We start from the raw sequence: 57,671 nt of genomic DNA on the forward strand, positions 1-57,671 counted from the left end.
TTGTTTTTTCATTGTTCAGTACTACAACCTTAGTTGTAGTGCCCTGCACATTGGTTCGTCTTGTTCAGTTTTCAAAGGTCTTTGTCACTCACTTCTCTCAAGTGACAACTATATTAGTATATCACAGTCGCTTTCGCTTGTCAACACTTTTTTGAAACTTTTTTAATTTTTTTCATCTAGTGTTTCATCTGTAACATACTATAGTCCGTACGGGATTCGAACCCGTGTTACCGCCGTGAAAAGGCGGTGTCTTAACCCCTTGACCAACGGACCGGAGTTGTTATTTTCAACTCTTACTATTATACCGACTTTTCTTACTTTGTCAACACCTTTTTTAAACTTTTTTTCATTTCTCCTGAATTAATTCCTTCAGCTCTCTGAGAAGGGCTTTGCGACCTTTAAATCGTTCGTCTGCCCATAGACGTTCGTAGGCTTCTTGCTTATCTTGGGGCAACTTTCTTCTATAATTACCTAACAAGTCATGAAAGGCATAATAATCATCCAGCCATAAACCTCCTTCTGGTAGGCGATGGCTAATCTCCCCTACTTCTTCGTAGGACATTCGGTCTAGGCGACGTTTTTGACTCTCTTGTTTTCTGACACTATCAAGGATTCGATTGCGAAATTTTGTTTTGAAGTAGACGTAGAGTTTCTTTTCTTCTTCCACTAGTTCTGGATGGTGTTCTAGAAGTTCATGGAGACAAATCATGCCTTCTTGGTCCCAATCCTCTTTCTCCCACAGGTGGAGATAGTAGTCTTTTCTACATCTATGAACAATTCCCTTTACCTTATCATAATACTTTTCAAACATTTACTTTCCCCCTTTCTCTGCTTGTAGTATAGCAGAGAAAGGGGGAAAGAAGAGCTTTGGTTTCTGTCTTGTGTTTTTTTGAGTCTGTAATGTTATGGATTATAAGTTTGTAATTCACATAAAGGTGACTAGTTTTTCACAGTCTAATTTTCAGGTAAAGCAAAAAACCCACTGTTGTAGGCTTTCTGTAAGATATTTCTTAAAATTAAAGCATTTTGTTGTAGAATTCAACGACAAGTGCTTCGTTGATTTCTGGGTTGATTTCGTCGCGTTCTGGCAAGCGAGTCAATGAACCTTCCAATTTTTCAGCATCGAATGATACGAATGCTGGACGTCCAAGAGTTGCTTCTACTGCTTCAAGGATAGCTGGAACTTTCAATGATTTTTCACGAACTGAGATCACTTGACCTGGAGTTACACGGTATGATGGGATATCAACGCGTTTTCCGTCAACAAGGATGTGACCGTGGTTTACGAATTGACGAGCTTGACGACGAGTAGTCGCAAGACCAAGACGGTAAACAACGTTATCCAAACGGCGTTCCAAAAGAAGCATGAAGTTGAAACCTAGGATTCCGCCTTTGATTTTTGTAGCTTGTACGAACAAGTTACGGAATTGTTTTTCACCTACACCGTAAGTGAAACGAAGTTTTTGTTTTTCAGCCAATTGCAAACCGTATTCTGACAATTTAGAACGGTTGTTTGGTCCGTGTTGTCCTGGTACGTAGTTACGACGTGCCAATTCTTTACCTGTACCTGTAAGTGAAAGGCCAAGGCGACGAGCTTGTTTCCAAGATGGTCCTGTATAACGTGACATGTAAATGTCCTCCTGATATAAATAATATTTCGGTGGAAATAGTCACTTAGAAAGCCCTGATTCGTGCAGATGCCCTTCGCCTAAACAGCCAAGGTTACTTATCATAAGACACCTGTTGACGAGCTTCATGCTTCCCTGCTGATATTTCACACAAAGTCCATTTTACCATGAATGGCTGGATTTGTAAAGGGGTTAAGCTTTATTTTCACTACTAGAAAGTTTGAGAAGGAGGGTAAAGGTGCTTCCTAGGCCGTACTGGCTGGTAACTGTGATTTCTCCACCTAATTGATGGGCTAATTCACCCGCAATCGCAAGGCCTAGGCCATGACCACCCGTTTTCATATTGCGCGAAGTTTCGACACGATAAAGGCGTTTGAAAATATTCTCCAAATCCTCTGGGGCAATTCCCTGCCCCTCATCGGTCACACTGATTGAAAGCTGGTTCTTCTCCAGCTTAGCCACCACTTCCAGCTTGGTTCCTGGAGCTGAGTATTTAAAAGCGTTATTGACCAGATTCACCAAGATGCGAGAAAGTTTGGCATAATCTCCTTCAATCCGGGCAGACTCTGGAATCACCTGTAAGTGGACATCTCGCTCCTCCTGCTCAATCAAGAACTGAAATTCACTCATACACTCAATCAAGAGCTGATCCAGAAAAATGCTGTCTTTACTAGTCGTCTCTGCCTGATTTCTAGCTGTGTTTAAGGTCAAAAAATTCAACTCTTCAACCAGTTTATTAAGCCTTTCGGTCTGGCGTCCAATGGTTGCTAGATAATGGGCTTGTTCTCCTTCCTTGATAACTCCGTCCAAAATTCCTTCTACCGTCGCTTGGATAGAGGTGATGGGAGTCTTGATATCATGCGAAAGCTGGGCAATCATCAAGCCCTTTTCTCGTTCGCTTTCTTCCAAGGAATCAAAGGTCGCTTGCAAATCATGGGACATTTCATTGAAGGCTTGCCCTAACTGCTGAAATTCTACAGGCCCTTGAACCTCCAGATTTGAAGGAAAATCCTTGTCCGCTACTCGCTTGGCATGTTCCTTGAGTTTACCCAATGAAGTAAAGACTGGTGATAGGAGATAGAGACTAATCCCAGCACCAACAAAACTTGCCATGAGAGTCATTCCCACTAGGAAATAAATCTCTCTTTCGTCAATTAACATTCGCTGGACTGCCCAAAAAACTACGATAATCGTTAGGAGTGTTGAAATGATATACCCCACTAGAATATAACTTTTTAATTTCATTAACTACCTCGTGCTTTCTCAATGTTGTAGCCCAAGCCCCAGACAGTTTTGATAGTAGGCGTTTCTGCACTGGCATGTTTAGCCAACTCCTGTCGAAGAGCATGAATATGAACATTCAAGGTATTGGTATCATCCACATAGTCTTCTTGCCAGACCTTTTCATAGAGGTCTGTCTTAGAAAAAACCCGCTCTGGATTACTAGCTAAAAGCCATAGAAGTTCGAAGGATTTGACTGTCAAGTCAAGCGCCACATCTCCAACTTGGACCTCATGGCTACCGTGATTCATCCGTAAATCCCCAAGACTGACTACTTCTGTCTCACCTCCACGATGAAGGCGACGCAAGATATTGTGGACACGCAAAACCAGCTCACGTGGGCTAAAAGGCTTGGCAATAAAGTCATCTGCCCCTAAGCTCAGACCGTAAATCTTGTCCTGCTCACTGGTCTTAGCCGTAATAAAGAGAAAAGGCTGATCCGGATATTGATACTGGACCTCACTAATCAAATCATAACCATCCATCCGAGGCATCATGATATCTGTAATAATCAAATCAATCGGTTTTCGCTTGAAGATTTCTAAGGCCTCTACTCCATCATGAGCCACCAAAACCTGATACCCTGCCTGAACCAGATAGCGTTGATGAATATCTGTGATTTCTACCTCGTCGTCAACGAGTAAAATTGTCTTTCCCATCTGTCTCTCCTTTGAAAAAAACAGTGCTATACCACAATAGTATAACACTATTTTAATCGCTTTACGAACATTCTAATCGCTATCTGGATTTTTCAAATCCTAGATAGAAAGTCTGTAGCTAGACTAGTCATTTTCCTCTTTTTTAGCTTTCAAACCGAGACCACCCAGCAGTCCAGCCAAGGCGAGTCCAAAGAATCCAATAGCAGACATTGATGTTTGGGCTTCACCAGTATATGGAAGCATGTCTTTTCGGCCTTTCATTTTATCAGCCATCATTGGATTTGACGCCTTGTTATTAGCTGCCATCTTGCCTTCATCAGACATTTTTCTTGAGGCTGCTGGAGCTTGATCTTGTTTCATGCTTGGTGTTTCCATAGGCTGGCTAGCATTCATGGTTTTATCCTGCTCTTTGTTAGGCATCATCTTATCCTGACTAGCAGCTGGCATTTGCGAGTTCATCGGAGTAAGAGACTGATGTCCATTCAAGTTTACTGTCAAATCCTTAGTCGCTACCAGATTAGTTAAGTCGGGCTTGCCGTCTTTTGCGCCGTACACCTTGATAGTAGCTTTATAACTTTGAGTGCCGTTTTGTTTCAAGAGGTCAAGAAGCTCTTTATCTGATTTGCCTTGAGTACCGGCCAAATCCACTTCATAGAAGTAGAGACCTTTGCCCAATTTCTCTACTGGTGGGAGAGCAGGATTTTTAGCTGAACCATTGTCTGACCATGGGGCCTTGTCGGATGCTTTCAAGATAAGGCGAGTCAACATACCGTCACCAGCGAAGAATTCATATGGAATGACTTGGTTAACTCCGGCTGTGAATGGGCCTGGGAAGTTGGCTTTGTCCAAATAAGTGGCTGGGACATCTACTGTGTCTTTGGTGTTGTCGGCCACTCCTTTTTGAACTTCAGCAGGCGTAGTCAAGCCATTCAAGTTGACATCCAAATCTTTTGTCGCTACAAGATTGCTCAAATCGGCCTTGCCATCTTTTGTACCGTACACTTTGATAGTTGCTTTATAGCTTTGAGTGCCGTTTTGTTTTAACAAGTCAAGCAGCTCTTTATCTGATTTACCTTGAGTGCCGGCCAAATCCACTTCATAGAAGTAGAGACCTTTACCCAATTTCTCTACTGGTGGAAGGGCAGGATTTTTAGCTGAGCCGTTGTCTGACCATGGAGCCTTGTCAGAAGCTTTCAGGATAAGGCGTGTCAACATACCATCACCTGCGAAGAATTCGTATGGAATGACTTGGTTGACTCCGGCTGTGAATGGGCCAGGGAAGTTGGCCTTGGCCAAGTAAGTAGCTGGGACATCTACTGTGTCTTTGGTGTTTTCAGCCACACCTTTTTGTACTTCAGCTGGAGTGGTCAAGCCGTTCAAGTTGACATCCAAATCCTTAGTCGCTACTAGGTTGCTCAAATCTGCTTTGCCATCTTTTGCACCATACACTTTAATAGTAGCTTTATAGCTTTGCGTACCGTTTTGTTTCAAGAGGTCTAGAAGCTCTTTGTCTGATTTGTCTTGAGTGCCTGCCAAGTCCACTTCGTAGAAGTAGAGACCTTTGCCTAATTTCTCTACTGGTGGGAGAGCTGGATTTTTAGCTGAGCCGTTGTGTGACCATGGAGCCTTAACGGATGCTTTTAAGATGAGGCGGGTCAACATACCATCACCTGCGAAGAATTCGTATGGAATGACTTGATTGACGCCGGCTGTGAATGGGCCTGGGAAGTTAGCCTTGTCCAAGTAAGTAGCTGGGACATCTACTGTGTCTTTGGTATTATCAACCACGCCTTTTTGAACTTCAGCTGGGGTGGTCAAGCCGTTCAAGTTGACATCCAAATTTTTAGTCGCTACTAGGTTGCTCAAATCTGCTTTGCCATCTTTCGCACCATACACTTTAATAGTAGCTTTATAGCTTTGAGTGCCGTTTTGTTTCAAGAGGTCAAGAAGCTCTTTATCTGTTTTACCTTGAGTACCGGCCAAATCCACTTCGTAGAAGTAGAGGCCTTTGCCCAATTTCTCTACTGGTGGAAGAGCTGGATTTTTAGCTGAGCCGTTGTCTGACCATGGAGCCTTGTCTGAGGCTTTCAAGATAAGGCGAGTCAACATCCCATCACCAGCGAAGAATTCGTATGGGATTACTTGGTTAACACCGGCTGTGAATGGACCTGGGAAGTTAGCCTTGTCCAAGTAAGTAGCTGGAACATCTACTGTGTCTTTGGTGTTTTCAGCCACACCTTTTTGAACTTCAGCAGGGGTGGTTGCTTGTTGAGCTTCACTTACTTCACGGTCTTGTCCAATAACTGCAGGAGCAGGATTTGTCGCAGGTTTAACCGCATCTTCTGCTTCTTTCTTAGATTCTGGTTTTACTTGCACTTCTTCTTTGGGTACTACTACTTGGTCTTTATCAGCTACATCCACTTTTTCTGGTGAGCTTGTAGAATCCAAGCTTGCTTTAGGTGCTGAATCTGCCTGTTCTGAAGGAAGAGCTGTATCGACTGCTTCTTTGAGAAGTTCTGCTGGTAAGTCGCTCTTTGCACTCACCGAATCTGCATCTGGCACGACTTGAGCAGGGGTCGGATTGACCACATCGGCACGTGCAGAACTTGGTTGACTGACCAGAACAAAGAAGCCACTGGCCACAACAACTGAGGCAACACCGACACTAAGACGGCGAATAGACCAACGAGTATATCTTTGATTTGGATTGAATTTCATAGGATTCTCCTTAGAGTTTTTCTTTATTTGATGACTCTAGTATAATCTCCTAAAATTAAAAAGGATTAAGAAAAAGTTAAAATTTTTCTTAAATCCCTCTTATAAAATACTTATATTGACTCAATAGTCGTTGAAAAAAGAATAGTCACTCCTCTTCTACTCACTGAGGCTTGCTAGAGTATCCAAATATTGGTTATTAATAACCGCCATGATATAGGTATCCGATCTTAGTAAGTCATTTGGGCCAAACTGAACATCTAAGGGAGCATTTTCGTAGTCACGAAAACCGAGGATATTGAGATTGTACCGTCCTCTAAGATTTAATTGGCTAAGGCTCTTTCCTACCCATGATACAGGAACTTTCATTTCGACAATGGAGACGTTCTTGTCTAACTGAAAGACATCTACACTATTATGGAAGAGAATCGTCTGTGCCAAAGAGCGTCCCATCTCATACTCTGGTGAAATAACTGAGTCTGCACCTATTTTTTCAAGGACTTTTTTTGCTGTATGGCTTTTAACCTTAGCAATAACAGTCGGTACACCCAGACTCTTGCAATGCATGACTGCTAGAACACTAGACTCTAGATTTTCACCAGTTGCGACGACTACTGTATCACAAGTATCAATCCCCGCTGATAGCAAGAGGTCCTCATCTGTGATGTCACCAACAACGCCACGCGCTAAGACCGGTTCAAATTGATTGATTCGTTCCTCATGGTCGTCAATGGCTATGATATTTACATCATGCTTAGCGAGAGCAGCCAGAACACTACTCCCAAAAATACCCAAACCTAAAATTCCGATTGTCCGATCTGACATAGTTTATCCTTTCTTATCCTATGGTTATATCTGCTTTCATATAGTGAATCATATCTTTCTTATCTGGTCGATACTCAGCCAAACTGACTAATAGCGTCAGTGGCCCAATTCGTCCGATAAACATCAGTAGCATGACAATGCTGAGAGCTAATTTGCCTAATTCTGGTGTCAAATTAGCAGTTACTCCAACCGTGGCAAGCGCTGAAATTGTTTCAAACATCAGATAGATAAATTTCGGATTCCCTTCTGCTGTTATTCCTAGTAAAATCAAGCCAACCAGAAAAGTCAATAAAAAAATAATGAAGACACTGAATGATTTTTGGACTGTCCGAGGTTCAATCGTTCTCTGTGCTACATTGGCATGAGGTAACCCTAAAAACTCACTGCGTGCGAATACCAACAAAACAAAGAAGGTCGTGATTTTAAGTCCTCCTGCGGTTCCTCCAGGTGCTCCACCGAGAAACATTTGTAAGATATAAATCAGCAAAGTAACAGGTCTAGCTTGAGTGTAATCAATAGAAGCAAAACCTGCTGTTCTCATGCTAACAGTTTGGAAGAAGCTAACCAGCAATTTATCCGGGAAGCTAAGATTTCCAATCGTTCCCGAATTGTTCCACTCTATCAAGAGGGTTGAAACTGTTCCAGCAAATAAAATCCCCGCTGTTAAGAAGAGGACTAGCTTAGTATGGAAACGAAGACGGCGTTTTTTCTTCTTTCCCAATTGAGTGGCTAGATCAAACCAGACCATAAAACCTAGACCACCTGTAATAATCAAGCCCGCAATCACTAGATTAACCAAAGGATCTGTCTGAAAGGCTAGCAAACTCGTACTTCCAAAATTATCAAATCCAGCATTACAGAAAGCTGAAATCGCCAAGAAGATAGACGTTAAAATCCCTCGCCCCCAGCCAAACTCGGGGATAAAACGAAAACTCAGTAGAAAGGCTCCTAAACCTTCTACTAAAAAAGTTGTAAAAAAGATGGAACGTAGAAAATCCTTCAAAGACTGAGTTTCTTCAAAACTAAAACTCTCCAGAATCGTTTCACGACCTCGAAGACTTAGCTTTTGCTTGCTTTGAATATAGAAGACTCCTATAAAGGTCATGAGCCCCAAACCACCAATCTGAATCAAGACCATACAAATCAGCTGCCCCCAAACATTGTAGGTAGAAGCGACAGGTAAGGTAAACAGTCCTGTCACACAGACCATGGATACAGCTGTAAACAAATGATCAAAATAACCGGCATGAGATGTTGGAGCTTGTACGAGTGGTAGACTCAACAGGAGGGAACCTAGAAAAATAACTAAAGCAAAGCTTAAAAAGATTCGCCGAGCAGGTGATAAACGCCCCAAAGTGGTATTTATTTTTTCAACAATTGATTTTAATAACATAGCTACATTGTACCACAAAAAACTGAGAATACTCACATATGACTAACGATCTCAAGACAGAGTTCTAGCGCCTTTTCGAAAGCCTCCGCACCCCAATCGCGCTGGTCATAGTTATCAAGATCTGCCAAGGAATCTGCTGTAAACAGCAACTCACCCCAGATAACTCCACGAAGTTGAGCCACTGCCGCTAGAGCTGCACACTCCATCTCTACAACTGCACAACCTTCTTCCTTACGATAGGCAACTTTTTCAGCGGTTTCTCGGTAAAATCCGTCTGTCGACCAGGTCATGACTTCTTCGTAAGGGACACCTAGTTGTTCCAAGACTTGCTCGATGGCAGAAACAGCTTCTACATGAACATCCATATAACGAGAGGGTGGCGCATAATGGTAGCTAGCTCCTTCATCACGCAATGCTCTTACTGGAATTAGAAAAGCATTTTCTTCTATATTAGTAAGCACCCCACAAGTACCGGTAGAGATGATTTTCTCCACACCGTAACCAATCAACCAATCCATAAACTGGGCGGCTGGTGCAGAACCAACCGGAGCCTGGGCTAGACAAACTTTTTCACCTTTGTAGTCCATGACATAAACAGGATAGGTTTTAGTGGCAGAAATGAACTCGCCGACACACTCTGCTCCTACTTCCTGAGCATAGCGGTCAATCTCCTCCTCCAAAAATGCATAGATGCACTTCTTTGGCAACTGTAAATCTAAGCCTTCGTGATTGGGCATGATAACTGCTTGAGGATTGTCATCAAACTCTAAAATAGGAATAGCGTGTTTCTGAATCATAGAACACCTCCTCTAAATTTTTACTATTGTATCAAAAGCAGAAAGAAAGTCAAGGTGAAGCCTAAATAAAAAACTTATCTTAAGGCAATGACCCCCTATGCTCAAAAAAGCTGGAATTGGTGTTGCCATGGGCAACACTCCTCAAGAAGTGAAAGATGGAGCAGCCTTTGTGACAAAGACCAACAATGAAAACGGAGCTGGGCAAGCGGTTGAGACTTATGTGCTGATTTAGAAACAATTTAAAATAGAACTATATCATTAAACTGCACACCACAGTTAAATTTTTTCAGTCTAATCCTAGAGTGCAGTTTAATTTTCAAAGTGTTCAAGTCATATTTTAACCGAATACCTTGTAATACTGTTTCAACAAGATTGAACGAACTTAAACTAATTGCCTACTCTCAGCAGTCATACAAAAAATAGAAAATCTTTTTATATTCACCAAAATAAATATGCATTACGATAATTTCTTTACTTTTCGATTATCAACTCTATAAATGGCTAGCATATCTAGTATCAACCATGTATCACGGGGGTATGCAACATAGCGCGATTCCCAGATTGGCTTAAACTTTTGTTTATATTGTCTAAGACCACTAAAGGAATAAAAGCGATTGGTAAAAGCATAGATGAGATAAGCCACTTTTTCCTGTAAGAAACTATGTTTCTCAGTTCCTACATTTGACAAGGGTGCCATACCTAAATCAAAGAAGATAACTCCTTCTTCTTTAAAATAAAGTAATAAGTTTACAAAAAGATAATCCATGATACCATCAGGTGCTGTCCTTAAGTGGTAGCGCATCAAATCAATACTGGCTTCTTCAGGTCCGTTACTTGCTAAAAAAGTAACAAAAGCCTGAACGTTATCATCCTTATCCCTTACAAGTGCGATTGGTGCTAGTTGAATATACTTTTCATCAAAGTAACCAAGTGAAAAACCTTTTTCTTGGCGGCCATCTAACCAGCTATCCGATATTTCTTTAAGTACGTTTAGCAAATCCTCATCAAAGGGAGGTTCTAAAACTTGAAATTGATATCCCTTATTCTCCAACTTATTAACAATCGTTCTAAATTTCTTCCCATGTTTCCCTTCGATTGTAAAACTCTCTAATGGCACCTGAGCATTCTCACCAAATTTCATAAAGTCATACCCATATTCATGAAGTAATAGAGTCGTTTCTTGGTTGACTTCATAGAAAATAATAGCCACATTTGCAGCCTCTGCATCTTCTAAAAACTGTGATAAGCCTTTTTCTAAATAGCCCGACTGCGCTAGTGGATCCGACATGACAACATACTTGTTGTTTTCAATTGCAAATTGGAACACCACTTTGTCTTGGCCATCCTCCTGGTACCAATATAAGTATTTATCACCTAAAAAAGCTAAGGCCGAATCTAAATTGAGATTTGGTATTGTACTAACAAAATCTTGATAACGTTGCTTATCAAAGCTTTCTCCAATTTCCCCTTTGAATTGATTACTTTTACGAAGAAGCAACACATATAGAGACACCAAAACAAGGGACACACTAAGAAGATAAAGCCAATGTGTCATTACGTGAGAGAAATGGTTTAACTGAAACACATGATGAGGATTCAAATGCCCTAGCAAAACTAGTGTCAAAAAGAGCGTTCCACCAATATAAATAATATCTTTGCAACAATCTTCCCAAACATAGATATAATGCCTGCGAACAAATGTATCTTTCTTCCACCAAATGAGAGATAAAAGTTTGATTAAGAAAATACTACTTATTAAAGAAAAAGAACCAATATTCAAATAAACAAGGCTAACCAAACCTAGTCCAGTCGTAAGTGCTAAGGTAAATTTCAATCGTCGTTTGACTATTCTTGCTAGCAGAAAGAATAGAACACCGAGAAGGATACTAGGAAGTTGAAAAACAAACTGACCAGTACTAGTTGCAAGATCTTTAAGCAAAGGAAGATGCTCTAATTCTTGAGGAACTATAGCTGAAACGATAAAAAAGAAGCCAAAAAGTCGTAAACCCCAAACTAATACAATAGTGGATAAAGTCTCAATGACCTTGTGTGGAATTCCTAAATACTTCTCATTAAGTCGTCCACCCATATTTTTCAAGAATAGAACAACTCCTAAACCAAAAGGAAGAATATAATAGAATAACCTAAATAAAAGTAACCAACTTAGTGCCTGAGTCTTATCAATCCCAAGGCCAACTAAACCAGATAACATAATTAAATCAAAACTACCTAGACTACCAGGAATCATTGACATAATTCCGATTGTAATGGCAATCATAAAAAGGGGGATGATGTCATAAATCGGTAAATGAAACCCTAAAACAGATCCAACTAAAAGGAAAAAACCAATGATGCTAGCCCAATCAAGAGCTGAAGCCAATACTAATGATAAAATTGTTCTTCCACTCAGCTGACCAAAATAAGCCCAATTTTTTCTATTTGAAACAAATAGTACAATTGGAAGATAGAGACTAGCTCCTAAAAGAGCTGGCCAATACTGTTTAATCCCAATTGATACAGGGAATAACCCTGTTAAAACTAAGCTGATTAGAGCAAACAGTGAGAATCCACTCATGAAATAAGGAATGACACGAGAAATCCCCTGCATACTTTTTTCAGGTCGTTCTTCATCTCCATAGAAAGAATATCGTAAACCAACATCCACCAAACCGGCAAAACCAATCATATTATTCAAGCTATTAATAGTCCAGCTAGTTTCGAGTAAGTAAGAAATTTTTTGTTTTTGATGAAGCTCTTGATTTAAGATTCTATCATAGATGATCATTGGCGCAACGGCCATAAAACCAAACAATGCTAAACAGATGACATTTAGTGGAGACAGTCCTCCCAGTATTTCTTTAATCTTATCAAACGAAATTGTTTTAAAAAGTCTAGTTATCTCTACAATAACTAGACTAGTAATAGATAGAAATAAAACGAGTTTGATAAGTGTTTGCCATTTTTTAAGCCAATTCAAAAGCATTTGCAAACTCTACTCCTTTTATCCTAATAATGTCTGTAGAATCGGAACCACAATTACAAATAAAACCGTACTGAGAGTGACCACATTCGTTGAAAACTCAACATCGCCTTTTCCTTGATTGGCAAGGATAGGAAGAACCGCTAAAGCAGGTGTTGCTGATTGAATCATAAAGGTTCTAAATTCTGATGCTACCATATTTGGAGAGAAGAACTTCAAAACTAGGAGCATGATGACCGGCGCAAGGATAAAACGACCAACCAGTGTGATAATGGTATCCTTATCAAAGCGAATGGTCTTAAGTCCCGCCTTCGCTAGAACGATACCAATATAGACAAGTGATAATGGCGTTGTTAAACTACCAATATAGGTCAAGGTACTTTCCGCAAAACTTGGAACAGGCAGACGGAGAACTAAAAAGGCGAGGGCTACGAGAAAACCTAATAAAGGAGCAGGGAAGAGCTTCTTCCAATTAAATTTTTGAGTCTGTTTTGAAGCCCCTTCTTTGCTATCAGAAGTCATCAGATAGACACCTAAGGTCCAAGTAGAGATAGTATTTGTAATATAATATACCAAGAAGTAAGGAAGGGCTTGATCCCCAAACAGAGCGATATTTAAAGGCAAACCAATGAAAATAGTATTGGCATTGACAAAGGTATTAATCATGGTTCCTCGGCGTCCTGAGCGCACTTTAAAAACTTTCACCGCAATAAAGGCCGCTAGATAACCAAGAATGAAGGCGATAAACGTATAGAGCAAACCACCAGACAAGCTAATCAGCTTATCTAAGGTTAAATATTTAAGAACAGAGGTAAAAATTGCCACAGGCATAGCCACATTCATAATGAGTTTAGATAAGTCATTTCCAAAACTCTCTTGGAACCAACCACGGACTTGCAAGAAATAACCAAGAATGATGATGACGATAATGGGTACAATACTCTGAATTGACGTTATAAAGATTTCCATAGTCTCCCTTTCTTTATAATAGGACATATAGCAAAAGGGGTACAAGGCATCCAGTCGCACTCGTACACCCCATTTCCATTTACTTATTTATATTCTGGATACCATTTCAAATCACGGACTGCTTTAGCCATATCTGTCTCTTGAGCACGTGCAAGACCTTGTTCTTGTGCTTTTTTAGCAACTGCTTCCGCTACTTTGATGGAAACATCGGCTACATACTTAAACGGAGGTAAGACTGGTGCTCCAGGTTGACCTGGATTGACAATCCCACTCAATGAACGTGCAGCGGCACCAATCATTTCATCTGTCAAAAGACTCGCTTCAGAAGCCAACATACCAAGTCCAAGACCTGGATAAATCAACGCATTGTTCGCTTGACCAATCACGTAGTCTACTCCTTTATAGGAAACTGTACCAGCTGGAATTCCTGTTGCAACAAACGCTTTCCCATCTGACCATTCAATCAAATCTTTGGCACTTGCTTCTGCGAGCTTCGTAGGATTAGACAATGGGAAGATCATTGGACGTTCAGTATTTTCACACATAGCCTCTACGATTTCTTTAGTGAAGGTATTTGGCTGAGTTGAAGTTCCCACAAGAATCGTTGGTTTAACCGTCTTCACCACTTCAAGAAGGTCCGTTAACTTATCCGCATTGGCAAAATCAGAGCGTTTCTTAGCAAATGGTTTTTGTTGAAGAGTTAGGTCATCCATGTCATCAAAGAGGAGACCTTGTTTATCGACCATAAAGAAACGTTTATAGGCTTCTTCTTCAGGCAGACCTTCACTAACCATTTCGCGAAGTACACGAGAGGCAATCCCTGCACCAGCAGTTCCACCACCATAGCAGAGGTAAACTTGATCCGTTAATTTTTCACCTGTAATATCCAGTGAACCAAAGATACCACCCAAGGTCACGATACCAGTTCCTTGGATATCATCGTTAAAGGTTGGAATTTGCTTCCGGTATTTTTCAAGAATATTGGCAGCATTTAAGCGACCGAAATCTTCCCAGTGAAGGTAGAGTTTAGGGAAAAGACGTTCTGCAGTTTGGACAAATTGATCGATAAAATCATAGTAACGATCACCACGCACACGTTCGTGACGATTTCCTAAGTAATTAGGATTGTTACGCAATTCTTCACGGTTGGTACCTGCATCAATGACCAAAGGAAGCACCATTGAAGGATCAATTCCTGCAGCCCCAGTATAGACCATCAATTTCCCAACAGAAATATCGACACCATTTGTACCCCAGTCACCAATACCGAGAATACCTTCTGCATCTGTCACAACAATAAGACGAATTTCACGATCTCCCGCTGCATTTTTCAAAGTAGCTTCGATATTTTCAGGGTGATTAATATCAAGATATGCGGCATACTGAGGATCTACAAAGAGGTCGCTATACCCTTCAATAGTATCAGCAATGGTTGGGTCATAGACAATGGGATTAAATTCTTCCAAATGTTGAGCAAACAAGTAATAGAAAAGGGTACGGTTGGTATTAAAGATTTCCATTAGGAACAAACGTTTTTCCAAATCGTTGACCTTCGTTTGCATTTGCGCATAAGTTTGCGCTGCTTGTTCTTCAATGGTTTGAACGTAAGGTGGTAGGAGGCCAATGAGACCTAGTTTCTGGCGTTCTTCCAAGGTAAAGGCAGTCCCTTTGTTAAGGAAAGGGTTGTTTAAAATATCATGTGCAGTCATCATATGACCTCCTTATTTAGTTTATTCTATTATAACACTTTTTTGGTTTATATGACACTTTGTTCTATATATGATACAATAATAAATAAAAGTACAGACGATGCAAGCTAAAATGATATGATTTCAAGAAATAACAAACTATTGCATTTATCCATCACTTCCTAAATAGTCATGGTCATCTTTTTAAAAAGCGAGATCCTTTCCACGTTTTTAGAAGGTTATTCCCATCAAAAAATTCAAAATACGTTTCTTATAACATACATTGTTTTGTTTAAGGTGTTATTTTTGTCATTTAAAACTTGTATTCTGGTTACATGAAAACAAAACATTATTTGCAACAGTATATAGCGCAAAAGGTCAAATATTTGCGAAAAAAACAAAACATGAGTCAAGAGGAGCTGTCGGAACGGGCAGACCTTGGATTAAAATACATCAATCAATTGGAAAATCAAAACGTGAATCTGACCATTCACAGTCTTGAAAAAGTCATTTCTGCTCTTGAGTTAACTCCTGAAGAATTCTTCAATTTTGATTCACTCGAAGCATCTTCAGATCCTACCGACAGCCTTTCACTTAAGAGAGTAAATATGAAAATTAAACAACTTCCAGTTGGAAAAAGGGAGAAGTTCCTAAAGATTTTCGAAGATCTTTTAGATAGCCTTTAATTGTCCTCTGACTCACCTTAGATTGTAACAAACAAAAAATCATATAGTCAAATTAGCTATCACGGATAATTTTTACTTATCCATGTCTGTCTATTTAGAAGAGGGAGCCCAATGAATCTTAAGGACTTTTATTATTTTCTTGATCTTAGTCAACAGCAATCCTTTACTGGGGTTGCCCAAAAACACGGGATCAGTCAACCATCCGTTTCCTATGCGATTAAACGACTAGAAAAGGAATTTCACTGCCAATTAATTGTGCACGATCCTTCTCACCGTACTTTCAAATTGACGCCCCAAGGAGAAATCTTGCTACGACATATTCAAAAGGTCTTACCTGATATTCAAGGGGCAAAAAAAGAGATTCTACGGAGTCTCTCTCAATTCAACACGATTGGGTTTCCTCCAATCATCATTGACTATCTTGTCCGAAAACAACCTGCTTTTATCAGTAATGTTGCAGCGCTTCAAAGTATCCATCCAGTCCAAGAAGGATCTGTTGAACTTTTGGAATTACTTTCCAAAGGAGAGCTAGATGCTAGTTTTTTGGGGAGTTTGGAACCGATTAAAGACCATCGCTTCCAGGTAAGAGAAATGGCCAAACGAGATCTCTATTATGTACTGCATCACAACCATCCTCTAGCCTCAAAAAAGATATTACAATTTTCAGATGTCATCGATGAAGATTTTATCATTCCAGATGAGCACTTTGTTCATTTAAAAGCCTTTGAACAGTTGAATGAGCGTTATCACCATAAGGCTACTCCCTTCTTTCAGACAGATGATATTCAACTCCTAAAACAACTTCTTCGTAAACAAGTTGGAATTAGCTTACTAGCAGATCTTGCACTAACGGATAATGAAAAGGATTTGATTGCAATTCCGACGGCTGAAGATGAACGGATCAGCTTTTACGTTTCGCTAGTTGAACCGAAGGAAAGTAATCTCAAACCGGAGGTCATCCAATTCTTTGAAAAATTACTAAACTAGTCGCAACCTTTTTTCATAGTGCTAATGCGAAAACATAAATTAAGTAACTAGCTAGTATTTTTTACGTATAAAAATAAAGTAGAAACACTGATAAAATAAGGATTCCTGCAAATTTGTAGGAATCCTATTTTTTTCGTGAGTTTTGTGTATTTAAATTATTTCATGTATATTTTTCTTGTTCGGTTTTTTATTAATAACTAGAGATATGAAAAGCCCAAAAGCCTTGATTAATATATCGTTGATAAGTTTTTAAAAACCGGTATCAGAGAAAATAGTTTATTAAAAAGGGGACATATTTTGAAAAAATATACTTTTTTACGTAAACAAACTCTAACCTTAGCTTCCGTTGTTTTAGGAACTGTCTTCACAGGAACTACTATTGCTTCTGCTGATGACGTCACACCTGCAACAACCCAAGCTGCTCCTGCAGCTCTTCCCAAAAATTGAAAAAAATCTCCCTTCTCTTTCGAGAAAGGAGATTTTCTTTTATGGGTGACCACCAGGTGCACCACCACCAGGGCCATCATTTCCTTGAGGGCCACCGCCAGGTGCTCCTCCGCCTCCAGGCATGGAATTGACGATTTCAGTTTGTTTTTCACCATTGAGGTAGATATCTCCACCTGTGTAGGTCGCTGTTCCGTCAAAGTCAAAACCAGATTGACCAGTCATTTTGATGGTTCCTCCATTAACTGTGATATTCCCATTTGAGTCAATTGGATCTGTGTCCCCTTGGCCAACTTCAACTGTCAAATTCCCACCATTCATGGTGAAGAAGATTTCACTTTGTTGGGCATTTTTGTTGGCTGCATTGACACCATCATCTGTCGCGTAAATAGTAATGTCTCCACCGTTGATAGTGATTGATTTTCCTTCAAGCCCTTCGGTAGAATTCTTAACAGTATAGGTACCACTATCGATGACCAAATCACCTGAAGCGTGGATACCATCATCGCCAGCAGTAACAGTAATAGTATTATCAGAGAGATGCATGGTTCCAACAGATGTATCATCATCATTATCGACCTTGACGCCGTCTTCCTTGGCATCGATAGTCATAGTTGTTCCAGTGATGTTGAGTTCATCATTAACATTAAAGGCATCTCCAACTGCTATGATGTTGTAGGTTCCACCTGTGATGTGAAGTGTATCGTTAGCCTTGATACCGTTATTTTTCTTACCATCTACATTGAGAGTCCCTTTACCGTTGATGGTCAAGTCCACTTTAGAGAAGAGGGCTGCATCTGCCTTGTCATCACTATTTGAAGCAGAATCTGATAGGCTATTGGTTGTGCCATCTGCTAGGGTTAAGTAGACGTGTCCAGCTGATGTTGCTGAGATAGCTGCATTGGTATTAGTCATGGTGACACCGTTTAGTACGATATGCACATCATCTGTTTTTTCAGCTTCAATCTTGATTTGAACACCATCAGATTGTCCAGAAATCACATAGGTTCCTGACTTAGAAATTGTGACGGTAGAACCTGATACGGCTACTCCATCACCTGATACCGTCGCCGTTGATCCTGACAAAGTTACAGTTGCTGCTGTTTTTTCATCATAAGAAGTATCATAGTCCTTATCTGTAAAGTAACTAGATGTTTTCTTATTGGTAGTTACTGTTGTCGTTGCAGTACTATTGCTAGCTGTTGTATTTGAAGTTGACTGAGTACATGCTGTTACCAGTGCTAAAGTTGCTATACTCGTTAATAAGAATGTCCATTTTTTTGCTTTCATGCTCTTTTCCTCGTCTTTCATTTTACATGCTCCTAGTCTACGGGCCTTTCCTAAAAGAAGCCTAAACTTTTTCTGAAAGTTTTCTTAAGTTCAGTTTCAATTAAGTTAAATTTAACAAAAGTTTTAGAAAAGCCCCCTAAAATCAAACACAAGCAAGTTCACCTTGTTTAAAAATAGTATAACTGAAAGCAAGAGGAGAAAGACTTATGAAACCATTAGAAACAACTTTTAAGCGGATTGAAACCAAATATATTGTCTCAAAAGAAATTTTATACAAACTGATTCAAGATTTAAAGGAATATTTAGTAGAAGACGACTATCCAATTTCAACTATTTCAAATATCTACTTTGATACGGAAGACTTTGATGTGCTCCAAGATGATGATTTTGGAAATAAGCGAAAAGAAAAGGTTCGGATGCGGACCTATCTCAGCCAACCCAAAGCAGATAGTCAAGTATTTTTAGAAATCAAAACCAAGGACCAAGAAGGAGTTGGTCGCAAGTTTAGACTACTCTCAACTCCTAGTTCTATCCTTAATTTTATGACCAAAGGGCACTTGGATGCTAGCATTACTGATACAGTCGTCATTGAAAAAGTGAAAAAGCTTCATCAGGATTACAAGCAGGCTATCAAGCCTCGTATGTACATCTACTACGATCGTTATTCATTAAAAGAAAAAAAATACATCGAGGGCTACAACTATAATAAAATTCGTATCACAATTGACCAAAATCTAGTCTATAGAGATGAAAATGTCAGTCTTTTCGCTGGAAACCATGGAGATGCTTTACTAGATGACAATACTGTAATTATGGAGATTAAGGCTCCTGGAAACAAACCCCAGTGGTTACAAGACATCCTAGACAAGTATGGTTTGATGGAGCACAAATTTTCAAAATACAGTTGTGCTTACCACAAATCTCAAGGGCTTCCTTATGCACCACGTCCCAGTATAGAAAGCGAAGGTACCGCTTATGCTTAATCTATTTAACTCAATTTTCAACAATGCCACTGCAAGTGCTGATCCCTTCCAACTACTGCTGGCACTTCTAGTCAGTCTAGTCCTCGGTTTGGCACTTACTTGGACCTACAAATATCGGACCCTCTACACCAGAGAATTTGCTATCAGCTTAACTCTGCTTCCCTGCCTTATGACCTTGGTTATTTTTCTGGTCAATGGGAGCTTGGGTACTTCAATTGCTGTAGCCGGAACCTTTAGTTTGATTCGTTTCCGTTCTGCAACTAGTGGTTCAAGAGAACTGATTGCAATTTTCCTAGCCATGATTATCGGTTTGGCTTGTGGAACAGGCTATCTCTTCCTAGCAATTCTCTTCACGCTCTTTATCTTGGGCGTTTGGTTCCTTTTGGAGAATCAACAAGTTAAATCTGACAATCAATGCCGTAGACTTTTGACAATCACGGTAGCCAATCAAGAGAAAATTCAAGATGCTATCCAATCTGCTCTTGACCAATTCTGCTCAGAGATTGACATGATTACGATCAATAGCACAAATGCAGGGGATAACCTTAGCATTGTCTATGAAGTCGAGCTAAAAACAGAGGTCGATGATTTCCAAGTGACTAGCTATCTTACACAAAATATTGATCAATGCGATGTGGCATTGACTAAAAAAGCTAAAAAGAGAAAAAATCTCTAAAGACGAAAAACGAGGCTGGGATAAAAATTCCGACCTCGTTTTTTGCTAGCAATAAGTTTTTGATACTATAGCTGATTGGGCTCTTAGACTCCAAAAATACTTTAACAAAACTTCATTTTCTCTTTCTACAACCTTTAATTTCCTTTAACTGGAATCTCTTTGATAACTCATGCTGGATTTCCTGCTAGAACTACGTTGTCACCAAAGGATTTTGTAATGACCGCTCCTGCTCCTGCAACGACATTATCCCCTAAAGTAACACCCGGTAGGACAATGACACCACCACCTGCCCAAAAGTTCTTACCAATCGTGATGGGTTTGCCAAATTCTAGTCCCGAGTTTCGTTCATCGGGATCCAGCGGATGAAGAGGTGTTAAAAACTGACAATTAGGACCAATCATGGCATTATCACCAATAGTAATCGGACATACGTCCAACATGGTCAAATTCCAATTGGAATAAAAATTTTCTCCTAAATGGATATTAACTCCATAATCCACAACCAAGCGAGTATTGATATAGAGATTTTCACCAGTAGAACCAAACCATCCTTTGATGATTTCCATACCTTTTACTGGATCGACTTCTTCATTAAAAGTTGCTTGCTTTTGTCGCGCTTTTTGTGCTAGAGAACGGAGTTCTGGGTCGAATGGGTGATAAGGTTCTCCCGCAATCATTTTTTGATATTCAGTTTTCATATTTTGACATCCTTGTTTATTTTAGATGATTGTAGCATAGTATTGTATCTCGAGCAAGTTATAGTGAAATGAAATAGAATCTGAACAAATTTACCAGAGTAGTTAAGTCAATTTCTAGCATTTTTTAGAATTCACAGTGTACCGTTTTGTATTTGATCTACTATAAATTTAAAATTGAAAAAATGTTTATATAGTGGATTGAAATAAGATGCGAACAGAGAGATTAGGAAAGTCAAACTAATTTCTAGAAATATTTTTAGCAGTTGTAGTGTACTGTTTTAGATTCAATCTACTATAAAACACAAGTCTAACCTTGAAAAAAAAGCGAGCAAAGTCAGTTTTCTGACAATCAGAATTCTGCCTTGTTCGCTTTTTTATCTAGTGGATCCTTCTTAAGAATCTATAGTGAATGATTAATCTTTTCATTTCAGACCTTAAGTTATACCTATTTACTCACTTACTTCAACAGTTTCAACGACTTCTTCTACAGTCGTATCAACTGGAGCTTCTTCTTGTGAAGATGCTAGGTAAGACTCTTCGTTGACTGCTTGTGGTTCAAGGTTACGGTAACGTGCCATACCTGTACCAGCTGGGATAATCTTACCGATGATAACATTTTCCTTAAGACCAAGGAGATGGTCTTTCTTACCACGGATAGCTGCGTCTGTAAGGACACGAGTTGTTTCCTGGAAGGAAGCTGCTGACAAGAAACTATTTGTTTCAAGTGAGGCTTTGGTGATTCCCATAAGGACTGGGCGACCTGTCGCTGGCACTCCACCTGCGATAAGAACATCCTTGTTGGCATCTGTAAAGTCATTGATGTCCATAAGAGTTCCCATGAGAAGATCTGTATCTCCTGGATCCATAACACGAACTTTACGGATCATTTGACGAACCATTACCTCAATGTGTTTGTCACCGATTTCTACCCCTTGGCTACGGTAAACTTTTTGTACTTCACCGAGAAGGTAGGTTTCAACTGACAAGACATCACGTACAGCAAGGAGACGTTTCGGTTGGATAGAACCTTCTGTCAATGCTGCACCGCGAGAGACTTGGTCTCCAACTTCGACACGCATACGTGCTGTGAATGGTACCACGTATTCGCCTTCGCCAGTTTCACCCTTAACAAAGACTTTCTTAGTACGAGTTGAAGCATCTTCTTCAATAGCAGTAACTTGTCCTTTGACCTCTGTGATAACCGCTTCCCCTTTAGGATTGCGGGCTTCAAAGATTTCTTGGACACGAGGAAGACCCTGAGTGATATCGGTATTTGAGGCAACCCCACCCGTGTGGAAGGTACGCATTGTAAGCTGTGTACCAGGTTCCCCGATAGATTGGGCAGCGATTGTACCAACTGCTTCACCAACTTCAACCGCATCACCAGTCGCCAAGTTGATACCGTAACAGTGACGGCAGACACCATGACGAGTGTTACATGTAAATACAGAGCGGATAGTCACTTCTTCCACACCAGCATTGACAATTTCACGCGCCTTGTCTTCTGTGATCAATTCATTTGGACCGATGATAACTGCACCAGTTTCTGGGTGTTTAACAGTTTTCTTAGTGTAACGACCATTGAGACGTTCTTCAAGAGACTCAATCATCTCTTTACCTTCAGTAATAGAACGGATCAAGAGACCACGGTCAGTTCCACAGTCATCCTCACGAATGATAACGTCTTGGGCAACGTCAACCAAACGACGAGTCAAGTAACCTGAGTCGGCTGTCTTGAGGGCCGTATCAGTCATACCTTTACGAGCACCGTGTGTTGAGAAGAACATTTCGAGTACTGACAAACCTTCGCGGAAGTTTGAAAGGATTGGCAATTCCATGATACGTCCGTTCGGAGCAGCCATCAGACCACGCATACCGGCAAGCTGTGAGAAGTTTGAGATGTTACCACGGGCTCCAGAGTCCATCATCATAACGATAGGGTTCTTTGGATCTTGGTTGGCAACCAAACGTTTCTCCAATTTTTCACGGGCAGCACGCCATTCAGCCGTAACGGCATTGTAACGCTCGTCGTCTGTGATCATACCACGACGGAATTGTTTAGTAATTTGTTCTACACGTTTGTGTGATTCTTCGATGATTTCAGCCTTGTCTTCAACGACTGGAATATCAGCAATACCCACTGTCAAACCTGCAAGAGTTGAATGGTGGTAACCGAGGTTCTTCATACGGTCAAGTAGGGCAGAAGTTTCAGTCGTACGGAAACGTTTGAAGATTTCAGCGATGATATTTCCAAGGTTTTTCTTCTTGAATGGAGGGTTGAGTTCAAGATTGCTGATAGCTTCCTTGATATCTCCTCCTAGTGGCAAGAAGTATTTAGCCGGAACGCCTTCTGTCAAGTTGGCATTGTTTGGCTCTTGCAAGTAAGGTAGGCCTTCTGGCATGATATCGTTGAAGAGGATCTTACCAACAGTTGTAAGCAAGATTTTGTGTTTTTGCTCTTCTGTCCATGGTTTGTTGAGGCTGTCTGTTGCAATACCAACACGTGAGTGAAGGTGAACATAACCATTACGGTAAGCCATAACCGCTTCGTCACGGTCTTTGAAGACCATTCCTTCACCTTCACGACCAGCTTCTTCCATAGTCAAGTAGTAGTTACCCAAAACCATGTCCTGAGATGGAGTAACAACTGGTTTACCATCTTTCGGGTTCAAGATGTGCTCAGCAGCGAGCATCAAGATACGAGCTTCTGCTTGAGCTTCTTCTGAAAGCGGTACGTGGATGGCCATTTGGTCCCCGTCAAAGTCGGCATTGTAGGCTTCACAGACAAGCGGGTGCAAGCGAAGGGCCTTACCATCAATCAAGACTGGCTCGAAGGCTTGGATACCCAAACGGTGAAGGGTCGGTGCGCGGTTCAAAAGCACTGGGTGTTCTTTGATCACTTCTTCAAGGATATCCCAGATACGCTCATCTCCGCGTTCCACCAAGCGTTTAGCAGCTTTGACGTTTTGCACGATATCACGGGCAACAATTTCACGCATCACGAATGGTTTAAAGAGCTCGATCGCCATTTCACGTGGCACACCACATTGGTACATCTTAAGAGTTGGACCAACGGCGATAACGGAACGTCCCGAGAAGTCAACACGTTTACCGAGCAAGTTTTGACGGAAGCGTCCTTGTTTACCTTTAAGCATGTGGCTCAATGATTTTAATGGACGGCTACCTGGTCCTGTGATTGGACGACCACGACGACCATTGTCAATCAAAGCGTCGACCGCTTCTTGAAGCATACGCTTCTCATTTTGAACGATGATACCTGGTGCATTCAACTCAAGCAAACGAGCCAAACGGTTGTTACGGTTGATAACACGGCGGTAAAGGTCATTCAAGTCAGATGAGGCAAAACGGCCACCATCCAACTGCAACATTGGACGAAGATCTGGTGGAATAACCGGAAGGATGTTGAGAATCATCCATTCAGGTTTGTTTCCAGACTTGTAAAAGGCATCCAAAACATCCAAACGACGGATGGCTTTGACACGTTTTTGTCCAGTTGCTGTCTTCAATTCTTCTTTAAGCTCAGCAATTTCTTTTTCAAGATCTACTTGTTTCAAGAGGTCTTGGATAGCTTCGGCACCCATTTTAGCAACGAATGATCCGTAGCCATATTCACGCAAGCGCTCACGGTATTCACGCTCTGTCATGATTGATTTGTGCTCAAGTGGTGTATCCTTCGGATCAATCACCACATAAGCGGCAAAGTAGATAACTTCCTCAAGTGCACGAGGACTCATATCAAGGGTCAAGCCCATACGGCTTGGAATCCCCTTGAAATACCAGATATGAGATACAGGAGCTTTCAACTCGATGTGTCCCATACGTTCACGACGAACTTTTGTACGCGTTACTTCAACACCACAACGGTCACAAACAATCCCTCTGTAACGAATGCGTTTGTACTTCCCACAAGCACATTCCCAGTCTTTTGTAGGACCAAAGATGACTTCGTCAAATAGTCCTTCACGTTCTGGTTTCAACGTACGGTAATTGATTGTTTCAGGTTTTTTGACTTCTCCATAAGACCATGAACGGACTTTGCTTGGAGAAGCTAGTGTGATTTGCATACTTTTAAAACGATTTACGTCAACCACTATTTCTTCCCTTTCTATTCTAAGTGAGCTACTTATTCTTGTTCAGTAGCTTCTTCTGTTGCTTCCGCTTTTGCACCTTCTTCAGCTTCAAAAGCAGCTTTTGCTTCTTCAGCAGCTTTTTTACGTGCTTTTTCAAGGTCATCTACGTGGATGACATCTTCGTCCATGCCCTCGTCAAGATCACGAAGTTCAACTTCTTGATCATCTTCGTCAAGAACACGCATGTCAAGACCAAGTGATTGCAATTCTTTAACAAGAACTCGGAAGGATTCTGGAACACCTGGTTTTGGAATTGGTTTTCCTTTTGTAATAGCTTCATAGGCTTTCAAACGTCCATTGATATCATCAGACTTGTAAGTCAAGATTTCTTGAAGGACATTTGAGGCACCATAGGCTTCAAGAGCCCAAACCTCCATCTCACCGAAACGTTGTCCACCAAACTGAGCTTTACCTCCAAGTGGTTGTTGGGTAACGGTTGAGTAAGGTCCGACTGAACGCGCGTGCAATTTATCGTCAACCATGTGGTGGAGTTTGATCATGTACATGACACCAACTGATACACGGTTGTCAAATGGCTCACCAGTACGTCCATCGTAAAGGATAGTCTTAGCATCGCTATCCATACCAGCTTCTTTAACAGTTGACCAAAGATCTTCTGAACTTGCTCCATCAAAGACTGGTGTTGCGATGTGGATACCAAGAGTACGAGCTGCCATACCAAGGTGAAGCTCCATAACCTGACCGATATTCATACGTGATGGCACCCCAAGTGGGTTCAACATGATATCAACTGGAGTTCCATCTGGAAGGTAAGGCATGTCTTCTACAGGAACGATACGAGAAACAACCCCTTTGTTTCCGTGACGTCCGGCCATCTTATCTCCGACCTTAATCTTACGTTTTTGAGCGATGTAGACACGAACTAGCATGTTAACGCCTGATTGCAATTCATCACCGTTTGCACGGGTAAAGATCTTAACATCACGAACGACACCATCGGCACCGTGTGGTACACGAAGGGAAGTATCACGAACTTCACGAGATTTGTCTCCGAAGATAGCGTGCAAGAGACGTTCTTCAGCAGAAAGATCTTTTTCACCCTTAGGTGTTACTTTACCTACAAGGATATCCCCTTCTTTAACCTCAGCACCGATACGGATAATACCCATTTCGTCAAGGTCTTTAAGAGCATCTTCACCAACGTTTGGAATTTCACGAGTAATTTCTTCAGGCCCAAGCTTTGTATCGCGCGTTTCTGATTCGTATTCTTCGAGGTGGACAGATGTGTAGACATCGTCTTTCACCAAGCGTTCGCTCATGATAACGGCGTCCTCGAAGTTGTAACCTTCCCATGTCATGTAGGCAACGATTGGGTTTTGTCCAAGCGCCATTTCTCCATTTTCCATAGAAGGTCCATCTGCAATAAAGTCGCCTTTTTCTACAACGTCACCAACTTTAACAAGCGTACGTTGGTTGTAGGCAGTACCTGAGTTCGAACGACGGAATTTTTGGATATGGTAAACATCCAATGAACCATCTTCACGACGAACTTCTACCTTGTCAGCATCGGCATAAGTAACTTTACCATCATACTGAGCAATAACAGCCGCTCCAGAGTCGTGGGCTGCTTGATATTCCATACCAGTACCAACGTAAGGTGCTTTTGGATCAATCAATGGTACAGCCTGACGTTGCATGTTGGCACCCATGAGGGCACGGTTGGAGTCGTCGTTTTCCAAGAAAGGAATACATGCTGTCGCAACGGCAACTACCTGTTTAGGAGAAACGTCCATGTAATCAACACTTGAAGCTGGGTATTCTTGGTTAACCCCTTGGTGACGTCCCATGACAACTTTTTCCGCAAAAGTGCCATCTGCGTTCAATTTAGAGTTAGCCTGCGCTACTGTGTACTCATCTTCTTCATCGGCTGTCAACCAAACGATTTCGTTAGTTACTTTTCCAGTTTCACGATCAACCTTACGATATGGTGTTTGAATGAAACCATACTTGTTGAGGTGTCCGTATGAAGATAAGTTGTTGATCAAACCGATATTTGGTCCCTCAGGTGTCTCGATTGGACACATACGACCATAGTGAGTGTAGTGAACGTCACGCACTTCATATCCAGCGCGGTCACGTGTCAAACCACCAGGTCCTAAGGCAGACAAACGACGTTTGTGTGACAACTCAGAAAGCGGGTTGTGTTGGTCCATGAACTGTGACAATTGAGAAGAACCAAAGAATTCTTTGATTGCTGCAGTTACTGGACGGATATTGATAATTTGTTGTGGTGTTAGTACTTCGTTATCTTGAACAGACATACGTTCACGAACGTTACGTTCCATACGTGAAAGTCCAAGACGCACTTGGTTGGCAAGCAATTCACCAACAGCACGAATACGACGATTTCCAAGGTGGTCGATATCATCCACACGACCAATACCTTCTGCTAAGTTGAGGAAATAGCTCATCTCAGCCAAGATATCTGCAGGCGTTACGATACGAACTTTGTCATCTGGATTTGCATTACCGATGATAGTTACAACACGGTCTGGATCGGTTGGTGCAACAACCTTGAATTTTTGAAGAACAACTGGCTCTGTTACTACAGCAGCATCATTTGGAATGTAGACAATCTTGTTCAAGTCGCCATCCAAATGACTTTCGATACTTTCAATAACGCTGCGAGTCATAACTGTCCCAGCTTCTACCAAGATTTCACCAGTTTCAGGATCTACCAATGGCTCTGCAATAGTTTGGTTGAGCAAACGTGTTTTAACATTGAGTTTTTTATTGATTTTGTAACGACCAACTGCTGCCAAGTCATAACGACGTGGGTCAAAGAAACGAGCCACTAGCAAGCTACGTGAGCTTTCAGCAGTCTTAGGCTCACCTGGACGAAGACGTTCGTAAATTTCTTTCAAGGCTTCGTCTGTACGAGAGTCCATTGGGTTCTTGTGGATATCTTTTTCAACAGTGTTGCGAACAAGGTCGCTGTCACCAAAGATATCAAAGATTTCGTCATCACCTGAGAAACCAAGCGCACGAACCAAGGTCGTAAATGGAATCTTACGAGTACGGTCGATACGAGTATAGGCGATGTCTTTTGAGTCGCTTTCAAGCTCTAACCAAGCTCCACGGTTAGGGATTACAGTTGAACCGTAGCCCACTTTACCATTTTTGTCTACCTTATCATTAAAGTAAACACCTGGAGAACGAACCAACTGTGATACGATGATACGCTCACCACCATTGATGATGAAGGTACCCATCTCAGTCATGATTGGGAAGTCACCAAAGAAGACTTCCTGTGTCTTGATTTCGCCAGTTTCTTTGTTAATCAAGCGGAAGGTTACAAAGATAGGTGCTGAGTAGCTAGCATCGTGGATACGAGCTTCTTCTAGCGTGTATTTTGGTTCCTTGATTTCATATCCAACAAATTCCAACTCCATTGTGTCTGTGAAGTTTGAAATCGGCAATACATCTTCAAATACTTCCTTCAGACCATGGTCTAGGAAATCTTTGAATGAATCAGTTTGAATTTCAATCAAATTTGGTAAGTCAAGAACTTCTTTGATTCTTGAAAAACTACGACGGGTACGATGTTTCCCGTATTGAACGTCATGTCCTGCCAAGATGATTCTCCTTTAAAATAAAGTTTCAAGCCTAGTCGTCTAGGCCTTTCTAATCGTCATATGGTTGTAAAACCCCTATCACCGTGTCCTCTTGATGAATTTTCAGAATCTTTAAGTCTTTGTTACAAATGTTCGAAATCCTGAAAAAAAGCACAAAAAGAGCAGCTAAATCTGACTTTTTCAGAAGATTTAACTGCTGTGAGCCTTGTCCGGACAATATTTCAGACAAAACCTACGACAAATGATTATTCATATTATACCCTATTTAGCTAGATTTTTCAAGGGTTTTGAGAGATTTTTTTGCTTGTAATCTTGATGAGACTTGTTTTCAGAAAAGGAGATTTTCATTTTTGCTAATTCATTTCCAAATCAGCCTCTTCGTAAAACTGTGTGGCATTCTACAAATAATATCTGAATCAATGATCGAATCATTTTTGACCTCTGCCATTCAATGGTAGGGGGCTTGCAGCCAAAAACTTCTAGAAATTTTAGGAATTCTGTCCTATCTTAAAAGTGGATTCTCAGTCATATTTGGATAGAATCTCATTCGTTTTCCCAACATGATTTCTTTATTGAAATAAACCTGAATAGCCTGGTCAGCAATGTTAAGCGAGCCAATAGGAAAACAAATCCTAGCGGAAGCATTGTTTATTGCTCTCAAAATAAGCTATCTTTTTGACTTTCAAAACGTTTGAATCAAGCTATTCTGTCCTTTTTATATAAAGTAACCCCCCTAGTTTTAAAGATTTCTAGCTCTCCACTCTGACACGAGTCACAATGCCATCCTTGTCAGTCAGGCTAAATTCTGCAGAAGAAAGCCAATGAGTTATCGCCTTATTCCCTTGAGATTGGGCAAAAACCTTCAACAACTCCTCTTTGTTCTCAACTTCAATCACATAGTAGGCTAGACCTGCCATCCCTTGCTCACGAGGAGCTAAGTTTTTACCTCCCCATTCGTTAACTGCTAGATGATGGTGATAATCTCCAGATGCTATCCAACTGGCATGCGGAATCGTGAATTTATCCTCAAGACCGAGAGACTCTTGGTAGAACACACTCGCTTCTCGACTGTTTTAACGGATAGATGAACATGCCCCATTCGAGTGCCATTTGCGATTGCAAAAGGCTCTATTTCTTGTCCTAGTTCGTAGATATCTTGCGCAGACAGCTCTTCTGTCACCCCGATAATTCGCCCGTCCTCACGAATATCCCAGACTGTCACAGGTTTATCTCTGTAGAGTTCAATGCCATTGCCCTCTAAGTCTTCCAAATAGATAGCCTCACTATAACCATGATCAGCCCCACCAACTAGCGGAATCTTTAAATCTAACAAGTGTTTAAAAATATTAGCCAAATTTTCGCGACTCGGTAAAAGCAAGGCCATATGGTAAAGTCCGTAGCTCTGCCTAGGTTTGCCTGTATTTTCTGTTTGGATAAGCTTCACCAGCGGTTTTCCTCCAGCACCTAGAAGAACTTCTTTCTCCAATTGATTCAAAATCTCCAACCCAAGCAACTGATGATAAAATGCTGTCTGACTTTCTAAATCCTTTACATTTAAAACCACTTCAGCCAAATGAATGCGACTATTGTATTCATAAACCATAGAAAACCCCTCTTTGTTGTAACTGTATTTATTACACCTATTATACACCCTTCCCAACCAATGTCAATCCAGATGCTCAACGCTGATAAAACAAGAAAAATCCTCCCATGTAGGAAGGATTGTTTGGATTTAATGAGCCAACATTTCTTGGGCGATTTCTTGACCAGATAAATTCCCTGGATAGTAGGTTGGCCAGTTGTCCATCTCGTCAAAGAGGGCTTCTTGGCTAGTTCCTCCAAAGAAAATATGGAAGTGCCCAGTCTTAACTGGTGCGATATTGTGGTCGCTGAATTGAACATACTTAAATTGTCCAGCGTCCGCATCTGTCGCTTCAAAGAGATAACGAACTCCTCGATTCCCTTTCTTATAGGTCAGGATTTTCTTGCCAACATACTTGTAAGTATATTTCTTACTTTGATCACCTTGGATGAATTCCATAGTGTTATCCGTGATATTAATCTTAGATACATCGGTTTGATAGCCCTTTTGATAGTAGGCTTTGTATTCATCCTTGGTCATTTTACCGGTCAATTTAGCCTTGTAGTCAAAGACTTGGTCTAGAGTACCATTTTCAAGGAAAGGATAAACAGACTGCCAGTTGCCAGCATAGTCACTCAAGGTACGGTCCTTGACATCTGCATCCTCAAAGTAACCATTTTGAACGGTTTTAGTTTCCTCTGCTTTTTCTGGTTCAATTTCTGCTCCTGCCTGGTCAGTTGTTTGCTTGAGAGCTTTGAGATTTTTCTCCATAACAGAGATATAGTTCTCTCCCGCCTTCATATCCTCTTCGGTCAAGCTTTCAAGAGGATTCAGAACGTCTAACTTAACTCCTGTTTCTTTTGAAAGAGTATTGGCTAGAGCTTGAGAGGCGTTTTCTTCAAAGTAAATATAAGAAATCTTGTTTTTCTTGATGTACTCGGTCAATTCTGCCAAGCGACTTGCTGACGGTTCAGCATCTGGTGACAGACCTGAGATAGAGACTTGAGTGAGCCCATAGTCTAAAGCTAAGTAACGAAAGGCAGCGTGTTGAGTCACAAAACTCTTTTGTTTAGCACTAGAAAGTCCTTCAGTATAGGCCTTATCCAAGGCTTGCAATTTTTCGATATAGGCTGCTGCATTTTGCTCAAAGGTTGCTTTTTTACCAGGATAGTCAGCTGATAAACTGTCACGGATGTGCTCTACAAGTTTGATTGCACGCGCAGGAGACAACCATACATGAGGGTCATACTCGTGATGATGGCCTTCTTCACCATGATCATGGTCCTCCTCTTCTTCACTTCCTGAAAGAAGCAACATATCTCCAGTCGCCTTGATTGTTTTTACTTTTTTCGCATCTAGGGAATCTAACAATTTGGGAACCCAAGTTTCCATGTTTTCGTTCTCATACACAAAGGCGTCGGCGTCTTGGATTTTAGCGACTGCCTTAGGAGATGGTTCATAATCATGTGGTTCTGTCCCTGCCCCAATCAAGAGCTCGACATTGGCTGTATCGCCTGCTACTTGCTTGGTAAATTCGTAGACAGGGTAGAATGTTGTGACGATATTTAATTTCCCGTTTGCCTGTTTTTGATTGGAACAAGCCACTAAGAATACCGTCACGAGACTTGCCAAAAGTAGGCCTAGTTTTTTCATTTTTTCTCCTATTTGATAAAACGTTTGAGTAAGCTGACTAACAAGAAGACAACTACAAAGATAAGGGTGATACTTGCACTCGGTGGTGTCTCTGCATAATAGGAAATATAAAGTCCTGCCACCATGCCTAGAAAACCAATAACGCTGGCAAGAATCATCACCGAACTAAAGTTCTTCCCTAAACGCAAAGCGATACTAGCTGGCAAGACCATGATAGTCGATACCAAAAGTGCTCCCGCAGCTGGGATCATGAGAGCGATAGCAACCCCCGTCACCATGTTAAAGAGGATAGACATAGTACGTACTGGAAGACCATCTACAAAAGCTGTATCCTCGTCGAAAGTTAAAATGTACATAGGTCTTAAAAAGAGGAAAGTCAAGATTAAAACTACCGCTGCAATGACAAAGAGCCCAATTACCTGCTCTTGACTAATGGTCACGATAGAACCAAAAAGGTACTGGTCCAGACTCATCGAGCTAGAGCTCTTCCCCTTACTCATGACAATGAGCGATACTGCAAGTCCTGTAGACATGAGTATTGCTGTCCCAATCTCCATAAAGCTCTTATAAACCGTGCGGAGATACTCAAGGAAAACCGCCGCAATCAAAACAATCACAATGGTTGAGATGGTCGGAGAAATTCCTAAAACCAAGCCAAAGGCAACCCCTGAAAGGGAGACGTGACTCAGTGTATCACTCATAAGACTCTGGCGACGCAAGATAAGGAAGGTCCCCAGAACTGGTGAAAAGAGACTCATGGCAATAACCGCTAAAAAGGCTCGCTGCATAAAATCATAAGAAAATAGATTAAGCATGGTCTACCTCCTGATCATTTTCATGGACATTGAAACAACGCCATGGCGAATCTTGGTCACGAACAAGGTGGATATTACGATCTGCGTAATCCTTAACTTCTTCAGGATCGTGAGTAATCATCAAAACAGCCTTGCCATGATGGTGGGCACTATGGTGCATGAGCTCATAAAATTCATTTTTGGTGCCAGCATCCATCCCTGTCGTTGGCTCATCCAAGATAAAGATATCTGGATCTGAAGCAAACATACGTGCAATGACCGCTCTTTGCTTTTGCCCACCAGAAAGAGAACCAATGCGTTTATCCCGATGTTCCCACATGCCAACTGAGTTTAAACTAGCCTTGATGTGTTCTTCATCATGGGCATTCAAACGACGGAACCAGCCCTTTCTTGGGTAGCGACCTGATTTGACAAACTCGTAAACAGTACTTGGAAAGCCTGCATTGAAACTAGCAATTTGCTGAGGAAGATAGGCAATTCTTAATTTTTTCCCATGAATATTTGTCTTTGAGATGGTTACTTTCCCAATTCTCGGTTGTAAAATACCTAGACTAGCCTTGATAAGAGTAGTCTTTGCCGCTCCATTTTCTCCTGTCAGTGTGACAAATTCCCCACTATCAACACTGTAATTGATATGCTCAAGAACAGGCTCCTTGTCATAATAGAAGGACAAATCCTCTACTGTGATGTATCTCATTACTTGATTTCTCCTACTAAAGCAGTTAAAAACCGCTGGATAATTTTTTGTTCGTTTGGTGTGAACTGAGTGGCAACCTGCTCATAAGTCGAGAGGGTATGCTCATGATGATGGTGGTGTTCCTCAGCAATTGGTCGTGCCAAGTCTGTCAATTGATAGAAGATAACGCGAGCATCCTTGGGATCCTTAGATGTCTCCAACATCCCCTCCTTGACCAAGGATTTGATAGCCTTGGTAACGGCAGCTTGACTGACATTGAGACGACGCGCCAACTCAGAGTTGGTTAGCGACTCCTCTGATAAAAGCATGAGAATATGCTCCTGGGTATTGGTCAAGGCTACATCACTGGTACAATGACCAATGAGAATTTCATGCTGATTTTCCGCCTTGAGAATAATCTCATTTAAAAAATGATCGATATCTTTTGCCAACTGTCTCATGATTTGCTCCTTTCTCAGAACAGAATTTCTATAAATACAAGGTTTTCATACTCTTCAAAAATCAAATTCAAACCACGTCAGCTTCGTCTTGGCGTACTCAAGTACAGCCTGCGTCTCGCTTCCTAGTTTGCTCTTTGATTTTTATTGAGTATCACACCATTCCTTTACTAGTTAAGTATATCACATCCAAGTAAGGAGTCAAGAAAAAAGATGAAAACACCCGAGATGTTTTCATCCTTTAGAATTATTTTTCTTGTTTGCGGCTAGTCCAGAGGGCTGTCGCTCCAAGAATCATACCCAATAGCATCATGAAAATAGATTGCTCACTACCTGTATTTGGAAGTAGTTTCTCTGAGACTACTGTTTTCTTAGCAAACTTATCTGCAACCTTATAATCAACTTTTACAGTAGAAGGTTGAGTCGGTTTTGTTGCTTGGTCTTCTACTGGTTTAGCTGGATCTTGCTCTTTACCTTCTTCAGAAAGTTTAAATGTTTTTGAGTCCACAGAAATCGTGCGTGAGTTTGGATTTACCTTTTCATACTGAGTCAAATCAGCTGTTTTAAGGTAATCTTCAAAGGCAGCATCCATTGAAGGGCCTTCTTCTCTGGCACCACCAAGCATGGTATAACCATCACCACCTGCTGCAAGGAAGTCATTGGTTGCTAGGTAGTAAACTTTTTCCAAATCTAGTTTTTCATAAAGACCAGTCGCACGATTCTTAACTTGAATAGCCAAGACACGTTTGCCTGCAGCTAGATTTGTATCGTAGTAGACCTTGGCTCCTGAAATCTGTAAGAATCCGCCACTTGGTTCTAGCAATGGTTGACCATTTTCATCCAAGACAGTTTTCCCTGCCTTATCAACCTGCAAAATAGATCCGAGTGATTTTTCAAACATATCCAGAACTTGCTGACCAGTTACTTGAATTTGTGAGATTGTGTTCCCAAATGGTAGAACCGCAATGACATTTCCTTTTGTAATTGGCTTATCTTTGGCAATCGTTTCACGCAAGCCACCACCGTTTGTCACAGCGATATCCGTCGGATGACTAAAGCCTGTTTGACCATACTGATAGAGAGAATCTGCGACAACATTTCCAAGGTTAGTTTCACGGACACGGACATTTTCACGGTCACCGTTCAATTCAACTGGGCTATTTGAAACAACTTCTACAGCATTTTCAGCGTCATACTTTTGTTTGATATCCTTGACAAGTTTTTCAATTTTTGGATTAGCTTCCAATTTCTTAGCATCAGCAGCTGCAATGAGTGAAGGATTCCCCAATAATTGGCGAGATTTATAAGTGATTTTACCAACGTTATGGAGATAGCTTCCTGTCTGGTTGTATGTCACATTGTCTCCATAAGTAGTCGATTCTACTGTATGAGAGTGACCGTCAATCACTGTAACACGCTTACCTTTCAAAAGAGGATTTTTTGAAAGTGCTTCTGCAAGTGTTGAACCGCGCCATTCTACTGGTGTTGTTGTATCAACTCCCAAGTGAGCGAGAACAACATAGTGTTTGTAGTCCTTGCCTTCTGCCAAGGCTTTAGCTTGAATTTCTTCGATAACCTTGTTAACCTCTGCAATCGGTTCTGTAAAGGTTACGCCTTTAACATTTTTAGGGTGGGTCTTAGTAGCTGTTTCAGGCGTTGTCACACCGATGACGACAAATTCATCACCTTCAACATCCTTATTCTTATCAACAATTGTTGCCGCTTCAAATAAACGAGCTCCATTCACATAAGTATTTGAGCTAAGCAGTGGGAAGTTCAAAATTTCTTTATATTTTTTAGCTTCGTCAAGTCCAAAGTCGAACTCATGATTTCCTACAGCCATAGCATCGTAACCCATCTCATTTAGGATTTTGGCACGAGCTTCACCCTTTGTAGAGTTTGAAATCGGTAAACCTTGGAAAGCATCACCTGCATCCACCACTAGAGTCGTTTGTTTGCCCTTTTCGCGCTCCTTCTCAATAACTGTAGCGAGTTTGGCATCTCCGATTACTCCTTTTTCTTCTACGATACGACCATGAACGTCATTGGTATGCAAGATAACAGTATCTTGTTCTTCTTTTTGAGGTGCAGCTTCTTCAGCTGGCGTTGCCGGACTTGTAACAACCTCAGGAGTCGCTGTCACTACTGGTGCTTCTGTAGTGCTCACAACTTCTGTAGCTTCTGAAGAACTAGTATTTTCTTCAGCATAGACCTGTCCAGCTAAAAAGGCTGGAGCTAATAGGGCTGTCGATAGGACAGGCAACAAAAAACGTTTATTCATATTGAAATCCCTTTCTCTTCTTTCTTCTACCATTATACGCTATTTAGCATCATTTTAAAACTTTTAACCTTTTTTAGGGCAAGCTATCTGACATTTCATAAAAAAGTCTGAACAAAAAGTTCAAACTCCTTTTCTATATTATTGAAAATCTTTAATATTCCCATCGTAATTTGCCCAATCCTGGCTAAAGAAGCGGTCATTCATTTGGTAACTAGGAGCTGTTGTCGGATTGCTCAAAAAGGGATTTACCACCTTATCAAACGCCAACCAGCCCAACCAACCGATATGAATCGTATCCTTAACAAAGTAGGGATCTCCACCATTTTTTGAAAAGTCAGCGATATTGGTGAAACCCTGACTTTCCAACTGGTAACGAATTTTTTCAATAGAGTGTTGATACATTTCTTCGCTCAAACCTGTATAGTTCATCCATTTTTGATTGACAGGTTGAAAGACAAAGAGCACATTAACCTTAGACTTGGCAAATTGATCAAGTACTAGCTGCAAATCATTGTACTCAGTTGATTGGAGAAAGTTATAATTCTTTTGATAGCCTTCTAAATTTTTTAAGTCCTTCTTAAGTTGAGTGGTATAAAAATGGTTATCCATCCCCAAATCATTATTGGTCGTATTTTCTTCTGCATCCTTACGTGCAATATTTTCCAATTCTTCATAAGAAAATTGGTCTGGGAGACCGCTCAAATATTTTTCAATATGATCCTTGTATTTTAATCGACCATGAATGGAGAACTGACCAAAAAGAGCAGCTTGTCTTTCATTGAACTCGGCAGAGAGATTAACCATCGTTTGATCAAAGTCTGACAATTGTTCATTCTTGGCAAGCTTCTCAACAATCCCCTTCATCGGTACTCTTGGATTTTGCTTCAAAAGTCTAGTAGCCGCATATTGAGCAGCCAGATCTCCGGATTGATTTTCCAAAAAGGCAGTCAACTGGTCATTGTTAAAAAAGCTTTGAAAAGTAGGCGCATCGTGCTCCTCTTTTGTAAACCATTGCGGAGAGATTACAAATACCGCTTGTTTGTTTTCAAGCTCAGATGTGATTTGTTGTAGTCCAAAGTACTGACTAAGAGAAGCTGCTCCTGCCTGCCCCATAAAATAAGGACGATAGGAGCGGTTATACTTTTCAGCTAATACTCCTGGATGCATGCTATCAAAACGAATCCATTCACTCGAACCCAAAAAAGGTATAAAACGTATATTAGGATCCGTGAGAGCTCTCACTTTTTGGCTTCTCTCTTTGAAACTTTCTGCACTTATCGAGGCTGCAGAGTATTTTTCCTCCATGAGATTATGACTTGGACTACTTGGATAGAAACAGATAAGAAGGCACACCAGCAAGCCCGCTACAAAGACAGGCCCGAAAATCAGCCACAAGCGTTTAAGCATTCTTTAACTCCGTAATCCCTGCTACGATTTTATTAGCTGTATTCCAGTCATCACGACCAAATTCTGTAACTGGGACACGAATATCAAAGCGGTTTTCGATTTCCACAATTAATTCAACTGTCCCCATACTATCCAAGACACCTGCATCAAAAAGATCCTCATCCATCATGTCAGAAACATCTTCCATAAACAATTCATCAATAATTTCAATAACTTCTGATTTGATATCCATTTTTTAATTCCTTTTATTTTTTAAACCATAAATCATTCAAAAACCCAGAGAAGATTAAGAATGAAATCATCACGACATGGAAGGTTATCACCATGCCAAGCAACTGAACCCAGCGATTCTCAGGCAAGGGAGGTCGCCCTGCTTTCTTACGTTCTTTATTGAGCGTTCTTTTCTTTCGAACCCAGGCATCATTAATGACTAAGCCCACTCCATGAAAGAGTCCGTAGGCGATGTAAAACCAAGTTATCCCATGCCAGAACCCCATAAGGAGCATATTCAGGATATAGGCGACACTTGAGGTCACATTTCGATTCTTAAAGAGCTTCTTTCTCGTCATCACCATGACCATGCGCATAAAGACAAAGTCACGGAACCAGAAGGATAAACTCATGTGCCAACGATTCCAAAACTCCTTCAAATCCCTTGATAAAAAAGGTTTGTTGAAGTTGATCGGACTACGAATCCCCATCAGATTTGAAATAGCTAGAGCAAACATAGAGTAACCTGCAAAGTCAAAGAAGAGCTCCAAACCAAATGTGTACATGATGGCCACTACATAATAGTTAAAGACGCCACCTGTTTGTAAAGCTAAATTCTTTAGCGGTGGCAATAAAATCTCGCCTAAAATATGAGCTAGGATAAATTTATATAGAAAACCCCACATGATATACCGAACGGACTCGGCTAGCATATCTAGCAACTCATCGCGCTCTGGTATCGTCTTATAATTTTCATTAAAACGTTTGAAACGATCAATAGGACCACTTGAAAATGTCGGCATAAAGAGAAGAAAACGCAAATACTCCCACATTTTCAAATCCTTAATGACTCCATCTCTAAGTTCGATGATGATTCCCACCGAACGAAATGTCAAATAAGAAATTCCGATAAAACCCAGCAAGGATTGTGTTCCGTTAATGGCTGTTTGCGCCTTTACAAATATGATTGGAAGTAACGACAACAGACTAACGAGATAGAAAATCCACTTGCCATCCTTACTTTTTCGATACTGCTTGTAAAAAAGAACCAGTACAATTTGCCAGCATAGGTAAATAGCCAAAGCAGCCAACTGATTGGTCTTGCCACCCGTCAACATGGTAACGATAAAGAATAGACTAACCAGCATTTCATACCATGCAAAGCGTTTTTTGAAAAAGAGCCCGATAAAGATGGGCAAGGTAGCAGTAATCACGTACAAAAAGTACTGCGGATTCCCATACGGCTCAATATGAGGCAGCTGTTTCAGGAAATCCATCATCTATTATTCACCTCGTTAATCAATCCTTTGATATCAATCTTGCCATTTGGAGTCAGTGGCAATTCCTCTCTGTAAAGAAACTTAGATGGCATCATGTAAGACATCATAATATCTTCCAAGTCTTCCTTGATAGCTTTCGTGATATCAATTTCGCGCTCAAATTGTTCTTTGACGCCATCTTTTAAGATAACATAGGCCAAGAGGTTTTGAACCTTGTGGTCTTTGTTGTAACGTGGAACTGCAACAGCGGATTCAACATACTGAGATTTATTCAAGTTTTGAGAAACATCTTCTAGCTCAATGCGGTAACCGTTAAACTTGATCTGGAAGTCCATCCGTCCACCATAGAGAAGGAGACCTTCATCTGTCATAGTTCCCACATCTCCCGTATGATAGGCTGGAAGACCTTCAAATTCGAAGAAGGCTTCAGCTGTTTTTTCAGGATTATTCATGTAACCTTTTGAAACAGCTGGACCAGATACGATGATCTCCCCTTGTTCTCCGTTTGGCAGTTTATTGCCCTCTTCATCGATGATGAAGGTAGGTGAATCTTCTTTGGTGTAGCCAATTGGAAGACGTTTCAAGGTTGCTAACATCTCATCTGTAATAGCGACTGCTGATAAAGCAACTGTTGCTTCCGTTGGACCGTAAGCATTGATAATGCGTGCATTTGGGAAACGCTCGCGCAATTTCTGAGCAGTCTTGACTGTCAACTCTTCCCCATCAAAGTAAAAATGGGTAATTCCTGACATCTTTTCAGCATTGAAATCCTCAGACAACATAGCCATATCTGCAAAAGATGGCGTTGAAGTCCAGATAGCAATCGGAAGTGAAAAGATGGTCGCAAAGAGTTGCTTAAAGTCTTGAGTGATGGCTGATGGAAGAGCAAAAAGGGTTCCTCCAAGAGCCAAGGTCGGTGCCCAGTACATGACAGACAGGTCAAAAGAATAAGGTGGCTGAGCCAGCATTTGTGGACGACTTGGCGTCGCAAATTCCTTATCCGTAATCATCCAGTTGGTAAAGCTGAGAAGGTTATCATGCGAAATCTGCACCCCTTTTGGTTTCCCAGTTGTCCCTGAGGTAAAGATGATGTAGTAGTTATCATTCCCTTTGACCGGATGCGTCATCTCATAGCTTGCCCCTTGAGCAAAGGCTTCTTGAACCTGAGCTAGATTCATCATCGGTGTAGAAACCTGCTTCAATGGAAAGTCTGAGATAGCAATAATCAAACTTGGCTCTGCCACTTCTAAAATAGCCGAAACTCGCTCCAAAGCCGAATGACTGTCAATTGGAATGTAGGCATGACCTGACTTGGTCAAGGCTACAAAGGTAGCCAACATCTCATACTCCTGACCACCAAAAACGACTACTGGAGATTTTTCAGGTAATCCTAGCTGATCAATGGTTGCAGCCAAACTATCTGAATCAGCCTTTAAATCACCATAAGTGTGCTCTTGCCCTAAGACATTGTATACTGGAAAGGTAGGTTGAGTTTGGGCGAAATATTCAATCGCTTCAATCATATCTTTTATCGGCTTATTAGACACGATGATTTTTCTCCTTTAAACTAAAATTCATTGTAAATAAAGCTTCCCTGACTTTGTCCTAGGTAACTAAAAAAGTAAAGCAAACCAAGTAGAACAATAAAATACAGGACCGTTTGTCCTAAAAAAACATAGATTGGTTTCTTTTTATCCATAATTAACTTCTTTTTGTAAATTTTCAATAATTTTATGCAAATATACAATTACTATTTTTTCTTGTTCCCATTTTACCACTTTATTCCCTCTATTTTCAACTGTTTACCATTTTTAGAAAGCACATTTTAGCTTATTTTAAGACAAGTTAAAATATTAATGTTTTGCCCTCAAAAAACAACAAAGTTTGAGAAGCCAATCCCAAACTTTGTTACAAATAGCTCTTTTATCTTAGAAAAGTGAGAATACAAGCACGGCCAAGGCTGCACCGATAACAGGGCCTACAACTGGAATCCAAGCGTAAGACCAGTCTCCGTCTCCCTTGTTTGAAATTGGCAAGATACTGTGCATGATACGAGGTCCAAGGTCACGAGCAGGGTTCAAGGCATAGCCTGTTGTCCCACCAAGTGATAGACCGATACCGACAATCAAGGTACCCACTGCGAAGGTTCCGATACCTGCCTGAAAATCGTACAGCCCCAAAGCAAAGATTGTCAACACCAAAACAAAGGTTCCAAGGATTTCGCTAATTAAGTTAGAAACTGTATCCTTGATGGCTGGCCCAGTACTGAAGGTTGCTAGGATATTGCCTGCATTTTCTTCTGCCTCATAATGTGGTTTAAATTGCAACCAAACCAAAATCTGACCGAGCATAGCCCCTGCGAACTGAGCTAGGATGTATGGGAAAACGGAAGCCCAAGGCAAACCACCTTTTAAGGCTACACCAATGGTCACAGCTGGGTTTAAATGAGCTGGACTGAGTTTTCCAGATACAAAAACTGCAACTGCAACCGCAATCCCCCAACCCATAGTAATCACAATCCAACCTGAGCTGTTGCTCTTAGTTTTTGGAAGAACCACGCCTGCAACAACACCATTTCCTAGAAGAATCAGGATTAAAGTCCCCAAAAATTCTCCAAATAATTCATTCATCATCTTTCTGTCTCCATTAAAAAGAAGGGGCGGGCGACAAGGAATGCTGCCCTCCACCTCTTTTCCTTTTTCTTAATTTTTTAATTCTGCTAAGTCATTCTGAGCAAGAGCTGCTTCGACATCCGCACGGTAGCCTGCTTTTTCTTCTTCTGTCCAGTCATAGAATCGTCCCATTTCATCCAAAACTGGCTCAACGATACTATCCAAACTATCACGCATAAAGAGCATGTGGTTGGTACGACGAAGGAGGAAGTCAACTGGGCTAAGAGCCAACTCATTGCGCATTGCATAGTGAAGGGACAAGGTGTCCGCCAAGCTGAGTCCTGGCGCTTGTTCTAAACTATGAGCAAGGGCAAAGACCTTCGGTGCATTTGAACCGTAAAAATTTGCTAGATATTGAGCTTCCTTGCTATCCAAACCACGTGATACTCCAAGTTGCGCAAAGGCTTCGATTTCTGAGTCCACATTTGCTGGGTTCAATTCTCCACCTGAAACAGGGTAAGTCTTAGAGTTAATCAGTTTAAAGCTACGGTCAAATTCTGCTTTAAGAATATCAACCACGCGCTCCATAGCCCCTTCTGCCATCTTACGGTAGTCTGTGATTTTACCACCAGCAAGGGTCAAAAGGCCATTATCATCACGGTCCAAGCTCGAACCACGAGAAACTGCAGATGGATCCAAATGTTTCTCAGATGTACTGCTTTCAAGCTTGCTAACAGCAGATTCAACATCTTCACGCGTTTTTTCTTTCGATAGATAAGCTTCGACAGTCGCAATCAAGCTATTGAAGCTTTCGTCGCTAATTGTTCCGTTATTTCCGCCATTGTAGTCAGAAGCGCTATTGCCTGCGATCAATGGACGAAGACCTGCCCAGCTGCTTTCGATATCGTCAATGGTGATGTTGGCCTCTGGGAAGCGGTTGTTGACAATGCCAAGTAGATAATCTACATCTTCCTGAGTCACTTTTGGATGTTCCAAATCACCTGTGTAGTCTGTATCCGTGGTACCAAAGTAAGTCTTGTTTTCACGTGGGAGAACAAAGACCATACGGCCATCACCCAAACCTGTGTCAAAGTAAACTGGCTGTGAAACCTTGATCTTGCTTGAATCCACTACCAAGTGAACTCCCTTAGTTGGACGCATTTGCGAGAATTGGGTTCCCTTATTAGACAAATTACGTACCTTGTCGCTCCAAGGACCTGTTGTGTTGATCACCAGACGAGCCTTGATTTCAAAGACTTGGTCTGTCAACAAATCACGGGCTACGACACCAGTAATCTTGCCACTTTCGTCAAAGAGGAAGCCTTCTGCCTTCACGTGGTTGGCAATGAGGGCACCGTCTTGGTTAGCACGTTTGATGTTTTCAATCACGAGACGGGCATCGTTGTTACGGAAGTCAAGGTAAACCCCACCTCCTACCAAACCTTCTTTCTTCAAGTTTGGCTGGCGTTCCAAAACTTCTTCCTTGCTCAAAACTTTGTTAGCAGCTGGCGTGTTATTAACTCCTGCTAAAAGGTCATACAAGTCCATGGCTACTTTGAGACGGAAGAGGCTAAAGGTCGCTCCATCCTCATCGTAAACTGGCAAGAGCATTGGATCTGGTTTTGGAATGTGTGGAGCAATTTGTTGAACCACTGCACGTTCTGAAACCGTATCTGATACTACTTCTACGTCAAATTGCTTAAGGTAACGAAGACCTCCGTGAACCAATTTTGTTGAACGGCTAGATGTTCCTTCTGCGAAGTCCTGCATTTCGATCAAACCAGTTTCAAGACCACTAGCTGCCGCCTGCAAGGCTACACCAGCCCCTGTGATTCCTCCACCGATAATCAAGAGATCCAAGGTACGTTCCTGCATTTTTTGAATTGATAATTCACGTGTTTTCTTTGAAAATTCCATATTTACACACTTTCTAACTGAGTCGCTTTATTCTCCTAGTATTAGTTGTTATTAGTCGTCGATTTCCGCAAAGACTTGAGTTGCTTTCACAGCTTTCTTCCAGCCCTTGTAGAGTTGTTCCTTGCGCGATTCGTTCATGGATGGCTCAAAAAGTTCTCCTGTCTCATTCAAGAGTTTCAACTCATCCAAGTCCTTCCAGTAGCCTACTGACAAACCTGCTAGGAAGGCTGCTCCTAGAGCAGTTGTTTCCAAGTTTTTGGCGCGGGCAATATCGATTCCTAAGATGTCAGCCTGGAACTGCATGAGGAAGTTGTTCATAGCTGCACCGCCATCCACCTTCAAGACTTGGATAGCTGTCTGAGCATCCACTTGCATGGTATCGATGATATCACGCACTTGATAAGCGATAGACTGCAAGGTTGCTTTGATAAAGTCTTCTTTGCTTGTTCCACGAGTCAAGCCAAAGACAGAACCACGAGCGTTTTGGTTCCAGTATGGAGCACCTAGACCTGTAAAGGCTGGAACGACATAAACTTCGTCATTATTGTGAGAGTCACGAGCATATTTTTCAGACTCTGGTGAGTTTTCAACCATGCGAAGTCCGTCACGAAGCCATTGAATGGCACTTCCTGCGATGAAGATAGAACCTTCCAAGGCATAGTAAACCTTGCCGTTAATACCATAACCAATGGTTGTCAAGAGGTTGTTTTCAGACAACTGCATTTCTTCACCAGTATTCATGATGATGAAAGAACCTGTTCCGTAAGTATTTTTGACCATACCAGGCTCAAAAGCCAACTGTCCAAAGAGGGCTGCCTGTTGGTCCCCAGCCATACCTGAGATTGGCACTTCACCGCCGTAGAAATGGAAAGGAGCTGTCTTACCGTAGATTTCAGAGTTAGAACGAACTTCTGGAAGCATAGCCTTGGGAATGTTGAGGATTTCCAAAATCTCATCATCCCATTTGAGTTCTTTAATGTTATAGAGCATGGTACGAGCCGCATTTGAGTAGTCGGTCACGTGAGCCGCACCATCAGTCAATTTCCAAACCAACCAAGTATCGATAGTACCAAAGAGCAATTCTCCTTTTTCAGCTCGCTCTTGAGCGCCTTCTACATGGTCCAAGATCCAACGAACCTTGGTCGCAGAGAAGTAAGCATCGATGATCAGACCTGTCTTCTCATGGAATTTCTCTACATAACCTTGTTTTTTTAGTTGTTCAGCCAAAGGCGCTGTCTGGCGAGACTGCCAAACGATGGCATTATAGATAGGAAGACCTGTCTTTTTATCCCAAACAACTGTCGTTTCACGCTGGTTGGTAATCCCGATAGCTTGGATTTGATTTGGCTTGATACCACTTTCGATAAAAGCCCCAGCGATTACTGACTGGACTGAGTTCCAAATTTCATTGGCATTGTGCTCAACCCAACCTGCTTGTGGAAAGATTTGTGTGAATTCTTTTTGACTTGAGCTGACCTTTTCCCCTTTTTTGTTAAAAATAATGGCACGAGAACTGGTAGTCCCTTGGTCAATGGCCATAATGTATTTTTCTTGTGACATGTGCTGTCCTCCTGATAAAGATCTTGAGGTTATTTCCTCTTTACAGTAACTAGTATACAAAATAAAGCGCTTTCTTGTTTATCAAGTTTTTTAAAATTTTAAAAAAAATTGATAAGATTGTGAGAATTTCACAAAAAAGACCTGGATTCCCAAGCCTTTTAAGCAAATAATATCTGACGAATCGCTGCCAAATCTTCCATATCTAAGTCGTTTTTTAAATAATATACTGGAGTCTGGTCTTTTTTATGAATAGGATTATTGGTAACCAGCAAATCATAGTGCCGACTAGGGTCATAGGCTTCAATAGTAATAAAACGATTGTATTCCAAATAGCGTTTCAAGATAGCAGTCATTCTTGAAAATACAAGAAAACCCGCTGTTACATCTAGACCAATCCGCATATGATGACCGTCATTTTCTGCCATGTATTCCATCAATTGAAGCAATTCCCAAAGTATTTTTTTATCCAAGTCCGTCTCCTGCTGAAAGGCAGGTAAAGCATGAAAAATCTCCTCTGCTGTCTCTTTAAAATCATGTTCCATCAGCAAATAAGGATGACGATTCTCTAACTGGTACTTATAGCGGTCTTGTAAAATATAGCCCTTGAATAGATAGACTTGACCACAAAATTGACTCAGTTCATAGGTGACATGGTCTTCCGTATAACCGCCTAGCAAGCCCTCTTTCTTCATTTTTTGAATCAGTTGCGTCAACAAATCTGCCAGCCGCCCTCCAAACCCAAGGATATACTCCATGGTATGTAGGGGCAAAATGCGATGAGAAAGAAGAAAAGAGAAGAAAATCATCATCTCACCATCCTCAGTTCCCAAAGGAATGTGTTGCCCAGCAAAAAAGGACGGTGTCTTTCTCAACAAGCGAAGGTAGAAAATATTGTCAAAATAGCCTCGCATTTTATCTTCTATGACTTGAAATTGACAGGCATTGACACGTAGACGTTGTTGGCTGATATGATTCCATAAAATCAAGTCTAACTTCTGCCCCGAAGACAATTGAGCACCACAGATTTCTTCTAAACTAGCAATCTCCCGCTTTCTCTCAGGCTTTTGCATTTCATTTCCCCAGTCCTTACTCGACCAAACCTTACGTAAAAGACAGAAATAAAAGTAACGAATCTGGTGCTCTGGACCTCGCAAACGTCCGTTTTGGATAGATAAATCAAATTCGGATAAAATCTGATTTAAACCAGATAAGTGGCGCCCAAGCGTGGCCTCACTGACCATCAATTCTTGAACCAGCTGATGGGCTTGAAACTGCTGGTGATAGAGCAGATATAGTAAAATCTGGTATTTCACCGCATTGTCTAAAAATAGGCGACGAATATCACGCCCCTTAGTAGTCGCACCGACTGACAAGTTGACCTGCTCTTCCTGTAAATGAATCTGTACATCTAGACCAACTGTTTGCGCTCTTTCATTTGTGAATAAGATGTACTTGGTCACAGTCGCTTTAGAGAATCCCGTCTCCTCCATCAGTGCTTTTAAGGTCGTTTGTGACTCCTGCAATAAAAAAGAAAGGACTAAAAATTGGCCAGCTTCAGCTTTTTCCATCAAGTCTCCTAAATACATTTGTTACCCCTTTCATTTTCTTCTTCAAGCATAGCATAAATTAAAAAAATGCTAAAATAATCTGTTTATCTTTTCGGTTTTTCCCTAGTTTCAAACTCAAATAATCCTCAGAATCAGCAAACACCCCACTCCCCCTTTGGGCATTTTTATGCTAAAATAGTAGCTATGGATAAAATTATTAAAACTATATCAGAAAGCGGAGCCTTTCGTGCTTTTGTCCTTGACAGCACTGAAACCGTCCGCACTGCTCAAGAAAAACACCAAACCCAAGCTAGCTCAACAGTGGCGCTTGGTCGAACTCTTATCGCTAGCCAGATTCTCGCAGCTAATGAAAAAGGAAATACCAAACTAACAGTTAAGGTGTTGGGATCTAGCTCTCTAGGTGCTATCATCACCGTCGCTGATACCAAGGGGAATGTCAAAGGTTACGTTCAAAATCCCGGTGTAGACATCAAAAAGACTGCAACTGGTGAAGTTCTAGTCGGACCTTTTGTCGGTAATGGTCAATTCCTCGTTATCACAGACTACGGTACTGGAAATCCTTATAACTCCATGACTCCCCTCATCTCTGGAGAAATCGGAGAAGACCTTGCCTTTTACCTGACTGAAAGCCAACAAACGCCGTCAGCAGTTGGTCTAAATGTCCTTTTGGACAAAGATGACAAGGTCAAAGTCGCAGGCGGTTTCCTTGTTCAAGTTTTGCCAGGAGCCAAGGAAGAAGAGATTGCTCGTTTTGAAAAACGCATCCAAGAAATGCCTGCCATTTCAACCCTTCTGGAAAGCGACGACCATATCGAAGCTCTTCTTAAAGCCATCTATGGTGACGAGCCATACAAACGCTTGTCTGAAGAAGAGATTCGTTTCCAATGCGACTGTAGCAAAGAACGCTTTATGAAGGCTCTTTCTAGTCTCCCAAGCTCAGACTTACAGGAAATGAAAGAGGAAGACCATGGGGCAGAAATCACTTGTCAATTCTGCCAAACTACTTACAATTTTGATGAAAACGACCTGGAGGAACTCATTCGTGACAAATCTTAATACACCTTTTATGGTTGGCAATGTTGAGATTCCCAATCGTACCGTTTTAGCGCCCATGGCCGGTGTCACCAACTCAGCCTTTCGTACTATTGCAAAAGAGCTCGGAGCTGGACTCGTTGTCATGGAAATGGTCTCTGACAAGGGCATCCAATACAACAACGAAAAAACCCTGCACATGCTTCATATCGATGAAGGCGAAAACCCAGTCTCTATCCAACTCTTTGGTAGCGATGAAGATAGCCTAGCACGCGCAGCAGAATTCATCCAAGAAAATACCAAGACCGATATCGTCGATATCAACATGGGCTGCCCAGTTAACAAAATCGTGAAGAACGAAGCTGGCGCTATGTGGCTCAAGGATCCAGACAAGATCTACTCTATCATTAACAAGGTCCAATCAGTTCTTGATATCCCTCTCACTGTCAAAATGCGTACAGGCTGGTCTGATCCATCTCTAGCTGTGGAAAATGCCCTCGCTGCGGAAGCTGCAGGTGTCTCTGCTCTTGCTATGCACGGTCGTACTCGTGAACAAATGTACACTGGACATGCAGATTTGGAGACTCTCCACAAGGTTGCACAAGCTCTTACTAAGATTCCATTTATCGCTAACGGTGACATTCGCACTGTCCAAGAAGCCAAACAACGCATCGAAGAAGTCGGTGCTGATGCCGTTATGATTGGTCGTGCGGCAATGGGAAATCCTTACCTCTTCAACCAAATCAATCACTACTTTGAAACTGGAGAAATCCTTCCTGATTTAACCTTTGAAGATAAGATGAACATCGCCTACGAGCATTTGAAACGCTTGATTGCTCTCAAGGGAGAAAAGATTGCGGTCCGTGAATTCCGTGGACTCGCTCCTCACTACCTCCGTGGAACATCAGGTGCAGCTAAACTTCGTGGAGCTATCTCACAAGCAAGCACATTAGCCGAGATTGAAGCTCTATTGCAATTAGATAAGGCCTAAACTTCTATACTACCTATAGAGTATTAGTTTGACTTTCCTAATCGATTTGTTCATACCTTATTTTAATCTACTATAATAGTCACATAACACAAAAAATCTCTTAGATTCATTTCTAAGAGATTTTTTTCTTTCTTCTCCCCTCACAACCAGCCTTCTTCTTCGGCTGTTTTGGCTGCTTCGGTTCGGTTGCTGGCGCCTAGTTTGGAGAGGATATTAGTCATGTAATTACGGACGGTGCCGTTTGAGAGGTAGAGCTTATCCGCAATTTCTTGGTTGGACAAGCCTTGGGCAACTCCATGTAAAACAGCGACTTCTTGTTCGGTCAAGGGATTGGGATGGGTCATCATGACTTCCATCAGCTCTGGAGAATACTCCTTGCGTCCCTCTAACACCGTATGCAGGGTTTGCATGAGCTCTGCGATGCTCCGCTCTTTCAAGACATAGGCATCGACTCCTGCTTTGACAGCTCGTTCAAAATAGCCTGGGCGTTTAAAGGTCGTAACGATAACCACCTTGGTTTCAGGCACTTCTTGTTTGATCCACTCGAGCGCTTCTAATCCCGTCTTGACTGGCATTTCGACATCAAGGATGGCAATATCTACTGCTTCTTTCCCCAAAACCTCGATAGCTTCGGCTCCATTTTTCGCCTGCAAGACAGTCTCTACATCTGGTTGAAAGCTTAAGAGCTGGCACATGGCGTCTCTGAGCATACTTTGATCTTCTGCGACTAATACTTTCATCTACTTTCTCTCCTTATAAGGCAGATGCACGCGCACCTCTGTGGGATCTTTCAAACTGACCAGCTCTACTTGCCCTGAGAAGGCTGCTGCACGGTCACGGACTGTATGAAGTTCATTTCCTTTTACAGTTGCAAATCCTTTCCCGTCATCTCTAACTGTCAGGAGCAATTCCTGATCTGTACGTTCCAGCTTTAGATAGGCTTTTTCAGCTCTGGCATGCTTGATGATATTGGTCGCCAGTTCTAACAAAATCATAGCAGCCGTCGACTCTACATCCTGGGTCAAACTAGCCTTGTCTAACTGATTGTCAACCTCAACCTCAATTCCAGCAATCTCCAGCATCTTTTTGACAGTTTCAAGCTCTGAAGCTAGGGTCCGTGATTTCAGATTTTCCACAATAGTTCGCACTTCATTCATGGAATCTTTGCTGATCTGGTGAATTTCTTTTAATTCCTTCTCCACCTGTGGATAGGCCTGCATTTGAAATAACTGCAGGGCCAGATCTGTCTTGATACTCAGCATAGCAAAGGTATGCCCCAGGCTATCATGCAAATCCTGACCGATACGACTGCGTTCATTTTCAGCAAGCAATAGATTTATCTGGGCATTTTGCTTGGCCTGAGCTTCTTTCAAATCCTCGACAATGCGAATCCGAACCAAGCCCAATGTCATCAAATCGACAAAAGTAAGAATCCCAAGCTCAAAGGCTACAGTCTCAGTTTCGACTGACTGAAACATCATGAGTTGTCCAACAACAAGAACTTGAGCAAGGAGAAAAGTCCAGACATGAAGAGAACGTAGGCTACGCACTCTAAAATGATAAATCAAGAGATTGGCAAGAAAAAAGAAGAACCAGACATAGTTGCCATAAATAAAGACGGTATTCCCAGCTACATAGGCTAGCATGATAATCCAAAAGAGCCAGGATAAGCGCTGGCTCTTGGTTGTCAAAACGCCTAAGTAAGCCACTACAAATAGAATATCAACTAGTATATGCCAACTAGGAATTTCCCCAACTACTGCAGAGAGGATAGGGAAAACCATAAAAATCAAACTGGCCCAAAACATATAGTGTATGCTTTTCAGTCTTTCAAGCATTAAGCATTCTCCTTATGACCTTGAAGGTAAATGGTCAAACCAAATAAAACTGCTGAAAAAACAAGTAGATAAATTGTGGCTGATAGATTGATGCCACCCTCATTTAAGAAGGTCTTGATCAATTCCATCAACTGATAGCTTGGTAGACGCTTCCCGATTGCTTGCATCCAGTCTGGAAATAAAGAGACAGGCATCCAGAGTCCGCCTAACACAGCCAAGCCAAAGTAAAGAAGATTGCCTACGACAGACATCAACTGACTAGAAGGTAAGAGAGTCAAGGTCAAGCCAAGAGCTACAAAAGCTACACTTCCTACTATCAGCAAGAGCGCAGCCCCAATCCAGTTTCCAAGAGACATGTCCACCCCTCTTACAAAATGCCCAACTGAGAAAACAACCAGAATTGAGACCAGATAATCAACCATCATACTTGTTATCTTTGATAGATAATATTCTACCATATTTACAGGGCTATGACGTATTATTTTCTGCCAGTTGTTGATCTTGTCGGTATGTAAAACAACTGGGAATGAAAAAATAGCTGTCGACATCATGGAAAAAGCCGTCATGGAGATGAGGTAGTCGCGCATAAAATTAGCCGGCCCACCTGGTGTATCCTGGTACATGCCTGAAAAGAATAAATAGAAGGCCGTCGGCATTCCTACGGATAATAGATAATAAACTAGTTGCCGTTTGGTCAATAGAAATTCTATCTTATTTAATGCGATCAATCGTTTCATCTTAGTCATCTCCCTTTTGTGTTTCTTCAAAGATTGTATCTAGCAAGCTACGGTTATTAACTTCGATTTCTTGAATCCTACAGCCTGCCTGGACTAACAGTTCCCAGAAAGCATCTGCTTCGCGTGTGACTACTTGCAGGGCATCTTGTTTTTGTGACCAGTTTTCAACCAAGTTAGACTGTTCAACGACTTCCTTGTAAGCTAGAGGAAGGATAAAGTGCTTTTCAATCTCCTCACTGCGCATGGCTAGTGGTGTCGTATCACGGATCAATTCTCCCTTATTTAAGACCAAAATCCGGTCCGCTGTGTGCTCTACTTCCTCAATATAATGAGACGAATAGAGAATGGTTACCCCCTGCGCTTTTAAGTCTTGGACAATTTCCCAAAAACGTTGACGGGTTGAAGTATCCATGGCCGCAGTTGGCTCATCTAAAAAGACAAGCTTTGGTCGGCCAATCAAGGTCAAGACAAATGAAAAGAGACGCTTTTGCCCACCTGACAATTTTTCTGCTAATTGTTCTTTTTGCTGCTTGTCAAACTGCAATAGTTGATCGATTTCCTGGTTGTTCAAGGGATTTGGATAAATGCTTTGAAAGAAAGCAATCAACTCTTTAACCTTTAATTTCTGAACGATGACATTTTCTTGAGGGAGGTAGCCTCTAATATAGTCTAACTGAGAATTCGTCACTGGCAAACCTTGGATGGATACTTGACCGCTGGTGACTAGTTTGTCTCCAAGCAAACAGTCCAAGAGTGTTGTCTTACCAGCACCATTTGGACCAATCAAGGCGACACATTCGCCTTCTGCTACCTCAAAGGAAATATCCTTCAATATAGCCTTGCCCTTGATGCTTTTATTTAGGTTTTCTACCTTAATCATGTTCATGATATTCTCCTTTCAACCACTCCTCCCCCATCGGAAAAGCGATAAAAATCATAAATCCTAGACCCCAAGCACCGCGAATGACTTGGTGAAGGAGGGCTTGGTCAAACCACCCTGTAAACATTTCGACCAACCATACCACTAGTGATAGTCCAATAAAAAGATAGAGGATCGCTTTTTTCATTTTTCAAACTCCTTTTTTACATCTGAGACCAATTTCAATCCTTCTCGCATCAACCAAGACATCATGCCAAATCCTGCAAACAACTCCCAAGGAAAATGATAGAAGCCTTCATCCAATCTTGAAAACATTAGATAAGTCATGACTCCTGCTGCTACTAAACTCATTGCGACAATTACTTTATGTTTCATTTTTTCTTCCTCCATTTGATACATCTAGTATAATTCTTTGAAGGTTGTGTCACTAGAAGCTTCTGTCATGAGGAGATATGACAAATGTCACAAAAAGTCCAATCAGCTATGAAAATAGAATTCTCTGAAAATCAAAAAGAGGTCGGGAAAATCCCAACCTTTCTTTTTATTCTTCTTTAAATCCCTGTAATTTTAATGCAGCGAATAGTGCATTAGGCTTTTTAAAGTCTTCTATACCATCCGCTAGTGATTTAAAGAAATATGTGTTTTTTACTTTATCCAAATCTGCTTTTTCAAGATCGAGTTCCATAACGACTCTCATCTTTTTGTCCTCGGTGATAAAATATTCTACATTAACACCAGGCTCGTCCTTGATTTCAAGATACTCTGGACTATCTTCCATAGCTTCACGGAAGATTGCTTGGAATTCTTCAGGAGTAACTCCAGCAGGAATCTCCATGTTCATTTTTCCGAGCATCTCCATCTTGAAGTGTTTAACAACATCCGTATAAACAAAGGTCATAGTGACATCAAATTCATCCATTTTCCCTTTAAGGATTTTTGTTTTTTCTTCTTTTACCTGACTCGACTGACTAGATGAATCAACCGAACTTGCTGTACTACTTGACTCTGTTGTTGCGGTGTTGGTTTGACCACAGCCAGCAAGAGCAAGTAACGCTGCAAAAATCAATCCTAAAACTTTCTTCATTCAAAGTCTCCTATTCCACACTGAAAAGATATGGGTAAACTGGTTGTTGACCTTGGTGGATTTCTACTTCTACATCTTCGAATTCTTCTGTGATTTCTTGGGCGATTTGGTTAGCCAATTCTTCACTTCCATCTTCACCAATATAGAAGGTTACGATTTCACTGCCTTCATCCAACATATGTTTCAAAGTTTCAGTCAGAGTTTGGTGCATATCAGGGTTTGATACGAGGATCTTACCATCTACCATACCAAGATTGTCATTTTCATGAATTTCCAAACCATCGATAGTCGTATCACGAACGGCTGTTGTTACACTACCGCTGACTACATCACCAAGAGCTGCAGTCATGCGTTCTTTGTTTTCTTCGATTGATTTGCTTGGGTCAAAGGCAAGAAGACTAGTCAATCCTTGAGGAAGGGTACGAGCTTCTACCACTACTGCTGGTTGTTCCAATACTTCAGCTGCAGATTGAGCTGCCATGAAGATATTTTTATTGTTTGGCAAGAAGATGATGTTGCGAGCATTGACTTGCTCAACGGCCTTGATAAAGTCTTCTGTTGAAGGGTTCATAGTTTGTCCACCTTCGATGACATAGTCCACACCTTGAGCACGGAAGATGTCTGCCAAGCCTTGTCCAGCTACTACTGCGATAAGAGCATATTCTTTTTCTTCAGCTGGTTTGCTAACTTTAGCTTCTTTTTCCACTTGTGCTTCGTGTTGGTTACGCATGTTATCGACTTTAACCTTAACCAAGCTACCATACTTGAGACCTTCTTGCATAACAAGACCTGGATCTTCTGTATGGACGTGAACTTTAACGATTTCATCGTCATTGACAACAAGAAGTGAATCCCCAAGTTCGTTCAAGTAGTTACGGAATTCTTCGTAGTCAAACTCTTTAGCATAAGTTGGGCCTTGTTTAAGGGCAACCATGATCTCCGTACAGTAACCAAAGGTGATGTCTTCTGTTGCCACATGTCCGGCTACAGATTTGTGGTGTTCTGCATTGATCATTTCACTCATGTTGGCTGGAGTCGCTACAAAGTCTTCAGAAGCGCTATATTCACCAGTAAGAGCTGAAAGGAAGCCTTCATAGATGAAGACCAAACCTTGACCACCTGAGTCTACAACTCCAACTTCCTTCAAGACTGGAAGCATATCTGGAGTCTTCGCAAGGGCTGTTTTAGCTCCTTCCAAGGCTGCACGCATAACCTCAATGGCATCGTCTGTCTGCTCGGCTTTCTTCTTAGCACCGATGGCAGCACCACGTGATACGGTCAAGATTGTTCCTTCAACTGGCTTCATAACAGCCTTGTAGGCTACTTCAACACCAGATTGGAAGGCAAGAGCTAGGTCTTTCCCTGTTAATTCATCTTTTTCCTTGATAGCTTGCGAAAATCCTCGGAAAAGTTGAGAAGTGATAACTCCTGAGTTTCCACGCGCACCCATCAAAAGACCTTTAGCCAAGATACTTGCAGCCTCACCAACTGTTGAAGCTGGTTTGTCTGCTACTTCTTTGGCACCATTTTCGATAGTCATTCCCATGTTTGTTCCTGTATCTCCATCTGGAACTGGGAAGACGTTCAATGAGTTGACATATTCGGCTTGCTTGTTCAAACGAGTAGATGCAGCCTGTACCATTTCTTGAAATAAGCTTGTAGTAATATTTGACACGATTATTCTCCTACAACTTTGATATTTTGAATGTAGACATTCACAGTTTGAGCAGTGATGCCAAGTTGGTTTTCCAAACTAAAGCGTACACGCTCTTGGATGTTTTTTGAGACTTCACTGATTTTTGTTCCGTAGCTCAACACGGTATATACATCAACTGCAATGCTACCATCTTCGGCCGCTTTTACAACGACACCTTTAGAATAATTTTCCTTCCCAAGGAGGGCTTGGAAATTATCTTTGAGGGCTTTCTTACTTGCCATACCGACCACACCAAAAATCTCAGTTGCTGCACCGCCTACAACGGTAGCAATCACTTCATCTGTTAGTTCGATTTGACCATCTTTTGTATTAATTTTTACAGTCATTTTTTCTACCTCAACTAGTTGATACTCTATTTTATCATATTTCAAGCCAAGTGTAAAAGCAGAATACTGTATCGGCGGATATTTGCGCCTTTTACAAGTGATTTTGAGCTTAGAGCAAAAGAAAAAGACCTGATGGCCTTTTACTCTTTATTAAACGCGTTCTACTTTACCTGATTTCAAAGCACGAGCTGAAGCCCAAACTTTTTTAGGTTTACCATCGATAAGTACAGTAACTTTTTGAAGGTTTGGTTTTACGGCACGTTTTGTTTGGTTCATCGCGTGTGAACGGTTGTTTCCTGATACAGTCTTACGACCTGTAAAGTAACATACTTTAGCCATTTGTGTTTTCCTCCTATTAGATCTAATATAGCGGATGTGCTAGCACCACATACTGTACTATGTTATCACACTTTCTCTTTTTTGGCAAGGGGATTGGAAGATTTTTTTATTTAACATAAACAACTCCTAATTTCCCAAAAGCTACGTCTCCACGGATAATCAAAGTTTTGCTGGTTGGTCCTAGAGGGGCATCTGCCTTGGCCGCACCACAAAAAGTCTCTACCTTTAGATCTACTCTCCAGTGTTGAGGCACGTAGATAACTGCATTCCCAAAACCGACTTCGATATTCAGAGTAGCAAAATCACCTAACATCTCTGCATTGTCATAATAGATTTTGGCATTCCCAAATCCGACCTCAAACTCATCTTCTACCAATTCTTGGTCTTGCTTGTAAAATGTACCCGCCCCAAAAGCGACTTCCTTGTCTGTCAGAATGGTCTTTTCACCGTCATACCACCATTTTTTTCCATTCCAAGTTCTGTTAGAATGAGTGAGTGCGCTGACACCCATTACGATTAAAATACTTGCCCAGAACAATGATTGATTGGGAATCGGTAAAATGTCATAAAAATGATTAGCAATCATGAGGGCTACTAGGGCTGTAAAAGAGGCTGATGTCAGATGACGACGAAGGATTGCCTCAACTGATTGATAGGCAAAAAATCCAATACCAATCAAAGGCCAAATGTGCCCACCCAGAGAAGGGATTCCAAAATTCCCCTGCAATAATACTAAAGCTGCCAATACTAGCAATACAATACCAAATGCTTTCTTTTTCATGTTCTTACCTCATGTTTCTTAGATTTTCTTTTAGGAGGGATTGATAGTGCCGTGACACGTGAACCTCCTTGTGGGTCTGATAAAAGGAAATAGTTCCTGTCCCTGAGAAAGACTTGTCCACCGAGTAGACCTGACGAAGATTGGCAATGGTCGACTTGGATACCCGACTGAAATAGCGGGGCAGGATGGACTCTAGTTCATAGAGCTTGAGTCTCACCTCGTAGGCCTCTTTCTGGGTATGGGCGTAAATCTTGCTACCTTCCGTCTCAAAGAAGAGAATTTCTGCCAAGTCTAAGTAGTACTCACCAGTCCCCTTGTAAAAGATCAACCTAGGAGCCTTGGTTTCTTGCAAGAGTCGTTGCAAGTCAGCTATTTCATCTGTCAGTGCTGCAGCCTTGATGACAATCTCTGTCTCAGTTAATCCACTATCAATCTCGATTCGTAACTTCATCCTATCTCCTTTCTGCATCTACTATACCAAAGGCCAGAAGACTTTACAAGAGCAAAAAAGCAAGTGGTCACTTTTGACCCGTAAGTGGTTACGAGGCCAAGCCCACTTGCTTTGAATTTCAAAAAATAAAGAAAAGAATTCCCAAGAGGAGACCACAGGTATAGCCGACTAAAACATCCTTGGGATAATGAACACCCCCTAAAACTCGAACAAGACCGAGAAGAGCTGATAAGACCAACAAAACCAACCCCACAGGAAGATTTGCATGCAGGCAAGCCATGGAAATAATGGTTGCCGAAAAGACATGGCGGCTAGGCATTGAATTTCCAGAGCTGTCTTTATCTAGTAGCGGGATAATTTCCCAAGTTTCATAGGGACGCGGTTGATTGATCCACTTACGAACAAGCGTCAATAGGACAAATCCTAAAGCTGGAACTAAAATATAGGCAGAAAGTTCTTTACCAACCCCTTTACTTACAAAGCTTGTTCCCAACAGTGTCAAGTATGCCAAGGGCATCAGGACTGTCATCATGCGATTAAAAACTCGCATCAATTGCAAAAGTTGTGGATGTCGAATAAGACCTGATTTCCTCTTCTCGTACCATTCTTGATAGTTTTTCATTTCTATTTCTCATACTTTTCTAGGACCTGCTGGGCTGTTTTCCCCTTGGCAAGCCAGTCTACTAATTTGTCCAGACGACGGATTTCCTGCATCAGAGGATCCTCAATTTCCTCAATACGAACCCCACAAATCTTTCCTGTAATCGCTATCCGTTCAGGAGCATAAGACGGCGCCTGTCGAAAAAAATCTCCATAAGTAAGGTCTTTATTCAGACAAGTGAGGATGTCACTCACTTCATAACCTGTCAGCCAACTGGTCACTTGGTGAACGGATTCTGCCCTTCCACCCTTTCGCTCAACCTTTGCAATCAAGGCTTGATAGACCTCAGAAAATTTCATATTGTATAATTTCTGACTCATACTCTCCTCTTTCTATTATACCAGTATAAAGAAGAAAAAGAAGGCCGTC

51 protein-coding genes, 1 tRNA gene and 1 pseudogene are annotated in these 57,671 nt (G+C 41.4%); 8 read left to right on the plus strand and 45 right to left on the minus strand.

Annotated features, from left to right (window positions below; all coding sequences use genetic code 11):
• Positions 1-201: 201 nt before the first annotated feature.
• The 9 genes from QM877_RS03730 to QM877_RS03770 all read right to left on the minus strand — a co-directional run bounded on the left by QM877_RS03730 (position 202) and on the right by QM877_RS03770 (position 9,298).
• Positions 202-273: transfer RNA gene (locus tag QM877_RS03730), tRNA-Glu, on the minus strand.
• A gap of 73 nt (positions 274-346) precedes the next feature.
• The gene (locus QM877_RS03735) at positions 347-811 is read right to left on the minus strand and encodes a sigma-70 family RNA polymerase sigma factor (protein WP_414317633.1); all 465 of its coding nucleotides are present in this window, start codon (positions 809-811) and stop codon (positions 347-349) included.
• A gap of 205 nt (positions 812-1,016) precedes the next feature.
• Positions 1,017-1,628 (minus strand): 30S ribosomal protein S4, encoded by a 612-nt coding sequence (gene rpsD, locus QM877_RS03740; RefSeq protein ID WP_000092756.1) that lies wholly within the window; start codon positions 1,626-1,628, stop codon positions 1,017-1,019.
• A gap of 192 nt (positions 1,629-1,820) precedes the next feature.
• The gene (locus tag QM877_RS03745) at positions 1,821-2,873 is read right to left on the minus strand and encodes a sensor histidine kinase (protein ID WP_414317634.1); all 1,053 of its coding nucleotides are present in this window, start codon (positions 2,871-2,873) and stop codon (positions 1,821-1,823) included.
• On the minus strand, positions 2,873-3,568 hold the full coding sequence (locus QM877_RS03750) for a response regulator transcription factor (protein ID WP_414317635.1): 696 nt from the start codon (positions 3,566-3,568) through the stop codon (positions 2,873-2,875). The genes QM877_RS03745 and QM877_RS03750 overlap by 1 nt, the downstream gene beginning before the upstream one ends.
• Before the next feature lie 123 nt (positions 3,569-3,691).
• Positions 3,692-6,286 carry an SSURE domain-containing protein gene (locus QM877_RS03755; protein WP_414317636.1) on the minus strand — a complete coding sequence of 865 codons (2,595 nt, stop codon included), beginning with the start codon at positions 6,284-6,286 and terminating at the stop codon, positions 3,692-3,694.
• A 156-nt stretch (positions 6,287-6,442) separates the two neighbouring features.
• The gene (locus QM877_RS03760) at positions 6,443-7,108 is read right to left on the minus strand and encodes a potassium channel family protein (protein ID WP_414311050.1); all 666 of its coding nucleotides are present in this window, start codon (positions 7,106-7,108) and stop codon (positions 6,443-6,445) included.
• A 13-nt stretch (positions 7,109-7,121) separates the two neighbouring features.
• Positions 7,122-8,501, minus strand: coding sequence for a TrkH family potassium uptake protein (locus QM877_RS03765; RefSeq protein WP_414317637.1), 1,380 nt, complete (start codon positions 8,499-8,501; stop codon positions 7,122-7,124).
• A gap of 32 nt (positions 8,502-8,533) precedes the next feature.
• Positions 8,534-9,298 carry a nucleoside phosphorylase gene (locus QM877_RS03770; protein WP_414317638.1) on the minus strand — a complete coding sequence of 255 codons (765 nt, stop codon included), beginning with the start codon at positions 9,296-9,298 and terminating at the stop codon, positions 8,534-8,536.
• Positions 9,299-9,395: 97 nt separating this feature from the next.
• On the opposite strand from QM877_RS03770, the gene QM877_RS03775 reads away from it, so the two are divergent.
• The gene (locus QM877_RS03775) at positions 9,396-9,530 is read left to right on the plus strand and encodes an HAD hydrolase family protein (protein ID WP_414317639.1); all 135 of its coding nucleotides are present in this window, start codon (positions 9,396-9,398) and stop codon (positions 9,528-9,530) included.
• Positions 9,531-9,755: 225 nt separating this feature from the next.
• Here QM877_RS03775 and mprF read toward each other — a convergent pair whose 3' ends face one another.
• The 3 genes from mprF to QM877_RS03790 all read right to left on the minus strand — a co-directional run bounded on the left by mprF (position 9,756) and on the right by QM877_RS03790 (position 14,956).
• Complete coding sequence (mprF, locus tag QM877_RS03780; protein ID WP_414317640.1) at positions 9,756-12,281, minus strand: bifunctional lysylphosphatidylglycerol flippase/synthetase MprF; 2,526 nt, start codon at positions 12,279-12,281, stop codon at positions 9,756-9,758.
• A gap of 18 nt (positions 12,282-12,299) precedes the next feature.
• A complete protein-coding gene (locus QM877_RS03785; protein ID WP_045762622.1) occupies positions 12,300-13,247 on the minus strand; it encodes an AEC family transporter in 948 nt (315 codons plus the stop codon).
• Between the two features lie 83 nt (positions 13,248-13,330).
• A complete protein-coding gene (locus QM877_RS03790) occupies positions 13,331-14,956 on the minus strand; it encodes a malolactic enzyme (protein WP_414317641.1) in 1,626 nt (541 codons plus the stop codon).
• Between the two features lie 314 nt (positions 14,957-15,270).
• Between QM877_RS03790 and QM877_RS03795 the strand changes: the two genes are divergently transcribed.
• The 3 genes from QM877_RS03795 to QM877_RS03805 all read left to right on the plus strand — a co-directional run bounded on the left by QM877_RS03795 (position 15,271) and on the right by QM877_RS03805 (position 17,055).
• A complete protein-coding gene (locus tag QM877_RS03795; protein ID WP_414317642.1) occupies positions 15,271-15,621 on the plus strand; it encodes a helix-turn-helix domain-containing protein in 351 nt (116 codons plus the stop codon).
• 111 nt (positions 15,622-15,732) lie between these two features.
• Entirely contained in the window at positions 15,733-16,608 is an 876-nt protein-coding gene (locus tag QM877_RS03800; protein ID WP_414317643.1) for a LysR family transcriptional regulator, read from the plus strand.
• Positions 16,609-16,905: 297 nt separating this feature from the next.
• Positions 16,906-17,055 carry a hypothetical protein gene (locus tag QM877_RS03805; protein ID WP_414317644.1) on the plus strand — a complete coding sequence of 50 codons (150 nt, stop codon included), beginning with the start codon at positions 16,906-16,908 and terminating at the stop codon, positions 17,053-17,055.
• 39 nt (positions 17,056-17,094) lie between these two features.
• Here QM877_RS03805 and QM877_RS03810 read toward each other — a convergent pair whose 3' ends face one another.
• Positions 17,095-18,342 (minus strand): carbohydrate-binding domain-containing protein, encoded by a 1,248-nt coding sequence (locus QM877_RS03810; RefSeq protein ID WP_414317645.1) that lies wholly within the window; start codon positions 18,340-18,342, stop codon positions 17,095-17,097.
• A 206-nt stretch (positions 18,343-18,548) separates the two neighbouring features.
• Between QM877_RS03810 and QM877_RS03815 the strand changes: the two genes are divergently transcribed.
• Positions 18,549-19,325 carry a polyphosphate polymerase domain-containing protein gene (locus tag QM877_RS03815; RefSeq protein ID WP_414317646.1) on the plus strand — a complete coding sequence of 259 codons (777 nt, stop codon included), beginning with the start codon at positions 18,549-18,551 and terminating at the stop codon, positions 19,323-19,325.
• Positions 19,318-20,001, plus strand: coding sequence for a DUF4956 domain-containing protein (locus QM877_RS03820; RefSeq protein ID WP_414317647.1), 684 nt, complete (start codon positions 19,318-19,320; stop codon positions 19,999-20,001). Before QM877_RS03815 ends, QM877_RS03820 begins: the two co-directional genes overlap by 8 nt.
• A 167-nt stretch (positions 20,002-20,168) precedes the next feature.
• Here QM877_RS03820 and QM877_RS03825 read toward each other — a convergent pair whose 3' ends face one another.
• The 18 genes and pseudogenes from QM877_RS03825 to QM877_RS03910 all read right to left on the minus strand — a co-directional run bounded on the left by QM877_RS03825 (position 20,169) and on the right by QM877_RS03910 (position 46,483).
• On the minus strand, positions 20,169-20,699 hold the full coding sequence (locus QM877_RS03825) for a sugar O-acetyltransferase (protein WP_414317648.1): 531 nt from the start codon (positions 20,697-20,699) through the stop codon (positions 20,169-20,171).
• Positions 20,700-21,148: 449 nt separating this feature from the next.
• Positions 21,149-24,811, minus strand: coding sequence for a DNA-directed RNA polymerase subunit beta' (gene rpoC, locus QM877_RS03830; protein WP_414317649.1), 3,663 nt, complete (start codon positions 24,809-24,811; stop codon positions 21,149-21,151).
• 32 nt (positions 24,812-24,843) lie between these two features.
• Positions 24,844-28,446: a DNA-directed RNA polymerase subunit beta gene (locus QM877_RS03835; protein WP_049527247.1), complete on the minus strand. Its 3,603-nt coding sequence runs from the start codon at positions 28,444-28,446 to the stop codon at positions 24,844-24,846.
• Between the two features lie 749 nt (positions 28,447-29,195).
• Positions 29,196-30,049, minus strand: a pseudogene (locus QM877_RS03840) (VOC family protein).
• Positions 30,050-30,178: 129 nt separating this feature from the next.
• A complete protein-coding gene (locus QM877_RS03845; protein WP_414317650.1) occupies positions 30,179-31,681 on the minus strand; it encodes a zinc ABC transporter substrate-binding protein AdcA in 1,503 nt (500 codons plus the stop codon).
• An 8-nt stretch (positions 31,682-31,689) separates the two neighbouring features.
• On the minus strand, positions 31,690-32,496 hold the full coding sequence (locus tag QM877_RS03850; protein WP_000933245.1) for a metal ABC transporter permease: 807 nt from the start codon (positions 32,494-32,496) through the stop codon (positions 31,690-31,692).
• A complete protein-coding gene (locus QM877_RS03855; RefSeq protein ID WP_316108278.1) occupies positions 32,489-33,193 on the minus strand; it encodes a metal ABC transporter ATP-binding protein in 705 nt (234 codons plus the stop codon). The genes QM877_RS03850 and QM877_RS03855 overlap by 8 nt, the downstream gene beginning before the upstream one ends.
• Positions 33,193-33,633 (minus strand): zinc-dependent transcriptional regulator AdcR, encoded by a 441-nt coding sequence (gene adcR / locus QM877_RS03860; protein ID WP_414317651.1) that lies wholly within the window; start codon positions 33,631-33,633, stop codon positions 33,193-33,195. The genes QM877_RS03855 and adcR overlap by 1 nt, the downstream gene beginning before the upstream one ends.
• A 244-nt stretch (positions 33,634-33,877) precedes the next feature.
• Positions 33,878-35,911, minus strand: a complete 2,034-nt coding sequence (gene nt5e / locus QM877_RS03865; RefSeq protein WP_414317652.1) for a cell surface ecto-5'-nucleotidase Nt5e — start codon at positions 35,909-35,911, stop codon at positions 33,878-33,880.
• Positions 35,912-36,049: 138 nt separating this feature from the next.
• Positions 36,050-37,318, minus strand: coding sequence for a D-alanyl-lipoteichoic acid biosynthesis protein DltD (gene dltD, locus QM877_RS03870; protein ID WP_414317653.1), 1,269 nt, complete (start codon positions 37,316-37,318; stop codon positions 36,050-36,052).
• Complete coding sequence (gene dltC / locus QM877_RS03875; RefSeq protein WP_000351968.1) at positions 37,311-37,550, minus strand: D-alanine--poly(phosphoribitol) ligase subunit DltC; 240 nt, start codon at positions 37,548-37,550, stop codon at positions 37,311-37,313. The genes dltD and dltC overlap by 8 nt, the downstream gene beginning before the upstream one ends.
• Positions 37,551-37,563: 13 nt before the next feature.
• The gene (gene dltB / locus QM877_RS03880) at positions 37,564-38,808 is read right to left on the minus strand and encodes a D-alanyl-lipoteichoic acid biosynthesis protein DltB (RefSeq protein ID WP_414276604.1); all 1,245 of its coding nucleotides are present in this window, start codon (positions 38,806-38,808) and stop codon (positions 37,564-37,566) included.
• A complete protein-coding gene (dltA, locus tag QM877_RS03885; RefSeq protein WP_414276605.1) occupies positions 38,805-40,355 on the minus strand; it encodes a D-alanine--poly(phosphoribitol) ligase subunit DltA in 1,551 nt (516 codons plus the stop codon). Before dltA ends, dltB begins: the two co-directional genes overlap by 4 nt.
• Positions 40,356-40,375: 20 nt before the next feature.
• The gene (locus QM877_RS03890) at positions 40,376-40,507 is read right to left on the minus strand and encodes a teichoic acid D-Ala incorporation-associated protein DltX (RefSeq protein ID WP_000358457.1); all 132 of its coding nucleotides are present in this window, start codon (positions 40,505-40,507) and stop codon (positions 40,376-40,378) included.
• Positions 40,508-40,736: 229 nt separating this feature from the next.
• Positions 40,737-41,441, minus strand: coding sequence for an MIP/aquaporin family protein (locus tag QM877_RS03895; RefSeq protein WP_000980823.1), 705 nt, complete (start codon positions 41,439-41,441; stop codon positions 40,737-40,739).
• 69 nt (positions 41,442-41,510) lie between these two features.
• The gene (gene glpO, locus QM877_RS03900; RefSeq protein ID WP_414317654.1) at positions 41,511-43,337 is read right to left on the minus strand and encodes a type 1 glycerol-3-phosphate oxidase; all 1,827 of its coding nucleotides are present in this window, start codon (positions 43,335-43,337) and stop codon (positions 41,511-41,513) included.
• Positions 43,338-43,388: 51 nt separating this feature from the next.
• The gene (glpK, locus tag QM877_RS03905; protein ID WP_075232366.1) at positions 43,389-44,897 is read right to left on the minus strand and encodes a glycerol kinase GlpK; all 1,509 of its coding nucleotides are present in this window, start codon (positions 44,895-44,897) and stop codon (positions 43,389-43,391) included.
• Between the two features lie 158 nt (positions 44,898-45,055).
• Positions 45,056-46,483 carry a helix-turn-helix domain-containing protein gene (locus QM877_RS03910; protein WP_414317655.1) on the minus strand — a complete coding sequence of 476 codons (1,428 nt, stop codon included), beginning with the start codon at positions 46,481-46,483 and terminating at the stop codon, positions 45,056-45,058.
• Positions 46,484-46,648: 165 nt separating this feature from the next.
• Here QM877_RS03910 and hslO point away from each other — a divergent pair, with 165 nt between their 5' ends.
• Both hslO and dusB read left to right on the plus strand, forming a co-directional pair.
• Positions 46,649-47,521 carry an Hsp33 family molecular chaperone HslO gene (gene hslO / locus QM877_RS03915; protein ID WP_414317656.1) on the plus strand — a complete coding sequence of 291 codons (873 nt, stop codon included), beginning with the start codon at positions 46,649-46,651 and terminating at the stop codon, positions 47,519-47,521.
• Positions 47,508-48,488 carry a tRNA dihydrouridine synthase DusB gene (dusB, locus tag QM877_RS03920; protein ID WP_414317657.1) on the plus strand — a complete coding sequence of 327 codons (981 nt, stop codon included), beginning with the start codon at positions 47,508-47,510 and terminating at the stop codon, positions 48,486-48,488. Before hslO ends, dusB begins: the two co-directional genes overlap by 14 nt.
• A gap of 140 nt (positions 48,489-48,628) precedes the next feature.
• Here the strand turns inward: dusB and QM877_RS03925 are convergent, their stop codons facing one another.
• The 14 genes from QM877_RS03925 to QM877_RS03990 all read right to left on the minus strand — a co-directional run bounded on the left by QM877_RS03925 (position 48,629) and on the right by QM877_RS03990 (position 57,622).
• Entirely contained in the window at positions 48,629-49,228 is a 600-nt protein-coding gene (locus tag QM877_RS03925; RefSeq protein WP_006154868.1) for a response regulator transcription factor, read from the minus strand.
• Positions 49,229-50,326, minus strand: coding sequence for a sensor histidine kinase (locus tag QM877_RS03930; protein WP_414317658.1), 1,098 nt, complete (start codon positions 50,324-50,326; stop codon positions 49,229-49,231).
• Positions 50,326-51,063 carry an ABC transporter permease gene (locus QM877_RS03935; protein ID WP_414317659.1) on the minus strand — a complete coding sequence of 246 codons (738 nt, stop codon included), beginning with the start codon at positions 51,061-51,063 and terminating at the stop codon, positions 50,326-50,328. Before QM877_RS03935 ends, QM877_RS03930 begins: the two co-directional genes overlap by 1 nt.
• A gap of 1 nt (position 51,064) precedes the next feature.
• Complete coding sequence (locus QM877_RS03940; RefSeq protein WP_414317660.1) at positions 51,065-51,949, minus strand: ABC transporter ATP-binding protein; 885 nt, start codon at positions 51,947-51,949, stop codon at positions 51,065-51,067.
• Complete coding sequence (locus QM877_RS03945) at positions 51,936-52,130, minus strand: hypothetical protein (protein WP_414317661.1); 195 nt, start codon at positions 52,128-52,130, stop codon at positions 51,936-51,938. Before QM877_RS03945 ends, QM877_RS03940 begins: the two co-directional genes overlap by 14 nt.
• On the minus strand, positions 52,127-52,333 hold the full coding sequence (locus QM877_RS03950; protein ID WP_414317662.1) for a hypothetical protein: 207 nt from the start codon (positions 52,331-52,333) through the stop codon (positions 52,127-52,129). Before QM877_RS03950 ends, QM877_RS03945 begins: the two co-directional genes overlap by 4 nt.
• Positions 52,334-52,484: 151 nt before the next feature.
• Complete coding sequence (locus tag QM877_RS03955; protein ID WP_248034427.1) at positions 52,485-53,027, minus strand: SP0191 family lipoprotein; 543 nt, start codon at positions 53,025-53,027, stop codon at positions 52,485-52,487.
• A 10-nt stretch (positions 53,028-53,037) separates the two neighbouring features.
• Positions 53,038-54,702 (minus strand): DAK2 domain-containing protein, encoded by a 1,665-nt coding sequence (locus tag QM877_RS03960; RefSeq protein ID WP_414317663.1) that lies wholly within the window; start codon positions 54,700-54,702, stop codon positions 53,038-53,040.
• Positions 54,703-54,704: 2 nt separating this feature from the next.
• On the minus strand, positions 54,705-55,070 hold the full coding sequence (locus tag QM877_RS03965) for an Asp23/Gls24 family envelope stress response protein (protein WP_000216431.1): 366 nt from the start codon (positions 55,068-55,070) through the stop codon (positions 54,705-54,707).
• Positions 55,071-55,220: 150 nt separating this feature from the next.
• The gene (rpmB, locus tag QM877_RS03970; protein ID WP_001140948.1) at positions 55,221-55,409 is read right to left on the minus strand and encodes a 50S ribosomal protein L28; all 189 of its coding nucleotides are present in this window, start codon (positions 55,407-55,409) and stop codon (positions 55,221-55,223) included.
• 106 nt (positions 55,410-55,515) lie between these two features.
• Positions 55,516-56,190 carry a LiaF transmembrane domain-containing protein gene (locus tag QM877_RS03975; protein WP_373115553.1) on the minus strand — a complete coding sequence of 225 codons (675 nt, stop codon included), beginning with the start codon at positions 56,188-56,190 and terminating at the stop codon, positions 55,516-55,518.
• Positions 56,191-56,194: 4 nt separating this feature from the next.
• The gene (locus QM877_RS03980; RefSeq protein ID WP_373115552.1) at positions 56,195-56,641 is read right to left on the minus strand and encodes a LytTR family DNA-binding domain-containing protein; all 447 of its coding nucleotides are present in this window, start codon (positions 56,639-56,641) and stop codon (positions 56,195-56,197) included.
• A gap of 118 nt (positions 56,642-56,759) precedes the next feature.
• Positions 56,760-57,263 (minus strand): phosphatase PAP2 family protein, encoded by a 504-nt coding sequence (locus QM877_RS03985; protein WP_373115551.1) that lies wholly within the window; start codon positions 57,261-57,263, stop codon positions 56,760-56,762.
• A 2-nt stretch (positions 57,264-57,265) separates the two neighbouring features.
• Positions 57,266-57,622, minus strand: a complete 357-nt coding sequence (locus tag QM877_RS03990) for a DUF2200 domain-containing protein (RefSeq protein WP_373115550.1) — start codon at positions 57,620-57,622, stop codon at positions 57,266-57,268.
• Positions 57,623-57,671 lie beyond the last annotated feature (49 nt).

Origin of the sequence: Streptococcus infantis (assembly GCF_047463655.1) — a bacterium.
Lineage (GTDB): Bacteria > Bacillota > Bacilli > Lactobacillales > Streptococcaceae > Streptococcus > Streptococcus infantis_Z.

Excerpts from the sequence above, each read along its gene's own strand:
- QM877_RS03735 (WP_414317633.1), bottom strand. The coding sequence starts at position 811 with ATGTTTGAAAAGTATTATGATAAGGTAAAGGGAATTGTTCATAGATGT.
- rpsD (WP_000092756.1), bottom strand. The coding sequence starts at position 1,628 with ATGTCACGTTATACAGGACCATCTTGGAAACAAGCTCGTCGCCTTGGC.
- QM877_RS03745 (WP_414317634.1), bottom strand. The coding sequence starts at position 2,873 with ATGAAATTAAAAAGTTATATTCTAGTGGGGTATATCATTTCAACACTC.
- QM877_RS03750 (WP_414317635.1), bottom strand. The coding sequence starts at position 3,568 with ATGGGAAAGACAATTTTACTCGTTGACGACGAGGTAGAAATCACAGAT.
- QM877_RS03755 (WP_414317636.1), bottom strand. The coding sequence starts at position 6,286 with ATGAAATTCAATCCAAATCAAAGATATACTCGTTGGTCTATTCGCCGT.
- QM877_RS03760 (WP_414311050.1), bottom strand. The coding sequence starts at position 7,108 with ATGTCAGATCGGACAATCGGAATTTTAGGTTTGGGTATTTTTGGGAGT.
- QM877_RS03765 (WP_414317637.1), bottom strand. The coding sequence starts at position 8,501 with ATGTTATTAAAATCAATTGTTGAAAAAATAAATACCACTTTGGGGCGT.
- QM877_RS03770 (WP_414317638.1), bottom strand. The coding sequence starts at position 9,298 with ATGATTCAGAAACACGCTATTCCTATTTTAGAGTTTGATGACAATCCT.
- QM877_RS03775 (WP_414317639.1), top strand. The coding sequence starts at position 9,396 with ATGCTCAAAAAAGCTGGAATTGGTGTTGCCATGGGCAACACTCCTCAA.
- mprF (WP_414317640.1), bottom strand. The coding sequence starts at position 12,281 with ATGCTTTTGAATTGGCTTAAAAAATGGCAAACACTTATCAAACTCGTT.
- QM877_RS03785 (WP_045762622.1), bottom strand. The coding sequence starts at position 13,247 with ATGGAAATCTTTATAACGTCAATTCAGAGTATTGTACCCATTATCGTC.
- QM877_RS03790 (WP_414317641.1), bottom strand. The coding sequence starts at position 14,956 with ATGACTGCACATGATATTTTAAACAACCCTTTCCTTAACAAAGGGACT.
- QM877_RS03795 (WP_414317642.1), top strand. The coding sequence starts at position 15,271 with ATGAAAACAAAACATTATTTGCAACAGTATATAGCGCAAAAGGTCAAA.
- QM877_RS03800 (WP_414317643.1), top strand. The coding sequence starts at position 15,733 with ATGAATCTTAAGGACTTTTATTATTTTCTTGATCTTAGTCAACAGCAA.
- QM877_RS03810 (WP_414317645.1), bottom strand. The coding sequence starts at position 18,342 with ATGAAAGCAAAAAAATGGACATTCTTATTAACGAGTATAGCAACTTTA.
- QM877_RS03815 (WP_414317646.1), top strand. The coding sequence starts at position 18,549 with ATGAAACCATTAGAAACAACTTTTAAGCGGATTGAAACCAAATATATT.
- QM877_RS03820 (WP_414317647.1), top strand. The coding sequence starts at position 19,318 with ATGCTTAATCTATTTAACTCAATTTTCAACAATGCCACTGCAAGTGCT.
- QM877_RS03825 (WP_414317648.1), bottom strand. The coding sequence starts at position 20,699 with ATGAAAACTGAATATCAAAAAATGATTGCGGGAGAACCTTATCACCCA.
- QM877_RS03845 (WP_414317650.1), bottom strand. The coding sequence starts at position 31,681 with ATGAAAAAACTAGGCCTACTTTTGGCAAGTCTCGTGACGGTATTCTTA.
- QM877_RS03850 (WP_000933245.1), bottom strand. The coding sequence starts at position 32,496 with ATGCTTAATCTATTTTCTTATGATTTTATGCAGCGAGCCTTTTTAGCG.
- QM877_RS03855 (WP_316108278.1), bottom strand. The coding sequence starts at position 33,193 with ATGAGATACATCACAGTAGAGGATTTGTCCTTCTATTATGACAAGGAG.
- adcR (WP_414317651.1), bottom strand. The coding sequence starts at position 33,633 with ATGAGACAGTTGGCAAAAGATATCGATCATTTTTTAAATGAGATTATT.
- nt5e (WP_414317652.1), bottom strand. The coding sequence starts at position 35,911 with ATGAATAAACGTTTTTTGTTGCCTGTCCTATCGACAGCCCTATTAGCT.
- dltD (WP_414317653.1), bottom strand. The coding sequence starts at position 37,318 with ATGCTTAAACGCTTGTGGCTGATTTTCGGGCCTGTCTTTGTAGCGGGC.
- dltC (WP_000351968.1), bottom strand. The coding sequence starts at position 37,550 with ATGGATATCAAATCAGAAGTTATTGAAATTATTGATGAATTGTTTATG.
- dltB (WP_414276604.1), bottom strand. The coding sequence starts at position 38,808 with ATGATGGATTTCCTGAAACAGCTGCCTCATATTGAGCCGTATGGGAAT.
- QM877_RS03890 (WP_000358457.1), bottom strand. The coding sequence starts at position 40,507 with ATGGATAAAAAGAAACCAATCTATGTTTTTTTAGGACAAACGGTCCTG.
- QM877_RS03895 (WP_000980823.1), bottom strand. The coding sequence starts at position 41,441 with ATGATGAATGAATTATTTGGAGAATTTTTGGGGACTTTAATCCTGATT.
- glpO (WP_414317654.1), bottom strand. The coding sequence starts at position 43,337 with ATGGAATTTTCAAAGAAAACACGTGAATTATCAATTCAAAAAATGCAG.
- glpK (WP_075232366.1), bottom strand. The coding sequence starts at position 44,897 with ATGTCACAAGAAAAATACATTATGGCCATTGACCAAGGGACTACCAGT.
- QM877_RS03910 (WP_414317655.1), bottom strand. The coding sequence starts at position 46,483 with ATGTATTTAGGAGACTTGATGGAAAAAGCTGAAGCTGGCCAATTTTTA.
- hslO (WP_414317656.1), top strand. The coding sequence starts at position 46,649 with ATGGATAAAATTATTAAAACTATATCAGAAAGCGGAGCCTTTCGTGCT.
- QM877_RS03925 (WP_006154868.1), bottom strand. The coding sequence starts at position 49,228 with ATGAAAGTATTAGTCGCAGAAGATCAAAGTATGCTCAGAGACGCCATG.
- QM877_RS03930 (WP_414317658.1), bottom strand. The coding sequence starts at position 50,326 with ATGCTTGAAAGACTGAAAAGCATACACTATATGTTTTGGGCCAGTTTG.
- QM877_RS03935 (WP_414317659.1), bottom strand. The coding sequence starts at position 51,063 with ATGAAACGATTGATCGCATTAAATAAGATAGAATTTCTATTGACCAAA.
- QM877_RS03940 (WP_414317660.1), bottom strand. The coding sequence starts at position 51,949 with ATGAACATGATTAAGGTAGAAAACCTAAATAAAAGCATCAAGGGCAAG.
- QM877_RS03945 (WP_414317661.1), bottom strand. The coding sequence starts at position 52,130 with ATGAAAAAAGCGATCCTCTATCTTTTTATTGGACTATCACTAGTGGTA.
- QM877_RS03950 (WP_414317662.1), bottom strand. The coding sequence starts at position 52,333 with ATGGAGGAAGAAAAAATGAAACATAAAGTAATTGTCGCAATGAGTTTA.
- QM877_RS03955 (WP_248034427.1), bottom strand. The coding sequence starts at position 53,027 with ATGAAGAAAGTTTTAGGATTGATTTTTGCAGCGTTACTTGCTCTTGCT.
- QM877_RS03965 (WP_000216431.1), bottom strand. The coding sequence starts at position 55,070 with ATGACTGTAAAAATTAATACAAAAGATGGTCAAATCGAACTAACAGAT.
- rpmB (WP_001140948.1), bottom strand. The coding sequence starts at position 55,409 with ATGGCTAAAGTATGTTACTTTACAGGTCGTAAGACTGTATCAGGAAAC.
- QM877_RS03975 (WP_373115553.1), bottom strand. The coding sequence starts at position 56,190 with ATGAAAAAGAAAGCATTTGGTATTGTATTGCTAGTATTGGCAGCTTTA.
- QM877_RS03980 (WP_373115552.1), bottom strand. The coding sequence starts at position 56,641 with ATGAAGTTACGAATCGAGATTGATAGTGGATTAACTGAGACAGAGATT.
- QM877_RS03985 (WP_373115551.1), bottom strand. The coding sequence starts at position 57,263 with ATGAAAAACTATCAAGAATGGTACGAGAAGAGGAAATCAGGTCTTATT.
- QM877_RS03990 (WP_373115550.1), bottom strand. The coding sequence starts at position 57,622 with ATGAGTCAGAAATTATACAATATGAAATTTTCTGAGGTCTATCAAGCC.